The sequence below is a fragment of the Pseudomonas sp. GW822-FHT04C11 genome (assembly GCF_058800905.1).
In genome coordinates this window covers 326,743-384,413 of record NZ_JBXAMS010000001.1, presented here as the reverse complement: position 1 = coordinate 384,413, position 57,671 = coordinate 326,743, and the positions used below count along the sequence as shown (strand labels likewise).

Annotated in this window: 48 protein-coding genes (1 of these 48 running past the window's edge); 24 read left to right on the top strand and 24 right to left on the bottom strand. The window is 58.7% G+C overall.

The window, feature by feature from the left end:
• The 9 genes from urtC to ureC form a co-directional block, all read left to right on the top strand.
• Positions 1-184, top strand: the 3' portion of a protein-coding gene (urtC, locus tag AC1RJ3_RS01710; protein ID WP_347928779.1) for an urea ABC transporter permease subunit UrtC. It extends 896 nt beyond the left edge of the window; only the last 184 of its 1,080 coding nucleotides appear in the window; its start codon lies beyond the left edge, outside the window; the stop codon is at positions 182-184.
• Entirely contained in the window at positions 181-1,050 is an 870-nt protein-coding gene (gene urtD / locus AC1RJ3_RS01705; RefSeq protein WP_054595416.1) for an urea ABC transporter ATP-binding protein UrtD, read from the top strand. The genes urtC and urtD overlap by 4 nt, the downstream gene beginning before the upstream one ends.
• 182 nt (positions 1,051-1,232) lie before the next feature.
• Entirely contained in the window at positions 1,233-1,931 is a 699-nt protein-coding gene (urtE, locus tag AC1RJ3_RS01700; RefSeq protein WP_054595415.1) for an urea ABC transporter ATP-binding subunit UrtE, read from the top strand.
• A 31-nt stretch (positions 1,932-1,962) separates the two neighbouring features.
• Positions 1,963-2,802: an urease accessory protein UreD gene (locus AC1RJ3_RS01695; RefSeq protein ID WP_347928778.1), complete on the top strand. Its 840-nt coding sequence runs from the start codon at positions 1,963-1,965 to the stop codon at positions 2,800-2,802.
• A gap of 142 nt (positions 2,803-2,944) precedes the next feature.
• A complete protein-coding gene (gene ureA / locus AC1RJ3_RS01690) occupies positions 2,945-3,247 on the top strand; it encodes an urease subunit gamma (RefSeq protein WP_019693787.1) in 303 nt (100 codons plus the stop codon).
• Between the two features lie 9 nt (positions 3,248-3,256).
• Positions 3,257-3,790 carry a GNAT family N-acetyltransferase gene (locus tag AC1RJ3_RS01685; RefSeq protein WP_493077130.1) on the top strand — a complete coding sequence of 178 codons (534 nt, stop codon included), beginning with the start codon at positions 3,257-3,259 and terminating at the stop codon, positions 3,788-3,790.
• 6 nt (positions 3,791-3,796) lie between these two features.
• A complete protein-coding gene (locus AC1RJ3_RS01680; RefSeq protein ID WP_347928776.1) occupies positions 3,797-4,330 on the top strand; it encodes a GNAT family N-acetyltransferase in 534 nt (177 codons plus the stop codon).
• Positions 4,327-4,635: an urease subunit beta gene (locus tag AC1RJ3_RS01675; protein WP_019693790.1), complete on the top strand. Its 309-nt coding sequence runs from the start codon at positions 4,327-4,329 to the stop codon at positions 4,633-4,635. Before AC1RJ3_RS01680 ends, AC1RJ3_RS01675 begins: the two co-directional genes overlap by 4 nt.
• 207 nt (positions 4,636-4,842) lie before the next feature.
• On the top strand, positions 4,843-6,543 hold the full coding sequence (gene ureC, locus AC1RJ3_RS01670; protein WP_347928775.1) for an urease subunit alpha: 1,701 nt from the start codon (positions 4,843-4,845) through the stop codon (positions 6,541-6,543).
• Between the two features lie 114 nt (positions 6,544-6,657).
• Here the strand turns inward: ureC and AC1RJ3_RS01665 are convergent, their stop codons facing one another.
• Positions 6,658-11,526, bottom strand: coding sequence for a dermonecrotic toxin domain-containing protein (locus tag AC1RJ3_RS01665; RefSeq protein ID WP_493077127.1), 4,869 nt, complete (start codon positions 11,524-11,526; stop codon positions 6,658-6,660).
• A gap of 251 nt (positions 11,527-11,777) precedes the next feature.
• Here AC1RJ3_RS01665 and AC1RJ3_RS01660 point away from each other — a divergent pair, with 251 nt between their 5' ends.
• Positions 11,778-12,917: a sensor histidine kinase gene (locus tag AC1RJ3_RS01660; protein ID WP_054595409.1), complete on the top strand. Its 1,140-nt coding sequence runs from the start codon at positions 11,778-11,780 to the stop codon at positions 12,915-12,917.
• A 230-nt stretch (positions 12,918-13,147) separates the two neighbouring features.
• Here the strand turns inward: AC1RJ3_RS01660 and AC1RJ3_RS01655 are convergent, their stop codons facing one another.
• Complete coding sequence (locus tag AC1RJ3_RS01655; RefSeq protein ID WP_103317015.1) at positions 13,148-13,453, bottom strand: chaperone modulator CbpM; 306 nt, start codon at positions 13,451-13,453, stop codon at positions 13,148-13,150.
• Between the two features lie 23 nt (positions 13,454-13,476).
• The gene (locus AC1RJ3_RS01650; RefSeq protein WP_054598224.1) at positions 13,477-14,427 is read right to left on the bottom strand and encodes a DnaJ C-terminal domain-containing protein; all 951 of its coding nucleotides are present in this window, start codon (positions 14,425-14,427) and stop codon (positions 13,477-13,479) included.
• A gap of 296 nt (positions 14,428-14,723) precedes the next feature.
• Here AC1RJ3_RS01650 and AC1RJ3_RS01645 point away from each other — a divergent pair, with 296 nt between their 5' ends.
• Positions 14,724-15,998: an Hsp70 family protein gene (locus AC1RJ3_RS01645; protein WP_347928773.1), complete on the top strand. Its 1,275-nt coding sequence runs from the start codon at positions 14,724-14,726 to the stop codon at positions 15,996-15,998.
• Between the two features lie 127 nt (positions 15,999-16,125).
• Here AC1RJ3_RS01645 and AC1RJ3_RS01640 read toward each other — a convergent pair whose 3' ends face one another.
• From AC1RJ3_RS01640 to AC1RJ3_RS01625, 4 genes are all read right to left on the bottom strand, one after another.
• A complete protein-coding gene (locus tag AC1RJ3_RS01640) occupies positions 16,126-17,139 on the bottom strand; it encodes an AI-2E family transporter (protein WP_054595406.1) in 1,014 nt (337 codons plus the stop codon).
• Positions 17,140-17,265: 126 nt separating this feature from the next.
• Complete coding sequence (locus AC1RJ3_RS01635) at positions 17,266-17,571, bottom strand: PsiF family protein (RefSeq protein WP_019693799.1); 306 nt, start codon at positions 17,569-17,571, stop codon at positions 17,266-17,268.
• A gap of 161 nt (positions 17,572-17,732) precedes the next feature.
• Positions 17,733-22,127: a dermonecrotic toxin domain-containing protein gene (locus AC1RJ3_RS01630; RefSeq protein WP_493077123.1), complete on the bottom strand. Its 4,395-nt coding sequence runs from the start codon at positions 22,125-22,127 to the stop codon at positions 17,733-17,735.
• Between the two features lie 189 nt (positions 22,128-22,316).
• Positions 22,317-23,099, bottom strand: coding sequence for an AraC family transcriptional regulator (locus tag AC1RJ3_RS01625; RefSeq protein WP_493077121.1), 783 nt, complete (start codon positions 23,097-23,099; stop codon positions 22,317-22,319).
• Between the two features lie 96 nt (positions 23,100-23,195).
• On the opposite strand from AC1RJ3_RS01625, the gene AC1RJ3_RS01620 reads away from it, so the two are divergent.
• Positions 23,196-24,071 carry a DMT family transporter gene (locus AC1RJ3_RS01620; RefSeq protein ID WP_054595404.1) on the top strand — a complete coding sequence of 292 codons (876 nt, stop codon included), beginning with the start codon at positions 23,196-23,198 and terminating at the stop codon, positions 24,069-24,071.
• 105 nt (positions 24,072-24,176) lie between these two features.
• Here AC1RJ3_RS01620 and AC1RJ3_RS01615 read toward each other — a convergent pair whose 3' ends face one another.
• Positions 24,177-25,067, bottom strand: coding sequence for an esterase/lipase family protein (locus AC1RJ3_RS01615; RefSeq protein ID WP_347928770.1), 891 nt, complete (start codon positions 25,065-25,067; stop codon positions 24,177-24,179).
• Between the two features lie 393 nt (positions 25,068-25,460).
• Between AC1RJ3_RS01615 and AC1RJ3_RS01610 the strand changes: the two genes are divergently transcribed.
• Together AC1RJ3_RS01610 and AC1RJ3_RS01605 are read left to right on the top strand one after the other, a co-directional pair.
• Entirely contained in the window at positions 25,461-26,216 is a 756-nt protein-coding gene (locus AC1RJ3_RS01610; RefSeq protein ID WP_493077118.1) for a hypothetical protein, read from the top strand.
• 47 nt (positions 26,217-26,263) lie between these two features.
• Positions 26,264-27,013 (top strand): hypothetical protein, encoded by a 750-nt coding sequence (locus tag AC1RJ3_RS01605; protein WP_103317023.1) that lies wholly within the window; start codon positions 26,264-26,266, stop codon positions 27,011-27,013.
• 86 nt (positions 27,014-27,099) lie between these two features.
• Here AC1RJ3_RS01605 and AC1RJ3_RS01600 read toward each other — a convergent pair whose 3' ends face one another.
• Positions 27,100-29,169, bottom strand: coding sequence for an AsmA family protein (locus tag AC1RJ3_RS01600; protein ID WP_493077116.1), 2,070 nt, complete (start codon positions 29,167-29,169; stop codon positions 27,100-27,102).
• A 388-nt stretch (positions 29,170-29,557) separates the two neighbouring features.
• Between AC1RJ3_RS01600 and AC1RJ3_RS01595 the strand changes: the two genes are divergently transcribed.
• From AC1RJ3_RS01595 to AC1RJ3_RS01565, 7 genes are all read left to right on the top strand, one after another.
• Positions 29,558-30,118, top strand: a complete 561-nt coding sequence (locus tag AC1RJ3_RS01595; protein ID WP_493077114.1) for a hypothetical protein — start codon at positions 29,558-29,560, stop codon at positions 30,116-30,118.
• Positions 30,119-30,275: 157 nt separating this feature from the next.
• On the top strand, positions 30,276-30,908 hold the full coding sequence (locus AC1RJ3_RS01590; RefSeq protein WP_054595398.1) for a TetR family transcriptional regulator: 633 nt from the start codon (positions 30,276-30,278) through the stop codon (positions 30,906-30,908).
• Positions 30,909-31,091: 183 nt separating this feature from the next.
• The gene (gene ureE, locus AC1RJ3_RS01585) at positions 31,092-31,592 is read left to right on the top strand and encodes an urease accessory protein UreE (RefSeq protein WP_054595397.1); all 501 of its coding nucleotides are present in this window, start codon (positions 31,092-31,094) and stop codon (positions 31,590-31,592) included.
• A complete protein-coding gene (locus AC1RJ3_RS01580; protein ID WP_493077112.1) occupies positions 31,589-32,263 on the top strand; it encodes an urease accessory protein UreF in 675 nt (224 codons plus the stop codon). Before ureE ends, AC1RJ3_RS01580 begins: the two co-directional genes overlap by 4 nt.
• A 23-nt stretch (positions 32,264-32,286) precedes the next feature.
• Complete coding sequence (ureG, locus tag AC1RJ3_RS01575) at positions 32,287-32,901, top strand: urease accessory protein UreG (RefSeq protein ID WP_054595395.1); 615 nt, start codon at positions 32,287-32,289, stop codon at positions 32,899-32,901.
• A 38-nt stretch (positions 32,902-32,939) separates the two neighbouring features.
• On the top strand, positions 32,940-33,512 hold the full coding sequence (locus AC1RJ3_RS01570; RefSeq protein WP_493077110.1) for a HupE/UreJ family protein: 573 nt from the start codon (positions 32,940-32,942) through the stop codon (positions 33,510-33,512).
• Between the two features lie 192 nt (positions 33,513-33,704).
• Positions 33,705-34,838, top strand: a complete 1,134-nt coding sequence (locus tag AC1RJ3_RS01565) for an AGE family epimerase/isomerase (RefSeq protein ID WP_347928765.1) — start codon at positions 33,705-33,707, stop codon at positions 34,836-34,838.
• Positions 34,839-35,004: 166 nt separating this feature from the next.
• Here AC1RJ3_RS01565 and AC1RJ3_RS01560 read toward each other — a convergent pair whose 3' ends face one another.
• The 12 genes from AC1RJ3_RS01560 to amaB form a co-directional block, all read right to left on the bottom strand.
• On the bottom strand, positions 35,005-35,910 hold the full coding sequence (locus AC1RJ3_RS01560) for a cation diffusion facilitator family transporter (protein ID WP_054595392.1): 906 nt from the start codon (positions 35,908-35,910) through the stop codon (positions 35,005-35,007).
• Between the two features lie 244 nt (positions 35,911-36,154).
• Entirely contained in the window at positions 36,155-36,922 is a 768-nt protein-coding gene (locus AC1RJ3_RS01555) for an SDR family oxidoreductase (RefSeq protein WP_145016416.1), read from the bottom strand.
• A 104-nt stretch (positions 36,923-37,026) separates the two neighbouring features.
• Positions 37,027-38,250 (bottom strand): YjbE family putative metal transport protein, encoded by a 1,224-nt coding sequence (locus AC1RJ3_RS01550; protein WP_493077107.1) that lies wholly within the window; start codon positions 38,248-38,250, stop codon positions 37,027-37,029.
• A gap of 95 nt (positions 38,251-38,345) precedes the next feature.
• Positions 38,346-39,227 carry a protease modulator HflC gene (gene hflC / locus AC1RJ3_RS01545; protein WP_489111357.1) on the bottom strand — a complete coding sequence of 294 codons (882 nt, stop codon included), beginning with the start codon at positions 39,225-39,227 and terminating at the stop codon, positions 38,346-38,348.
• On the bottom strand, positions 39,224-40,258 hold the full coding sequence (gene hflK / locus AC1RJ3_RS01540) for an FtsH protease activity modulator HflK (RefSeq protein WP_493077104.1): 1,035 nt from the start codon (positions 40,256-40,258) through the stop codon (positions 39,224-39,226). Before hflK ends, hflC begins: the two co-directional genes overlap by 4 nt.
• A gap of 953 nt (positions 40,259-41,211) precedes the next feature.
• Positions 41,212-41,928 carry an ABC transporter ATP-binding protein gene (locus tag AC1RJ3_RS01535; protein WP_054595387.1) on the bottom strand — a complete coding sequence of 239 codons (717 nt, stop codon included), beginning with the start codon at positions 41,926-41,928 and terminating at the stop codon, positions 41,212-41,214.
• Positions 41,925-42,800: an ABC transporter ATP-binding protein gene (locus AC1RJ3_RS01530; RefSeq protein ID WP_054595386.1), complete on the bottom strand. Its 876-nt coding sequence runs from the start codon at positions 42,798-42,800 to the stop codon at positions 41,925-41,927. Before AC1RJ3_RS01530 ends, AC1RJ3_RS01535 begins: the two co-directional genes overlap by 4 nt.
• Positions 42,797-44,095 carry a high-affinity branched-chain amino acid ABC transporter permease LivM gene (gene livM / locus AC1RJ3_RS01525; protein WP_054595385.1) on the bottom strand — a complete coding sequence of 433 codons (1,299 nt, stop codon included), beginning with the start codon at positions 44,093-44,095 and terminating at the stop codon, positions 42,797-42,799. Before livM ends, AC1RJ3_RS01530 begins: the two co-directional genes overlap by 4 nt.
• Before the next feature lie 2 nt (positions 44,096-44,097).
• Positions 44,098-45,012: an ABC transporter permease subunit gene (locus AC1RJ3_RS01520; RefSeq protein ID WP_054598222.1), complete on the bottom strand. Its 915-nt coding sequence runs from the start codon at positions 45,010-45,012 to the stop codon at positions 44,098-44,100.
• A gap of 185 nt (positions 45,013-45,197) precedes the next feature.
• Positions 45,198-46,331, bottom strand: a complete 1,134-nt coding sequence (locus AC1RJ3_RS01515; protein WP_054595384.1) for a branched-chain amino acid ABC transporter substrate-binding protein — start codon at positions 46,329-46,331, stop codon at positions 45,198-45,200.
• A gap of 363 nt (positions 46,332-46,694) precedes the next feature.
• Complete coding sequence (gene amaA, locus AC1RJ3_RS01510) at positions 46,695-47,978, bottom strand: L-pipecolate oxidase (protein WP_493077101.1); 1,284 nt, start codon at positions 47,976-47,978, stop codon at positions 46,695-46,697.
• A 126-nt stretch (positions 47,979-48,104) separates the two neighbouring features.
• Positions 48,105-49,595 (bottom strand): L-piperidine-6-carboxylate dehydrogenase, encoded by a 1,491-nt coding sequence (gene amaB, locus AC1RJ3_RS01505; RefSeq protein ID WP_493077099.1) that lies wholly within the window; start codon positions 49,593-49,595, stop codon positions 48,105-48,107.
• A gap of 164 nt (positions 49,596-49,759) precedes the next feature.
• Here amaB and AC1RJ3_RS01500 point away from each other — a divergent pair, with 164 nt between their 5' ends.
• The 3 genes from AC1RJ3_RS01500 to nadE all read left to right on the top strand — a co-directional run bounded on the left by AC1RJ3_RS01500 (position 49,760) and on the right by nadE (position 53,017).
• The gene (locus tag AC1RJ3_RS01500) at positions 49,760-50,671 is read left to right on the top strand and encodes a LysR family transcriptional regulator (protein WP_493077097.1); all 912 of its coding nucleotides are present in this window, start codon (positions 49,760-49,762) and stop codon (positions 50,669-50,671) included.
• Positions 50,672-50,958: 287 nt separating this feature from the next.
• Positions 50,959-52,185 carry a nicotinate phosphoribosyltransferase gene (gene pncB / locus AC1RJ3_RS01495; RefSeq protein ID WP_493077095.1) on the top strand — a complete coding sequence of 409 codons (1,227 nt, stop codon included), beginning with the start codon at positions 50,959-50,961 and terminating at the stop codon, positions 52,183-52,185.
• A gap of 4 nt (positions 52,186-52,189) precedes the next feature.
• The gene (gene nadE, locus AC1RJ3_RS01490) at positions 52,190-53,017 is read left to right on the top strand and encodes an NAD(+) synthase (protein WP_347928759.1); all 828 of its coding nucleotides are present in this window, start codon (positions 52,190-52,192) and stop codon (positions 53,015-53,017) included.
• Between the two features lie 130 nt (positions 53,018-53,147).
• On the opposite strand, the gene AC1RJ3_RS01485 is transcribed toward nadE, so the two are convergent.
• The 3 genes from AC1RJ3_RS01485 to AC1RJ3_RS01475 all read right to left on the bottom strand — a co-directional run.
• Positions 53,148-54,470: a hypothetical protein gene (locus AC1RJ3_RS01485; RefSeq protein ID WP_493077093.1), complete on the bottom strand. Its 1,323-nt coding sequence runs from the start codon at positions 54,468-54,470 to the stop codon at positions 53,148-53,150.
• Positions 54,471-54,643: 173 nt separating this feature from the next.
• Positions 54,644-56,509, bottom strand: a complete 1,866-nt coding sequence (locus AC1RJ3_RS01480) for a hypothetical protein (RefSeq protein ID WP_493077092.1) — start codon at positions 56,507-56,509, stop codon at positions 54,644-54,646.
• 114 nt (positions 56,510-56,623) lie between these two features.
• A partial coding sequence (locus tag AC1RJ3_RS01475; RefSeq protein WP_493077090.1) for a hypothetical protein occupies positions 56,624-57,671 on the bottom strand: 1,048 nt, incomplete at its 5' end.

Sequence of the window (57,671 nt, the reverse complement as noted above, 5' to 3'; positions counted from 1 at the left end):
CGGCGGACGCGGCACGCTGATCGGGCCTCTGCTCGGCGCGGGTGTGGTGAATGGCATGAAGAGCTGGTTCACCGTGGCCTTTCCCGAATACTGGCTGTTCTTCCTCGGCGCGTTGTTCATCGTCGTGACCTTGTACCTGCCCAAAGGCGTGATCGGTTTGCTGAAAAAAAGAGGTGACCAATGAGAATCACTGCGACAGCAGAATTCATGCTCGAACCGGTCTTTTTTCCACCGGAGCCCAACAAGGACGCCGGCAGCAGCCGCGACGCCATCGGTCTGGGGCAACGTGTCGAAAAAGGCCTGAACACCCTCCACGGCACCATCCTCACACTTGAAGACATCAGCGTCAGTTTCGATGGTTTCAAGGCACTCAACGCGCTGAATCTGTACATCGGTGTCGGCGAATTGCGCTGCATCATCGGCCCCAACGGCGCTGGCAAAACCACGCTGATGGACGTGATCACCGGCAAGACCCGGCCCAGTCACGGCAACGCCTGGTTTGGTGAAACCCTGGACCTGACACGGATGAGCGAAGTGCAGATCGCCCAGGCCGGGATCGGCCGCAAGTTCCAGAAGCCGACAGTGTTCGAAGCCTTGAGCGTGTTTGAAAACCTAGAACTGGCGCAGAAAACCGACAAGTCGGTATGGGCCAGCCTACGGGCTCGTCTGAGTGGTGAACAAAAAGATCGCATCTGCGAGGTGCTCGAAACCATTCGCCTGACCACCTCGGTCAATCGCCCGGCCGGCCTGCTGTCGCACGGGCAGAAGCAGTTTCTCGAAATCGGCATGTTGCTGATGCAAGACCCGCAACTGTTGCTGCTCGATGAACCGGTGGCGGGCATGACCGACGCCGAAACCGAATTCACCGCCGAGCTATTCAAAAGCCTGGCCGGCAAGCATTCGCTGATGGTGGTGGAGCACGACATGGGCTTCGTCGGTTCGATTGCCGACCACGTCACGGTGCTGCACCAGGGCAGCGTGCTGGCCGAAGGGTCGCTTGCACAGGTGCAGGACAACGAGCGGGTGATCGAGGTGTATCTCGGCCGATAACGCGCATGTACACCGTAGCAGCTGTCGAGCTGGCGAGGCTGCGTTCGGCCGCGAAGCGGTCGCGAAACCCGGCAACGCGTTTTCTCAGGTATACCGCATCAGCCGGATGACGACCGCTTCGCGGCCGAACGCAGGCTTCGCCAGCTGCTACGAAGAGCTGGAACTCTGAAAGGAATTTGAACATGTTGCACGTCGACAAGCTGCACCAGTACTACGGCGGTAGCCACATCCTGCGGGGCCTGAGCTTTGAGGTGAAAGTCGGTGAAGTCACCTGCCTGCTCGGACGCAACGGTGTCGGCAAGACGACCCTGCTCAAATGCCTGATGGGTCTGTTGCCAGCCAAGGAAGGCGCGGTGAATTGGGAAGGTAAACCGATCACCTCGTTCAAGCCGCATCAACGGGTTCATGCCGGCATCGCTTACGTGCCGCAAGGCCGGGAGATTTTCGGGCGGCTGACCGTGGAAGAAAACCTGCTGATGGGCCTGTCGCGCTTCCCGGGCTCCGAGGCCAGGGAAGTCCCGGCCTTCATCTATGAGCTGTTCCCGGTCTTGCTGCAAATGAAGCAACGCCGCGGTGGCGACTTGTCGGGCGGCCAGCAACAACAATTGGCCATCGGTCGCGCACTGGCCAGTCGGCCACGCTTGCTGATCCTCGACGAGCCTACCGAAGGCATTCAGCCGTCGGTGATCAAGGAGATTGGCGCGGTGATCAAAAAGCTCGCCGCACGAGGTGACATGGCGATCCTGCTGGTCGAGCAGTTCTACGACTTCGCCGCCGAGCTGGCCGATCAGTACCTGGTGATGTCCCGGGGCGAGATCGTCCAGCAAGGCCGCGGAGAAAATATGGAAGCCGAGGGTGTGCGCGGACTGGTTACGATCTAGTCTGTAGCGTCCTGACGATAATTAAAAATATATGACTGCTCTTGCGCAAAACGCACTGTTCACGCCCAGTTGGCACGCCGAGCTGGAGCTCGGCTACGCCCGCTTCGGCGACAGCACGCGCCCGGTCCTGCGTCGCCACAAAGGCCCGCTGCGGGTGCAAAAACACCTGTACGCCGAAGGCCCCGAAGTGTGCCAGCACATCATCGTCCACCCGCCCGGCGGTATTGCCGGTGGTGATCGGCTGGACATCACGGCCTGCGTCGGTGCCGACGCCTGGGCGCAGTTGACCAGCCCCGGCGCCGCCAAGTGGTATCGCGCCGCCGGGCCAGCCTATCAACGGCTCGACTTGAACGTCGCCGCCGGTGCCACGCTGGAATGGCTGCCGCAGGAAACCATCGTGTTCAGCGCCGCCCAGGCTGAGCTCAGCACTTCGATTGAACTGCAAGGTGACGCCCGGCTGTTCTATTGGGACGTGGTGGCGCTGGGTCGCCCCGCCAGCGGCGAACGTTTCGAGCTCGGGCACTTTCAGTCACAGCTGGAAATCCGCCGCGACGGCCAGTTGCTCTGGCACGAACGCCAGCGCATTGTCGGGAATGACGGCTTGCTTGATTCGCCGATAGGGCTGGATGGCCAGCCGGTGTTTGCGACGTTGCTGGTGACGGGTGAAATCGATAGCGATTTACTGGAGACCTGTCGCTCGCTGCCCAATGACGTGCGCGGGGATCTGACGCAACTGCCGGGGCTGTTAGTCGCCCGTTGCCTGGCCAGTGAAGCGTTGCTGGCGCGAGGCTGGCTGATTGATTTGTGGAAGTTGCTGCGCCCGGCCCTGCTCGGCCGCGAAGCAGTCCCCCCCAGAATCTGGAGCACCTGAACACACATACCTGTAGGAGCAAGGCTTGCCCGCGATGGGGGCCGCGCGGTTCGACTGGAAGACCGCGTAATCGTTCATCGCGGGCAAGCCTTGCTCCTACAGATCGAGTGAATTTTTAACTGCCCAATACGGATTTTTAACGATGGACCTGACCCCACGCGAAAAAGACAAGCTGCTGATCTTCACCGCCGGCCTGGTCGCTGAGCGGCGTTTGGCCCGTGGCGTGAAACTCAACTACCCGGAAGCGATGGCCTACATCTCCGCGGCGCTGCTCGAAGGCGCGCGTGACGGCCAGACGGTCGCCGAACTGATGCACTACGGCACCACCCTGCTGAACCGCGAGCAAGTGATGGAAGGCATCCCGGAAATGATCCCGGAGATCCAGGTCGAGGCGACCTTTCCCGACGGCACCAAACTGGTCACCGTCCACCAACCCATCGTCTGAGGCTGCGCCATGACTTATCACATTCGTGATGCCGTATACGCCGACCTGCCGGCGATCCGCGACATCTACAACGACGCTGTCCTCAATACGACCGCGATCTGGAACGAACAGGCCGTCGACCTCGCTAACCGCCAGGCCTGGTTCAGCACCCGGCAATCCCAGGGCTACCCTGTGCTGGTGATTGTCGACGCCGACAACAGCGTGCTCGGTTATGCCTCATTCGGCGACTGGCGGCCGTTCGACGGTTTCCGCCATACCGTCGAACATTCGGTGTACGTGCGCAGCGATCAGCGCGGCAACGGCCTCGGCCCACAGCTGATGGACGTACTGATCGAACGCGCCAGGGACTGCAATAAACACGTGATGGTCGCCGCCATCGAAAGCGCTAACGCCGCCTCGATTCGCCTGCACGAACGGGTCGGTTTCATCACCACCGGGCACATGCCGCAAGTCGGTACCAAGTTCGGCCGTTGGCTCGACCTGACCTTCATGCAGCTGATCCTCAATCCGGGCGCGGAGCCGCCCGTCGCCAACAAGGAGTGATATGTCATGAACACTGCCCAACTGCGACGCGTGAACACCGAAAGCTTTGCGCACTACCGTCAGGGCTTGATCGATTTGCTGTTTGACGCCGTGCAGCACGGCGCCTCGATCGGCTTCATGGCCGACCTTGATGATGCCCAGGCCCGCGCCTACATCAACAGTGTCCAGGCCGGGCTCGAGGACGGCAGTCTGTTGCTGTGGGTAGTGGTTCACGATGAAAAGGTCCTGGCCAGCGTGCAACTGGCCCTGTGCCAGAAAGCCAACGGCCGCAATCGCGCCGAAGTGCAAAAGCTGCAGGTGCGCCATGACACGCGGCGACGCGGCCTGGCGCAACAACTGATGAATGCTGTGGAGCTTGCTGCGCGCCAGCACAAACGTGGCCTGCTGTACCTCGACACCGAAGCCGGCTCAGCGGCCGAAGCGTTCTATCAGTCCCTGGGCTACATCCGTGTCGGCGAGTTGCCCAACTACTGCCAAAGCCCGGACGGTCGCTACACCCCGACCGCCATCTACTACAAGACTCTGGGACAACCCGAATGATTCCTGGCGAATATCAGATCAAGCAAGGCGACATCGAGCTCAACGCTGGCCGTCGCACCCTGAGCCTGACCGTGGCCAACAGCGGTGACCGGCCGATTCAGGTCGGTTCGCACTACCACTTTTTCGAAACCAACGACGCCCTGACGTTCGACCGTGCCGCCAGCCGTGGCATGCGCCTGAACATCCCGGCCGGCACCGCCGTGCGCTTCGAACCGGGGCAGAGCCGCGAGGTCGAGCTGGTGGACCTGGCCGGGCATCGCCGGGTGTTCGGGTTCGCCGGCAGGATCATGGGCGACCTCGACTAACATCTGCGGAGCGCCCAAAAGATCGCAGCCTCGCGTTGCTCGACAGCTCCTACAGGGGCCGAGAGCAGCCAGAAAGTTGCGTGAACACCTGGGCCGAGAGCAGCCGGAAATTTGTGTGAACACCCGTAGGAGCTGTCGAGCAGCGCGAGGCTGCGATAGCGAGCTACGCGAGCGATCCCAAACCCAATTGAATCCCAAGGCATGCGCATGAAGATTTCAAGACAAGCCTACGCCGACATGTTCGGCCCCACCGTCGGTGACAAGGTTCGCCTGGCCGACACCGAGCTGTGGATCGAAGTCGAAAAAGACTTCACCACCTACGGTGAAGAAGTGAAGTTCGGCGGCGGCAAAGTGATCCGCGATGGCCAGGGTCAGAGCCAGTTACTGGCCGCCGAAGTGGTCGACACGCTGATCACCAACGCGCTGATCATCGACCATTGGGGGATCGTCAAAGCCGACGTCGGCCTCAAGGATGGGCGCATTGCGGCCATCGGCAAAGCCGGTAACCCGGACGTCCAGCCGAACGTCACCATCGCGGTCGGCGCCAGCACCGAAGTGATCGCCGGCGAGGGGATGATCCTCACGGCGGGCGGTGTCGACACGCACATCCACTTCATCTGCCCGCAGCAGATCGAAGAAGCATTGATGAGCGGCGTCACCACCATGATCGGCGGCGGTACGGGACCGGCGACGGGCACCAACGCCACCACCTGCACCTCCGGCCCTTGGCACTTGGCGCGGATGCTACAAGCGGCGGATGCCTTCCCGATGAACATCGGCCTCACGGGCAAGGGCAACGCCAGCCTGCCGGAGCCGCTGATCGAACAGGTCAAGGCCGGGGCTATCGGCCTCAAGCTGCACGAGGACTGGGGCACCACGCCGGCGAGCATCGACAACTGCCTGAACGTCGCCGACCAGTTCGACGTACAGGTGGCGATCCACACCGACACCCTGAACGAGTCGGGTTTCGTCGAAACCACCCTCGCCGCGTTCAAGGGGCGGACCATCCACACTTACCACACTGAAGGAGCCGGTGGCGGCCACGCGCCGGACATCATCAAGGCCTGCGGTTTCGCCAACGTGCTGCCGAGCTCGACCAACCCGACCCGGCCATTCACCCGCAACACCATCGACGAACACCTCGACATGCTGATGGTCTGTCACCACCTGGACCCGAGCATTGCCGAGGACGTGGCCTTCGCCGAAAGCCGTATCCGCCGCGAGACGATTGCAGCCGAAGACATCCTTCACGACCTCGGCGCATTCTCGATGATCAGCTCCGACAGCCAGGCCATGGGCCGCGTCGGTGAAGTCATCACCCGCACCTGGCAGACCGCCGACAAGATGAAAAAACAGCGTGGCGCACTGGCAGGTGATGGCGAGGGCAACGATAACTTCCGTGTCAAACGCTACATCGCCAAGTACACCATCAACCCGGCCATCACTCACGGCATCAGCCATGAAGTGGGCTCGATCGAAGTGGGTAAATGGGCCGACCTGGTGCTCTGGCGCCCGGCATTTTTCGGGGTCAAACCGACGCTGATCCTCAAGGGCGGCGCGATTGCGGCCAGTCTGATGGGTGACGCCAACGCTTCGATTCCGACGCCGCAACCGGTGCATTACCGCCCGATGTTTGCCAGCTACGGCGGCTCGCTACATGCCACCAGCCTGACGTTTATCAGCCAGGCTGCGCAGGAGGCAGGTCTGCCTGAGGCGCTGGGTTTAAAGAAGAAAATCGCAGTGGTCAAAGGGTGCCGCGAGGTACAGAAAACTGATCTGATCCACAACGATTACCTGCCGAAGATCGACGTCGATCCGCAGACCTATCAGGTCAAGGCTGACGGCGTACTGCTGTGGTGCGAACCGGCGGATGTGTTGCCGATGGCCCAGCGGTATTTTCTGTTTTGATTTCCAGTCAGGCATAAAAAACCCGGCACGAAGGGCGTCAATCTTCGTGCCGGGATGGCTGTAATGTCAGGTCAATCAGTTGCTCGGTTCAACCGTAAAGGGTATCTCCACCCTTTACAGCTTCGCCCGATCCATCGCCTGTTGGGTCAGGGTTTTGAGCAGTGTCTTCATTTCGTTATAGATCAAGTCCAGCTCGGCGGAATAGGCCTCGTGAGTCATGATCTGTCCTGGGGCAATCCCGCTTTCCGGTTTGCCCAGCTCTGCGGCGAGTACCCTCAGCTCCTCTTTCAGGCCGGCCTTTGCCTCAAGCGAAAGATCCTGTTCGGTCGCGCGCTTATCAAGCGCCATGAAAAACTCCGTCGTTGCATCGATTCGACGCCTGAACACCTTGAACGCGCGACGATTCGAGCCCTGGACGTAAGACGCCCAAAATGGCTGTTCAACGATGGAATCACGCAGCAAATCGCCGGCCTCCAGATCCAATACCCGCCGATAGGCATCTTCGATCATCTCAGACGTGACGCCCGTGTGCGTGCGGAACTGCAGATCACGGGATTGCCAAGGCAGATCCAGTCGCTCGGCCAGGTCCGTCATGTAGCCCAGATGTACCTGGACCTCATCGATGCTCCCCGAAACATCGCCATTGGCATCGATCACCATGTATCGTTCACCGCCCGCCAGTCGTTTGGCGACCACTTGGTGGGCAATCCGGCTCAACTCATCCAGACGGGATTTGCCTCTGGCAAGCTGCACCAGTTCAGCCTCCACCAGGCTTGGACTCCCCAGCGCATAAGCTTCGTGGATCAGCACCTCCACACCCATTGAATTGAACAACTGGGCCCCGGCATCCACACAGTTGGTAGCCTCGTCCCTGCCCATGACAAAAAGGTTGCGCCGCAACTCACTGTCCTTGGACATCGCATCCAGCATTCGCCAGACCTTGCTCGTCATGTCCACTCTGAATGCGTTGTCGTTCTGGAAATGGCTGGACTCAGTGAGCTTCCTGATCTTATTGAAAAAAGGCTCCGAACCGAATTCGTCCTCCACGCTGTTCCATATCTCCTGTTTGGCGACCCAATCTCGTCGCGTCAGGCCTGCCTCCCAATCAAGGCTGTCGCGCACACCACGAGGCGGATACGGACGATCGGGGTCCAGGCCGACGGACCTGATGTAGTTTCTGAGCGTGTTCAGAGTATCGGCCGACATCCACTGCCGTTCCCGGCTCACTACCGTCCGAGCCAACATCTCCGCCCCGACAGAGCCGGGCGTAGCCCGAGGGATGACCGTCAGTTCATTGCGCTGAAGATTCAAGTAAAAATGCCGGAATCGGGATTGAGAAAACAATCCGTCCGGCCAGGTATCAATACCCGTCTCACCCAGCAATACCGTATGCAGCAGGCGCATGCCGCCGATATCCGGCACTCGACCCAACGGGTTTCCCTGAAGATCCAGACTTTGAAGCCGGGTAAGCCATCTCAAATACGTAGCGCCCTGCGCATCCAGCACTATCCGGTTATCGCCGAGGAACAACTCCGTCAGCCCTACCATTCGTCCCACCGAAGGAGGAAATTGCGTGAGCCGGTTGCGGGTGAGATTCAGCGAACGCAGGCGCGGAAAATGATCAAGAAAGGTGACGTGTGCGTCGGTCATCTCAGTGCCCAGCAAGTTCAGGCTGGTCACGTGCTGAAAATCGGCTTCCAGAGGGGGCATGGTTCCCAAGTGTCGACCCATGGGCATATTTGAGAGGTCAAGCAATGTCCCCAGATTCTCTAAAGTGTCCACATCCCTGGGCCCGGTTTGCTGCCAGCACTGACGAATGGCCTTGTAAAGTGAGTTTCTTGACTGCCATTCGGCAACGCCGGCAGGGCTGAACCTGTACGCTTCGGTCGGCGAATTCAGCCAGCGCTGGAAGTTGGTATTGAGGCGGTTGAATTCCGCTTCCAGCGCGCTGGCCCGCAGCTCCGGGTCAGCCTCATCGCCTGCACCGTCCAGATAAGCCTGGGCTTGCTCCTCCGTCCAGCCCGGCCGCACGCTCCTGACGCGTTCCTGCAACGTCAGGCGTCCGGTGAGCCGTCGAATGCCTTGAGGAAGTGGCATTCCACCGAGCAGCTTCATCGTCTCGGGATCATAGGCAGGCTTGCGCAGTGGGCTGTCCGCCAGCATCGGGCGCAGTTGGTCACGCGCCAATGGTGCATTTTGAACGGTGTGCTTGAGTGTCGCGCCTTGATTGATTTCAAAACCCAGTGCTTTGCGTTCAGCGTCAGGCAGGGCATGCAATACCGAAGAAAACAGGTCATCCGCGCCGTGCAGATGGTTGTCCTCGGCATCCCGCACTTCATAACCGTTCTCCGTGCTGACCAGGACTTTGCGCAGATCCGCTTCTTCTGGGCCAATGCTGTCGCGCAGACGGCCAGTGAAAGAATGCTCGCGAATCTCGATGCGCACCTCCTGCGGCCAGTTCGGCAAGCTTTCCAGGCTATGCAGTGCCAGTTTTTCCGTATCCGGCGCCTGCAGTGAATCAAGGAACAGCCCTTCATAGGCACGCGCCAGACGCACCTCCAGCGAGGCGGCGCGCGCCTGCTGCCTGAGGTGCAAGCCAATACGCTTTTGCTCGGCCAGCACTCGCAAGTCAGCCGGATCAGCGGCGCTCAGTAGCTCCTCTGCCATGTTGGCGGGCAATTGCGCAAAGGTGTCCTGAAGCGTCCTGGCGTCGGCAATGTTTGACTGGGCGTTCTCAGGCAGTTTCCCCGTTTCCGACCACGCCTTGAACCGGTTGAGGGTGTCGACCAGCAACGCGGGCGGCGCTTCGTTTTCGACATGCAGCCGACGCAACACATCTTCTTCGATACCACTGGTGATACGGATGCGTTCAAGCATTGCATCATCGAACGCTTCTGACTTCGCCCCCAGCCCACGCATGAGCTCGGCCGAGGTCCACTCGACAGGGCGGTCGAGTTCGGTGTGCCAGGTACCGGCGCCATCGTGGTCAAGCTTTGGCTGGTAAGCTGCGGGCCGGTCCGGATGCAGCATCCTTGGCTCGCCGGTCAGTGGATCGTCCTGCACCGCGAAGTATTTGCCGTCGCGCGGCAGCAATTCCTTATCGCCGTGCGCGTGAAGGCCTCGCTCGTTGGGCGTCGAGTCGGAACTCAAACTGACTTGATGCTCATACGGGCTCAAGTCCGGGTTCCAGAGGCGGTTGGTGCCGTCAGCGAGTACGACCGGCTTCAACTGGTCGACAAATGCCGAAGGCTTGATCGCGGCCGCTGCGCCCGTCGGCAACACATGCCCTGCTCCCATGATTGCCAGCTGGGCCGCATTGATCAGGACGCCGGTCAACAATGCCGCCGCTTCGTCCTTGTCGCCCTTGCTCCAGTCTTCGATGCCCTCCATGGTTTCAAGCAGCATTTGCCCGATCATGATGCCAAGCATGGCTTCTCCCAGGCCCGGCACCAGCATCGCGCCGAAGTTGAATACGTTCCAGCCGATGCTTACGTAGCTGCTCAATCGCGCCCAACGGGCGTTGGCATCTTCATCGCCAGTGGGAACGGCAATGTGCCGCGAATCCGCGATGGCCTTATCGCACCGCCATCGGCCGAGCGCCGGCCAGAGCAAACCGTCAATCAGGTTGGTGACCGACTCGGCATCGGGGTTCTCCACCGCAGTCTCTCGCCACCACGGCCCCATGCTCAACGGTTCGCGCTGTTGCCAGGTGAAGGTGCTAAAGCGCTCTTTGACGCGAGTGAAAAACTGTCCTTTGTCTTTTTGCGGTACGAAGCGGCTGAAAAATTGTTGGTAGTCCGAGGAGCGCAACTGGCTCGTCAGCTCCTTCATGAAATCGGTGAAGGATTTATATTCCTTGAGAGGATGCTCAGGATCGTCGGGCACATAAGCGATCAAGGCACCGTCGAGCCGACTTTGATTATCGATATCTTCGCGGCGCAGCATCTCATCGACGGCACCGCTGGGACCGTTGGCAAAAAAGGCTTTGAGAAACTTGAACTGGTCAAATTCCTGCCCGGGCAAAATGAGCAGTTTGCGTGCCCAATCCATCATTATTCGTTGATGTGTCGGCTCCAGGGCGTCGTAAATCTTTTTGATTTTCGTTGGATCTGCCACGGCACTGAACAACACGATACCCGACAGTTTCACGCCCATCAGGGACAGTCGATGAGGCTGTAACGGGCGCTTGCCCATCGTGATGTTTGTCTGGTTGTCCCGCAGTTGCTGCAACTTGCCGTACGCATAAGAAGTGATATCGCCCTTCAAATATGCAATCAGCGCCGACTCATTGAACGCAGCTTTTTCGGTCCCGATGAAGTGTTGCTCAAGTGAGGCCTTTGCACCTGCCGCCGCAGGGGCCAGCAACCCTGTGATGTGCCGCTGATACTGCGCACCGAGATCCAGCTCCCGACAAAGGCTCGCAAAACTTTCGATGGTCAACGAATGACGTTGCAGCTCACCTTCAGCATCGGTGGTGAAAATTCCCGAGCCATCGCGAAAGGCGCCGGCACGGGTTTCAGCGTCCTCAAAGTTATGCAGCGCAGCCTCCAGCAACGTTGACTCCCTGAGCCGGCTGGCATTGTTGTCGATGCCAAACCCCAACAGGGCTGGCACGTAAAGCCGAACCGTCGTGGCCCGCACATCCAGTTCCAGGCTCAGCTTTTCTTGCAGGGCCTGAATGAGCAAGGGCTCTGCGAACTCGTTGATGTCCTTTTTCAGATCACCCAGCGTGTCATCCAGATTGCCTTGCAATCGCCAGCGCTCGTTGCCGAGTTCCTTGAGGTATTGACGGTCAATGGCGCTTGCCTTGACGTACCACTCAGGGAAATCGACTGCCTGGGTTGCCGTCGCTACACGTTTAGACAGAGTAGGGCTTTTTATAAGCGCTGGAACGTTGGTTGCCAGGTAACTCAAATACCGATTGTCGCCTGCCGGATTATTGGCAGAAATATCCGACACAGATCCTTCTGATGATTCATTCATTTTCGCAACTGTCCCTGTGCGTTCATAAGAACGACCAGCTTATTCAATACCTCAGATAACAAAAGATTAAATAACTGCTGTAAAACCAGCATAAACGCCCAATAACATTAAACTTCAGAACCTGAAAAACAATTAAATACCACCCCGACAACCGCAGTGGCTGATCCTGCTCGTCAACGGTAGTTTTGACCCGGTCTTAAAGGCGCTAAAATGCGAGACCGTCAAGCGCTTACTGCGTGGAGCCTTCGACCATGCGTCTATCCGAATTCATCGTGACTCACGTCGAGCGTATCGTCGACGAATGGGAGCTGTTCGCCCGAACCATAGCCCCCGACCCTGATTCCATGGACCGGACGCTCCTGCGCGACCACGCCACATTGATCCTGCTGGCCGCTTCCCGCGACATGAAGACCGCCCAGACCGGCCTCGAACAAGCGGCCAAGGCCAGGGGCGAAGGCCCGGAAAAAACACCAAGCCTGGACAAGGCCGCGGCCAGTCATGGCGAGCTTCGGCATAACGTGGGGTTTGATCTGGTGCAGATGACCTCTGAGTTCCGGCATTTGCGGGCCAGCGTGATTCGCCTGTGGGTCAACAGCCTGGAGTCGCCGGACGTGGTGTACATGCAGGACATGATCCGTTTCAACGAAGCCATCGACGAAGCCCTGGCCGAGTCCACCGCAGCGTACGCCGAGCAGGTCAATCGTTCACGGGACATCTTCCTGGCCATTCTGGGCCATGATCTGCGCACCCCCTTGCAGGCTGTGAACATGTCCACCGAGATGCTGCTACGCAAGGCCAAACTGGACAGCGACGCCCAGACCTATGTGACAAGCATCAAGAGCAGTGCCCGGCACATGGCGGCGATGGTCAGCGACTTGCTGGAGCTGGTACGTAGCCGGCTGGGCAGCAGCCTGCCGATCGAACCGGCACCGATGGACCTGGCCGCCGCCGCAAAAGCTGCGCTGGACGAAGCCGGCGCCGGGCAGCCGGACTGCAACTCACAACTGATCGTCGAAGGCGACACCCATGGTATCTGGGACCGCACGCGCCTCAGCCAACTGCTGCAAAACCTTGTCGGTAATGCCTTGCAGCACGGGGCCAATCGACACCCAGTGACGCTGAGAATCATTGGAGAAAAAGATCAGGTGACGCTGACCATGCACAACCATGGCGAGCCGATTCCCGCCGAGGCACTGCCGACGATATTCGACCCACTGGTGCGCAGCGCCAGCGAAGAACTCACCGGCCCCTCTACCAGCCTTGGGCTCGGTTTGTTCATCGTCAAACAGGTGGTGGACGCCCACCAAGGCACGATCGAAGTCAGCTCCAGCGAGGCCGAGGGCACGACGTTCAGCGTAGTGTTGCCGAGAGTGTCGCGGGTGGTTTTGTAGTGGTGGACGTGAGTGAAGACCACGACTGTGGCGAGGGAGCTTGCTCCCGCTCGGCCGCGAAGCGGTCGTAATCCAGCAATCGCTTTCCATCTGAATACTCGCGGCGGCCGATATTAGGGTCGCTACGCCCGAACGCGGACCGACCCGCGGGAGCAAGCTCCCTCGCCACAGAAGCCCCCTCGCCACAGGTTCGGTGTTCGTCCCTTGACCAAGGCTGCTACGAGATGGGGCTATTCGACCAGCAACCGCCCCAACCGCTGCCTGAGCATGCGATTCTCGGCGCGTAGTTGCTGCACTTCTTCAAGCAGGTCGAGCGCCAGGGCGACGCCTTCCCATTCCAGATCCAGGTCACGCCGCAACTTGGCGGCACGCTTGGCGACCGCCAGTTCATAGTCGTTGAAACGCCAATCCTTGGGCTGCGCGCCCTGAGGTTCGAGGATGCCGTGTTCGACGATTTCGATCACGTAGACGTCCGGTAAATCGGTCGCCTCACAGAATTCTGCCATGTCCAGTTGAACGATCAGGGGGTTGCTCATGATTGGCTACTCCTTCTCTTGACTCAAAAATGCTCCCGCGGATTGAAAGCGGCTTTCTTCGCCAGCTCCTGCCACAATGCCTTGACGTCATCGTCGATATGTTTGGGCATTACCGCCTTGAGCTGCACGAACAGGTAACCGCGCTGCCCGGCCTTGTTCAGCAGGCCGTGGCCTTTGGCGCGCATGCGCTGGCCGTTCTGGCTGCCGGCTGGAACTTTCAGGTTGATCTTGCCGGTCAGGGTCGGCACCGCGACCTCTGCACCCAGCGCCAGCTCCCACGGGGCCAGCGGCAAGGTGATGATCAGGTTTTCACCTTCAACGTCGTATTTCGGGTGCGGCGCAAAACGAATGGTCAGGTACAGGTCGCCATTGGCGCCGCCACCGACACCCGGTGCGCCCTGGCCCTTGAGTCGAATGCGCTCACCATCGGTGACACCCGCCGGAATCTTCACGTTCAGGCTTTTGCTGGTATTGCTGACGTGCTGGCCGGCCGCGTTGTACTGAGGCACCTGGAAGCTGACCTTCTTCGATTCGGTCGACAGGGTTTCTTCCAGAAAAACCGGTAATTCCATTTCCACGTCTTGCCCTCGACGACCGGCACTGCGACCAGACTGTCCACCCCCGAAACCCGGGCCACGGTTACCAAAAATCGAACTGAAGAAGTCCGAAAAATCGCCACTGTCCTGACCGCCGCCAAAACCACCCGCACCACCACGCCCCTGCCAACCCGGCGGGCCCTGGAACGGTTGTCCGTGCTGGCCGTATTTGCGCAAGTCGTCGTATTCGGCGCGCTTGTCGGCGCTTTTCAGCGCTTCATAGGCTTCCGAGACATCCTTGAACTTGGCCTCGGCGTCCTTTTCCTTGCTGACGTCAGGGTGGTATTTGCGCGCCAGCTTGCGATAGGCGGCCTTGATTGCCTTATCGTCAGCGGTCGGCTCCACACCGAGAATCTTGTAATAGTCTTTGAAGTCCATCGAGGGAATCACCATCCGTTATCGATATCGCGCAGCCAGGCACAGCATGCACTGATTGGCTGCCGCAGGCTTGACCGATCTCAAGAATCTGATCGGGCAGCACATCTGAAGTTTATCGGCAGCCGGGGCGGATCACTTGATCACAGGGTGGCTGCCACGCCATGTCCGTATGTTTGGGGAACAAGGATAGTCTTTCAAGTGAGCGATGACCTTGAATTTAGCGGATAGTCGGCCTTCGATTCTGCGCCGCTCTGACATACACTGCGCGGCCGTTTTTTAACCGGAACCTGAAAGACATGAAAAACGCATCTCCAGCCCGTGCCTGCGGTATCGACTTTGGCACGTCCAACTCCACTGTCGGCTGGCTGCGCCCTGGCATGGAAACGCTGATCGCGCTGGAGGACGACAAAATCACCCTGCCGTCGGTGGTCTTCTTCAACATGGAAGAACGCCGCCCGGTGTACGGCCGGCTGGCGCTGCACGAGTATCTGGAAGGCTACGAAGGCCGCTTGATGCGCTCGCTCAAAAGCCTGCTGGGCTCCAAGCTGATCAAGCACGACACCAGCGTCCTGGGCACGGCAATGCCGTTCAAGGACCTGCTCGGGCTGTTCATCGGCCAGCTGAAGAAGCGTGCCGAGACCGCCGCCGGTCGAGAATTCGAAGAAGTGGTGCTGGGGCGTCCGGTATTTTTCGTCGATGACGATGAAATGGCCGACCAGGAAGCCGAAAACACCCTGGTGGACGTAGCCCGCGCCATCGGTTTCAAGGACGTCTCGTTCCAGTACGAACCGATTGCCGCAGCGTTCGACTATGAGTCGACCATCGAAAAGGAAGAGCTGGTGCTGATCGTCGACATCGGCGGGGGTACGTCGGACTTCTCCCTGGTGCGCCTGTCGCCTGAGCGACGCGGCCACGACAACCGTCACGACGACATCCTCGCCACCGGCGGCGTGCACATCGGCGGGACCGATTTCGACAAGCAACTGAGCCTGCAGGGCCTGATGCCGTTGTTCGGCTACGGCAGCCGGATGAAAAGTGGCGCCTACATGCCCACCAGCCACCACATGAACCTGGCGACCTGGCACACCATCAACTCGGTGTACTCGCAGAAATCGACCCTGGCGTTGGGCAGCATGCGCTACGACATCGAAGACACCAGCGGTATCGATCGCCTGTTCAAGCTGATCGACCAGCGCGCCGGGCACTGGCTGGCAATGGAAGTGGAAGAAACCAAGATCCAGCTGACCCATGCCGACAGTCGCCACGTACCACTGGACCGGATCGAACCGGGTTTGAGTGTCGAATTGAGCCGGGCGCTATTCGAATCGGCCATCGATAACCTGCTGGAACGGGTGCGCAACAGCGTGAGCCAATTGCTCAACGATGCCAATGTGCGCGTCGACCAGGTGGATACGGTGTTCTTTACCGGTGGTTCGAGCGGGATTCCGGCGCTGCGTAACAGCGTGTCGGCGATGCTGCCGAACGCGCAGCATGTTGAAGGGAACATCTTCGGCAGCATCGGCAGCGGCCTGGCGATCGAGGCGATGAAGCGTTACGGCACCCTGGCCTGACGCAACCCCTGTGGCGAGGGAGCTTGCTCCCGCTGGACTGCGTAGCAGTCCCCTCTTTTTCGGGATAAGGGGCGCTTCGCGGCCCAGCGGGAGCAAGCTCCCTCGCCACAAGTAGATCATCTCAGGATCAAACCATCCCGATCAGCTTCAACTCGCTCTTCAGGTACGCGTAATAAATCGGCCCTGCCACCACCCCCGGCAGGCCGAACGCGGCTTCGAACACCAGCATTGCCAGCAGCAACTCCCAGGACTTGGCACTGATCTGCCCACCGACGATCCGCGCGTTGAGGAAGTATTCCAGCTTGTGGATAAAGATCAGGTAGCCCAGCGCCGCCACCGCAACCCAGATCGACAACGACAAGCCGACGATGGTGATCAGCGTGTTGGACATCAGGTTGCCGATCACCGGCAGCAAGCCCAGCAGGAAGGTCAGCACGATCAGGGTTTTGGTCAACGGCAGCTTGATCCCGAACAGCGGCAGGATCACTGCCAGGAAGATCCCGGTAAAAAAAGTGTTGAGCAGGGAAATCTTGATCTGCGCAAAGACGATATTGCGAAACGCTTGAACCAGCAGGTGCAAACGGTCGAACAGTGCTGCCGCCAGGGGTTTGCGTTGGGTCAGGTCAGGGATGCGCTGCAAAGCGATGATCGCCCCCAGCACCATGCCGATCAGCAACGTGACGAACATGTGCGCGGCGTCTTTGCCGACCAGTTGCAGGTCGCTCAGGTGTTTGCTCAGCCACTCGCCGATGGCCACGCGAAATTCAGCGGCGCTGGCGGGCAGGTAAGCGTCGATGAATGGCGGTAACTGGCCACGCGCCTTGTCGACCACCAGCATGAATTTGTCCAGGGAAGCCCCGGGATTTTCCGCTTCATGCAGCAGAAAACTGATAGCACCGGCAAAAATCAGCGCCAGTACACTGACCACCAGCGTGCCAAGCAAGGCCACGGCCAGCCAGCGTGCACGCCGCCCTTCGATCAGTCGTTGCAACTGCGGGGTGAGCATGTTGACCAGTTCGAACACCAGTAACCCGGCCAGCAGACTGGGCAACAGCCGCAGCGGTATCACCAGCAATAGCCCACCAAAAATGATCACCCAACTGACCAACAGCAACACGTGACGCTGAGAAAACGTTGGCATACAGCCTCAAAACAAACGGCGTTAAAGGATTGGCAGTCTGCCAGCCTTCCGACATTGAAGCGAGCGGATGACTTCACCACTGTAGGAGCAAAGCTTGCTCCTACAGAGGGGCACGGGGAGCGCAGCTTATTTTTTCTTCAGGCAATCGCTCATGAAGGTTTTGCGCGCATCACCTTTAAGCGCCTGTGCGGTAGCGGTGGCGTTGCAGGTTTTCATCTTCTCTTGTTGAGGGGTCATGGGTTTGGCCGCCTCTGCTGCCGGCGCGGCTTTCAGGCAGGTACTCATAAAGGCTTTGCGCTCATCACCCTTGAGGGCTTTCGCGGTGGCGTCGGCATTGCAGGTGGCCATTTTGTTCTGTTGTGCCGTGGCGGCAAAGCCTTGGGAACAGAGCAGCAGACCGATCATCAACAAAGGGATACGCAGCATCTTCATGGAGTTTTCTCCTTGTTACCGCGCCGATGGGCGCGGCCTCGGACGGAGTGTAGACAAATGCCGTTACACCTTCACCTTTCAACTATGACGACCTGCAAAAAAGCCGAAAGCGAGTTATCAGTGACTCGCTCCCGGCTCGAACAACGCTTCAAGAATGGCCGTTAACGGGACGAGATCGCTTTGTCGTAGCCCTCAAACGTCTCGAGGCGATTCTCGATAACCGAAGCACTGTGTCGCTCGAAAGAAACCGCTCGCTCATCAGGCGATACATAGGTAGCGCCTAGCTCTTTCAATGAAGTCCATTGGGCATAACCGCCTTTCAGATGCAGCTTGGGAATTTTTATCGCCCTGAGCGTCGAATCATCCGAGCCTCGGGGCGGAATAACGGCAGTGCCAGCAGGTGCATCGTCGATAAACGCATACTCGGCGACGGCAGGGCCAGGCTTCAGGCTCAGCACCGGCTCCGGATCAAACGTGAAGTAGCCCTCGCTGGTCAGATGGGCACTGGGAAACTCTGGCCAGGAATCGGCAGCGACCAATTGCTTCGGGTACCTCAAGTCACCAATGACAACATACTGATGGTCAAAGTTGGTGGCTTTGACAATGTGTATTTCAGATGTCCGGGGCTGGTTCGCGAGGATCGAGAACGTCACTTTCGAATTCTCCGAACAGTTCCCGCCCTTGATGTTGATAGCGGCCTGTGCAGCTTCGGCAGTGGTGAGCTCGGCCGTAGGCAAACCGGTAGCCAAGTCGATTTTTCGGAGATTTTTCAGTGCAGCGATAGCCGATCCGCCCTTTTCCCAGATGCTCGGTAGTTGGTTGCCGGACAAAGGGAGAAGCTCCTTGGCGCGGGTGATCGCACGCTGCGCCATGTTCAAATCGGCCATGGTCTGCGACGAGATCTCAATGACCTTCTCGGTTACGGTCATATGCTCACCCAGCATATCCACGTAGCGATGCAAATCAGCCAGCGTGCCCGACGGGGCGTTGCCTGCTTTCGCTGCGAGGGCCAGCGATTCATATTGATCCGTACGTTCTGTTCTCTTCAGGTAACGAGCAGTCATTCCCAGCTCCCGCTGCGAATCCGACAAGGGCGTTGGCTCACCGTCCATGAACATGTTGTTCAGTAGTTCGGTGAATTGCTCAGGGGGCAGCAATTTTTTCAGCTCGGGCAACAGTTCGACGCTTTGCCTTATCACTGCTCTGGTCATGGGGGCATTGGCTTGAATGGCCTCGGCAAATGCCGGGTAAAGGGAGTTCAGATGCGATTCGGACAACTCATCGCAAATTAACTGCAGGCCATCCAAATAGTCGCTTTCTACAGACGGCAGGGGGTCAGAGGGATATCCCCAATCGACAAGGTTGTTAAAAACCGCCTGGAGCCTCTTCGTCTCAGGCTCCACAGCCCCCCCATTGGATGCACCTCCACGCAGACGAAGCAAGGCGGGATTGAAAGCCGGTGGTATCGGGACCGGGAACTGCGCAAGTATCGTGGACAACCTGTCAGGCCTTACCGCGTGGTCACGTACGGCCTGCTTCAGTGTCTGAACGTCACTCCTGCGAATATTCAAACCGGTCAGTTCGGCATCCGGGAGTGCCTGCAAGATCGAGGAGTAGAGGTCAGTCTCTGCGTGCAAGGCATTACCTTGATCATCGTAAGCCTGAAAGCTGCCATCTGTTCGCGAGACTATCGTGCGTTTAAGCGTGGCGTGCTCTGTACCGATACTGTCCAGCACCCCGCCTTCGTACTCGAACAGCCTGACTTGAATGGACACATCCGAGGGCCAGCCCGGCAGGTTCTCAAGCGAATGCAGTACCAGCGTTTCGGTATCGAAGCTTTCGACCGACGCCAGGTAAAGCCCCTCATAAGCACGAGCAACCCTCACTTCCTCACGCGCATAGAGCGCCAGCCCCTTGAGTCGCGATGGCAAGCGCCCTTGGGCGACTATTTGCAGTTCCTCGGGTGTGGCGACCGCCAGCAACTCTTGCGCAACAGCGCCAGGCAGACCCGGCATTTCGGACTGAACCGCTTGTACCTGAGCACTCCAGCGCAACTCGTGCTCTTTGTAACGAGCATTGAACATGAAGTTTCGCTTGGCGCTGGCACGCCGTGCGATTTCCGCCCGAAGGATTTTTGCATGAGCCCCCGTAGTCGTGACCGACGCGCCGAAAACGTCTTCCATCAGTGTTTTTGTTTCACCTTCATCAAGGTGCGAAAGCAAGGTTGCAATCAGGTCGCCATCGTTCAAGCGGTCCTCGTTTATCCGCACAGGAACAGAATCGTTGGAGCCTGTCTGCCAAGTGACACTTCCATCGCGCGCGACAAGTTGCAGCGGCCTTTCTCCGGGCCACACGCCATCCAGCAGTTGCAACTGTGTGCGTACATCGGCCTTCAGGTAGTGCTGTGGTTGCTCACTGCTGATCTGATCGATGAACGTCTGAATATCCCGATCAATCCTGAATCGCGTAACGGTATCGCTCAATAAGGGCAATGGAGGCTCATTGTCGATGTACATCCGGCGCATCGCGTCGACATGGGTGCGACTGACCGTGCGGATGTCGTCGAACGAATCGGTCAAACCGTCAAGCGGCTGCCCCATCCGCATCATCAGCGTTTGCTCATCCCACGACTGAGGCTGCTCGCCTTCGATCACGAATGCCCCCGCCCCGTTACTCTCGACCACAGGTTGATAGGCATCTGGCCGGGTTGGATGCTGCACCCGGTGCTTGCCGGTTTGCGGGTCGTTTTTGAGTTCGAAGTGAGACGTATCGAGGCGCAGGATCGGCTTGCCGTCGTGCTGATGCAGCCACAATTCGTCGGGCTTTGAATCGGCAGCCAGAACCAGTGCCTTTTGCTGGTAAGGCTCAAGATTCTGCCCCCACAGACGTTGTTTGCCAGTGGCCAGGGTGACCGGTTTTGCCCCTTCGATAAACGGTGACAGCCTGGAGAACGCCAGGTCGCCAATCTTGATGCCGCCAGCAAACGCTGCCAGTTGAACCACGCTTTCGGTGAAGCCGATCAGCTGTTCAGCGGCCTCCAGATACAATCCTTCAGACAGATCGAGTACACCTTCAACCACTTCACTGACCAACTGATAAGCCGTATAGGCCAGCATCAATTCACCCAGAAAAGGCACGAAGGGGGTCACCACCAATAACGCGACATTGAAGATGTCCGAGAGCATTTTTTGCAGATTTTCAACCCACGCCCAACGCTCCGTACGATCAGCATCGGTAGTGGAAATGACCAACGCCCGGGCGTCGTTGAGAATTTTGTTTTGCTGCTGCTGATAGAGATAAACCCACAGGTCACCATTGAAACGGGTCTCGGTGTCGTTCTCGAACCGCATGACGCCAAAGTGCAGACGAGGGTTTTCCACAGGCGTTTCGCGCCATACGGGCAGGTCGACGCCCCATTCCTTCTCGTGTTGGGTAATCTGCACCAGCTGGCCATTGAGCGCGGCAAAAAAATGCCCACGCTGCTGATGGTCGACAAAGCGACTGAAGAACTGCTGATAACTAAGCCCGGACGAGGGCTGTGCAGGGGACGACGCCTGGCCGGTATCACGTAATTGGCGAGTCAGCTCGCGGCTGAATTCGACGAGCGACGGGTACTCTTTCAACGGATGCTCGGGATCGTGCGGCACATAGGCAATGATTCGTCTGTTTGCGCCATAAGGCGCATCGAGATCAGCGGCGATGAGCACAATGCCTTTCAGGAGCGTGTCGAGCATCGTCAAGTGATAGTAACGAACGGGAATACCGTCCAGGGTCAGGCCTTTAAGTCCCTTGATCATGCCCTGCACAACGAGATACGCCTGCGCCCCGATGTCTTTTCTCAAGAGCGCCATTTGCAGGGCGATTTTCAGCGCGGCTTGCTGGCTTTTTATGACTCTGTGCTGCAACACCCCGCGGGCCAGACCATCGGTGGGGCGCAAGTAACTTTCCAAATAGTGTTTGTACCTGGCGCCAATATCCAACTCGCGACACAGCGCCGTGAATTGCTCAATGGACATAGCGCTTCGAATTTTCTTTATATCAAAGTGTCCCTGCGCATCGGGTCGGGAGATAAACTCCGACCCCGACAAAAACACCTCGGCACTTGAAAAGTTGTGCAGCGCCGCATCCAGCAAGGAAACTGTACGACTGCTCGCACCGCCATCAAAGTTATGGCCCCACGGAGACAACTTTACCTCGGAGTACAACTTCAGAAACGTTTCCCTGACGTCATCTTCAACCCCGTATTTTTCCTTTAACGCCTGACGCAGCACTGGCTCGGCAAATGTATAGACGTCTTGCAAATCCATCAGCATTTTGTCGACATCATTCTGCGACGACCAGCTTGCCTCCAGGGCGTTGAGCATGCTCAGGTGTTCGGCTTGGGAAGCGTTCCTGATCCACCCGGGAATACCTGCACCGCCCACTTTTAACGTCCGAAGCCTTTGCGGTGTCGCCAGGGTCAGCCAGGCAGGAAGCGCACGTTCTATAAATTCGTGGTGAATACTTGCCTGAGCAGCTTTGGCAGGCGACGTACTGTTTGTTGACGACGAAACCATCTGACACTACCTGAATTAATTATTTGAATGAACAGCCCCTTAATAAATAGTGGCGCCGCATCGCTAAAAGCGTACAACGCTCGGCGGCCCATTAATGGAGTGCAAGTCTGATTAGACCGTAAGATATTTCTTGCTGAAGTTTCATGAATCGATATAACCAACAGCCGATTCAACGTGCCATCAAACCGTTCAAAAAACCTTGTATCGACGGTAGTGCTCGGGCGTACAACCGGCCTGGCGCTGAAACATCGCGATAAACGCCGACGACGTGCTGTAGCCCATATCGAAGGCGATCTCCTGAATGCTGCGCTGGCTGTCCAGTGCTTCGATCGAAGCGAGGAAACGCAGGCGTTGGCGCCACTCACCAAAGCTCATGCCCAGTTCCCGAACAAACTGCCGGGCCAGGGTTCGTTCGCTGACGTGGATCTGCTCGGCCCACTGCGCCAGTGGCCGATTGTCGCCCGGTGATGCCTGCAAGGTTTCGAGCACACTGAGCAATCCGGCGCTGCTGGCGTAAGGCAAATAACAGTTATGCACCGGCGCTTGTTGAAGCTGATCGACCAACACCTCGGCCAGGCGCTTGTCTGCCGGGCGCTCGGGGATCTTGACGTCGCGGGCCGCGAAGTCCTTGAGGATTGCCTTGAGAATGTCACTGATCGCCAGCGTGCAGGCCTGTTGCGGCAGATCGCGACACAGTGGCGGCGCGAGGCAAACCGCGCGGTAATTGATCGGCTGGTTGCTGTAGAAACTGTGCTCGGTCTGCGGCGGCACCCACACCGCGTATTGCGGCGGCGACATGAAGCGGCTGCCGCCGATTTCCATGTGCAATACGCCGTGGGCCGAATACTCCAGCGTGCCCCACTGATGACGGTGAGCCGAGGCAAAGCGGTGGGCATCAAAGTCGGCATAGCGGAAGTACACGGGGGCCGGCAGTTCGTTGAAATCCAGCAGATCGATGTGTTTACTGTTCATGCTGTCTGTCATCAGGGGCAGGTTGTCTGGATTGAAGTATAGGCGCGCATCCAGACAGGCGATAATCACCCCGTCATCAACGTTCTGGTTTTTCCCATGCAATATGCTTATCCCCTGCTGGCCATTTTCATCTGGGCCGGCAACACCGTGATCAACAAACTGGCGGTCGGCGCGATCTTCCCTGCCGAGATCGGTTTCTATCGCTGGTTGCTCGCCGGAGTGCTGTTCACGCCATTCATGCTCAAACCGGTGATACGTCATTGGACGGTCATTCGCCCGAACCTGGGCAAGGTCTTCGTCCTCGGCGTGCTTGGCATGGCGGTCTATCAAAGCCTGGCCTACTTCGCCGCAACGCTGACCTCGGCCACCAACATGGGCATCATCCTGTCGCTGATGCCGTTGATGTCACTGGCCATGGCCATTATCAGCCTCGGCCAACGGCTGACCGCCGGCGCGCTGGCCGGTGCGGTGCTGTCGTTTGCCGGCGTGCTGGTGGTGGTTTCGTCCGGCAGCCTGGGTGCGCTACTGGAACACGGGGTTAACCTGGGCGATGCGATGATGCTGATCGCGACCCTGGCCTATGCGGTCTACAGCACCTTGCTGAAAAAATGGCAGCTGCGTTTGCCGCCGCTGGTGCTGTTGTATTTGCAGGTGCTGGTGGCGGTGGTGGTGCTGTTTCCGCTGTTCCTGGCCTCGCCAAAAGTTGGCCTGACCTTGCAGAACATTCCACTGGTGCTTTATGCCTGCCTGCTGGCCTCGATGCTCGCGCCACTGGCGTGGATGCAAGCGGTGGTGCGTCTGGGGCCAAGCCGAACCACGCTGTTCTTCAACCTGCTGCCACTGATTACCGCATTGATTGCGGCGGTGGTGCTGCATGAGCAACTGGCGCTGTATCACCTGGTGGGTGGAGTGCTGACGTTGGGCGGAGTGATTCTTTCGGAGCGTTGGACCACGGTGTTAGGCCGCACCTGATCCCCTGTGGCGAGGGAGCTTGCTCCCGTTGGGCTGCGCAGCAGCCCCAAAACAGGCGACCGCTTCGCGGTCGAGCGGGAGCAAGCTCCCTCGCCACAAAAGCGGCTAGACCCCCGCCGCCTTCAGTCGCTGCGCATGCTCGACGAATAACCGCAGCGGATCGGCGCCTTTGCCCACCAGCCCCAGCGACTGGTTGACGATGTCGAAGTGATCCAGCGGGTATTCATCGCCAATCACCGTGCCCAAATGCGAGCTGTAACGCCCGACCATACCGTCGCAATGCCCCGCTTCGCGGACGAAGGTGGTGGCGAACAAGCGACAGCTGCGGTTGGTGCCGTCGAACAGGTTACCGCCACGGTCGGTCTTGCCCGGTTGCAAGGTCCCGGACCACGAGTAATAGCGCACGCCGTTGACCAACTCTGGCCCATGCCCGCCCCAGGTCTCGGGCAACCCCTGTGGATAACGCTGATTGAACAGCGCGACCCCTTCGCTGGTCAGCGAGTCGTGCGAGGCATGAACATCCACCGGCCATTTGTGCCTGGGATGACCGGTTTCCAGCAGGCCCATCAACCACGCGACCAGTTGCAACAACGCACTCAGCACACGGCCTTTCGCACTGTTGGGCGGACAGTGTTTGTGCAGGTAGTCCGCCAGCTCCGAGCCATGGTTGGGCCCCGCTACCGACGTCACCGAGGCTATCAGGTCCGGGCGCTTGGCGGCAGCGTAACGGGCGGTCAGCGAACCTTGGCTGTGGCCAATCAGATTGACTTTGCTTGCACCGGTTTCGCGCAATATTTCATCGATTTGCACTAACAACTCTTCACCGCGCACTTCGTTGGAGTTGACCGGCGAAACCTGAACCGCGATCACCGTCGCCCCACCCCGGCGCAGCGCCGAAATGATCCCGTACCAGTAGGGATAGAACAGCAGCCGAATAAAGCCGAGCATTCCCGGGACCAGCACCAAGGGGTAACGCGTGGAGGTCTCTTGCGACATGGGCAGACATCCTTGTGATCGAGTAAGAAGGCCCAGGGTGGGATGCAAGATGTCGGACTTGAGCATCGCTACCGAGGATGACACCTTCACGACCAGTCTATGACATTCCCGGCTCGCTACTTCACACCAATCACTCACACTTAAGTAGCGGACACACCTGCGACATGACGATTATATTCAGAGACGTGTAACAGCAGCGGTCTTAGCGCAGCCAAATAATCACACACATTCTTAATACCCCCGAAAAAAAACAACGCCTTCTTATACTAACAACCACAGAAACACCCCGCAACAATCATCGAGTTACAAACGCACACTCGACATAACGCCTCAGTTGTTTATATTTCAAATCACAGACAAGAGGTCTGCAATCAAACAACAAGGACTCTATTTATGCATATTGAACAACGCCTCGAATTTCTTGATACGCTTCCTGTTTTACCAGCTTCGAGCTTTACAGCTCGAATCGCTACGTTCAGCCCACCGATCGATCCAAACAAAGAAAGCGCTACAGTCGGTCCGGAAATGATGAACATTTACATACCCGGCGTCTCGGAGCAAAACCGTAAAGACGTTGACAACTGCAAGTTACTAGTTCAAAACGCCGCAACGCAACTGTATGACCCAATCAAGCAACTGCACGAGTGGTACAAGTATTACACCGAGAGCCTTGCCAAACTTGGCTGGGTCACCCAGGCGTCCCAAACCAAGGATATAAACATCCGTAAAACCGGCCTCACCATGGATGCTGTAGCCTTTGAGATACTTCAGGGCCTGGTGGGTGCAAATGCCCCCCAATTGCTGGCGCTCGCTGGCAAAGCCGTGGAAGGCGTGAAAAATAATGAAGGATTGATCAATATTTACAATCGCAATGCCAAAATTGGCTATGAAGCCAAGTTTGACATGTCGCCAGTCTGGCAAACCCGCGAAGGTTCGCCAATGATGATTCTTAACTGCACATCCGTGGATGTCAGGGAAAGCACTCGGGGCATTCTCTGGTGGAAGTCGACCACTCAATCCACCGCTGTAAAATCGGCAGCATCGGCCGTTTATCTCAACGTGGGTATCTATGACCAAATACGTGCTTCCGTTCTTAAGAAGCTTGGCCAGGCTGCCGAAGACTTCCTGGAGAGCATTCCGGGTTTCTAATAATTACATTCAAGTAAATTGATGAAAACCGAGGCCAATGAGCACTCATGGCCTCCGTTCCCGTCAACCCGCTTTCATTTCATTTTCCCGGAGCTTTTATGAAGTCTATGACACCCGACATTTACGTCGTCGACGGAAACATTACACTTTTTTACGGCTCACACTCCGAAGGCTATAAAAAAGATATTTTGCATTCCAGCCTACTGGCGCAACTGATTGCCAACAGCACTCCCGATACTGAACTCAATGCTTACCGAAAAACCCTGAACACCTTGTTCTGGACAGTCAACAGCTTCGAAAGCCGAACGATCAAGAAAGAACCTTCGAGCCTTTTGACCCTTGCAAAGACAGGTTTATCCAGCGCATTAATGGAAGGGCAATTACAACAACTTAGCAACGCATTTACCATCATAAAACAGCTGCCTGATGATTCCCCGATCATTGAGGCGATAGTGAATAAAATTCAAATAAAACACATTCCCGACGTTAACCCCGGCAACTTTTTACCCAGTGAAAATTCCACTTTCAGCATCAGCACGCTTCTGACAATTGTATTCGAAAACAAAACAACCCTTTCACTACAAATATCGTTCAAAACTTCCCGCTCCGTTGACATCACAATTCTCGATCAAGTGATCTCCCAAAAGACTATTCTTGGCGACCCCGAGACCTTCTTATGGTCTACCCATCTGCAGGAAGACAAGTACGACGCCATCAGAAGCCAAGTAACTGGAAAGCTGGGTAGCAAGGTAGACACCCACCTTTTTCACGTCAATCCAACTGCATTAATACACTAAATGAAAGACTGAAGCGCCAAAGGCATGCGGGGCATTAATGGCGTTTCGAACGCCATTGACGCTCAAAGCCGCTGTCGGGGCCTTCTTCAACCCTTGACGGTCTTCGGTGCCTTACCTGCCTTCATCTGCTCCAACAATGGTGCGCACTGATTCGGCTCACCGCCACTCGGCGCTACCAATGCCAGCAACCCTGCCGCCGGACCGGCAATCACGCCCAGCGCCACCATCCCCGCGCCCCGCAACATCAGCGGCACACCCTTCACACCGGTATCCGGCTTGATGAACTTACCGCGCACATACAGCGGCGAACGCAACGAGATCAGCCGCACGCCCTTGGACTCCGGCGTGATGGTCAGGTCGAGCTGCTCAGTGGCCATGTTCGCCGTGCCGTCGATGTAGACAATCGCGTTCTCGGTGTCGAACACAAACAGCCGGGAGGTCGCCAGACCGGTCTTGACGTCGAAGTCTGCCGCCGCGCAGTTGATCTTCACGTCCTGGTCGCCAAAGATTTTCCCGACCACATAATTGCCGACGTTCAACCCGGCCAGCTCCATCAGTTGACGACTGATCGCACCATCATTCATCAACAGCTTCAGATCGCCATTGGCGCTGCCCAGCAACGCCGCCACCGAGTTGCCGTGACCGGCGAGATCGGCGTCACCGTTGAGTTCCCCAAAGCTGGTTTTCATCGTTTCGAAGCTCGGGAACAGCTGCTTGAGTTTAAAGCCGCGCGCGGTCAGTTTCGCCCGCCCTTCCAACGGCGTGGCAAGGCCGTTCAGACGGATCTGCGCATCGAGCTTGCCGCCCGCTACGCCAAAGCGCAGCGGCTCCAGGCTGATCTGACCATCGTTGAGCACCAGGTGCGTATAGAGATCGGTAAACGGCAGCTTCTCGCTTTGAACGATGCGTTTGCCGGTGAATTCGACATCCGCGTCCATATCGCGCCAGCGCTCGGTATGGAACTCCTCGACCGGCAACACCTTGTCCGCCGGCTGCTTGCTTTCGCCGCCGCGAGCCTTTTGCTTGGCGTTGGAGTCGGCGCCGATCAACGGCGCGAGGTCGGCGAGCAACAATTGATTGGAGACCACCGCACCGCTGAGCTTGGGTCGTGGCTGGCTGGCGACATACGTCAGGTCGCCGTGAATATCGCTGCTGCCGATGGTGCCGTTGAATGCCTCGTAGTGGAACGTTGCACCATCCGACTGGCGCAGGTTGGCAATCAAGTGACCGTCGGTAGTGTAAGGCGGCGAAGCCGGCAGGGGTACGCCGGTCAAGGGATAAAGATTGCCCAGGCTGGTGCCGGCCAGCTTCAGGCGCAGGTCCAGCGCGCCGAGATTCAGCGGGTCGGTCAGGGTGCCGGCCAATTCGACGCTGGTATCGGCAATCTTCACCTGCGCGTGCAACGGGAACGGCTTGGCCGCGTCCTGTAATGCCAGCAGCCCGCCGACCTTGCCTTCGCCCGCCAGTTTCTGACCGTGGTACTGGCCTTTGACCTTCAGCGCGAACACATAGTCTTGCAGCGCCGAGCCCTTCTCCAGAGCTTTCTTCGCGGCTTTATCACCGACGATGTCGCTGAACGGAATCGGCTTGCCAAGCAGGTCGATCAGCAGGTCGAGCTGAGTGTTCAAGGTCTGGTCGTCGAGGGTGACGTGGCCCTTGTCGAAGCCGATCGCACCGATGTCTACTACCCAGCGAGACGGTTCGGCGTTCGGGTCTTTCGGATCGAACTTGAAGGTCCAGTTGGCACGACCATCGGCCAGACGTTGCAAGTCGGCATTGGGCTCAGTGAGGTCGATACGCGGGATCACCACCCGCTGCGCCAATAGCGCCAAGGGCGAAATCCGCAACTCGACGCGCTTGAGGCTGACCATTTGCGGCTTTTTCGACCAGTCCGGGTTGCCCAGGCTCAAGTCCTCGGCCATCACATGCGGCCACGGCACCCAGGCGCGCCAACCGCCTTCATCGACTTCACGTTTCCAGGCCACCGTCAGGTTGCCGTTGATGGCAAAGGGGCGGTGCAGTTCTTCGGAGACTTTGCTGTTGAGCGGCGGTTTGATCCGGTTCCAGTCGAAGAACGCGATGATCAGCACCAGCACGGCCATCAGCAGCACGAGGCTGCCGACAACCCAGGCGAGAATTTTACGAGTGCGCGTCATTGCACAGAACTCCTGATTGCGACTCAGCGCCCTGACTGCGACGCCTGCATGGAAACGGTAGGCCAAAAATCGGCCGATTGTAGGAGCTACGACTGGCAAATGGCCCGCAGGTTTAACGCTCCTTCCATTCAGACATGAAAAAACCAACTTTCCTGACCGATCAGACAGCTCGCGTTACCCGCCCCCGCACTTTTTCGACCCGCAAGTGAGTCGAAAATACCCACCTCGGTGCAAAAGCGCTCCGCGGAAACGTCCGTTCTAGAGGCTTTCCGCCGAACAATCAATTCCGTTGATTATTACCATTGTCTTTATGAACTTTTATATCGACTTATCGAGAGTAGCATTAACTTCGTACCCACTTTATAGCCCTCCCAAGGAGCAACCGATCATGAAACGCCAAGTACTGCTTAGCCTGACCCTTTCGATGTTAGCCAGCACCGCTTTTGCCCTGCCAGCTGCCGATCAGGCAACTCCGCAAGTCAAATCCAGCCACTCGGTTTACAGCCAAACGGTTGCCGATGGTGCCAATGGTAACGAACGCCTGAAAGAAAAAGGCCTGATCACTCAGGACGGCTACGACAAGACACCACAAGGTCAGACCCTGGCTTCTGACGGTTCCGATCGCACTCCACAAGGTCAAACCCTGGCTTCCGATGGTTCCGATCGCACCCCACAAGGTCAGACCCTGGCTTCCGATGGTTCCGATCGCACCCCACAAGGTCAGACCCTGGCTTCCGACGGCTCCGATCGCACGCCACAAGGCCAGACCCTGGCTTCCGACGGCGCCGATCGCACCCCACAAGGCCAGACCCTGGCTTCCGACGGCTCCGATCGCACCCCACAAGGCCAGACCCTGGCTGCTGACGGTTCCGACCATACCCCACAAGGCCAAACCCTGGCTGAAGGTGGTGGTGACCGTGTGATCGAACGCAACGCTAGCCTGAGCTAAGGCCATGCTGGCCCGGAAAAAAGCCCGATCTCCTGGATCGGGCTTTGACTTTATGTAGCTTGTACTCCCCGCCTCACCTTCCTTTACTCAAGTTCGACGCCAGCAAAGCTGATTTGCTAGAGTGCGCCGCTGTCCTTGATTAGAAGTCAGCCGCCTGATGCTGCCCCGCGCCGAACAGAAACAACAGACCCGCAACGCCTTGATGGACGCTGCCCGCCACCTGATGGAATGCGGCCGAGGATTCGGCAGCCTGAGCCTGCGTGAAGTGGCGAAAACCGCTGGTATTGTCCCGACCGGTTTCTACCGGCACTTTACCGACATGGATCAGCTAGGGCTGGAACTGGTCAGCGAAGTCGGCCAGACCTTCCGCGAAACCATCCGCCTGGTGCGCCACAATGAATTCGTCATGGGCGGGATCATCGATGCCTCGGTGCGAATTTTCCTTGATGTAGTCGCGGCCAACCGTTCGCAGTTCCTGTTTCTGGCGCGCGAACAATATGGCGGCTCGCTGCCAGTGCGCCTGGCCATCGGCAAACTGCGCGAAAACATCAGCTCGGACCTGGCCGCCGACCTGTCCTTGATGCCCAAACTGCAACACCTCAATTTTGCCGGGTTGTCGGTCATGGCCGACCTGATTGTCAAAAGCGTGTTCGCCACCCTCCCCGACATCATCGACCCGCCAGCCGAAGCCTTGCCCGCGCACCTGACGCCACAGGCGAAGATCACTCAACAACTGCGCTTTATCTTTATCGGTCTCAAACACTGGCAAGGGTTGGGCAGCACCGAGTAATCATTTTATGCGCCACAAAATGGTGCGCACAAAACCTGCACGCACCAAACCCACCCGCACCTACTCAAAATCCCGCAACATTCAGAAACATCCTCTACGCTCTGACAGGGTTTTCCTACGTCTCGTCCGATTGGCAAGCCCCTTGCTCTAGCCTGAGCATTGTCCTTTGCTGGAAGCCTTCCAATGCTGGTGATTCATCGCAGAATCGACCCTCAACCCGTCTGGGCCGCCGAGTTGCACCTGAACTTCGAGGCGCGCAGTAAAAGTCGCCTGCGCTGTTTCAGTGCCGAAGGTGAAGACGTCGGGTTGTTTTTGGAGCGCGGGCAGCCGCCGCTGTACGACGGCGAATGCCTGGAGGCCGAAGACGGCCGCATCGTCCGTGTCTGTGCCCGTCCCGAGCAACTGCTGCATGTCACCTGCGCCAACGCCTTCGAACTGACCCGCGCCGCCTATCACCTGGGCAACCGCCACGTTGCCCTGCAAGTCGGTGATGGCTGGCTGCGCCTGCTTGACGATTACGTGCTCAAAGCCATGCTCGAACAGCTGGGTGCGCAGACCGCAAACATCGAAGCACCGTTCCAGCCGGAGCACGGCGCCTATGGCGGTGGCCATCACCATTCGCGGCACGGCGACGAAGACTTCAACTATCCGCCGAAACTGCATCAGTTCGGCGTACGCATATGAACCCGGCCTGGGCGCTGCTGCGTCTGGCCAGCCCGCAATTGCCGATTGGCGGCTACAGCTATTCACAAGGCCTGGAAATGGCTGTGGATAACGGCCGCGTAAACGACCCGGAATCGGCCAAACGCTGGATCAGCGATCAGTTGCTGCTCAACCTGGCGCGTTTCGAAGCGCCGCTGCTGCTCGCCCATTGCACCGCTGCCGCCAATGAAGACTGGCCACAGTTGCTGCAACGCTGTGAGGAACACCGCGCCAGCCGGGAAACCCGCGAGCTGCATCAGGAAAGCCGGCAGATGGGCTATTCCCTGCAGCAACTGCTCAACGGCTTACCGGAACTGGATGACGTCGCCCGCAGCTTTCTCGCACAACGCAGCGAGCCGCATCTGGCCCTCGGCTGGGCGCTGGCCGCCCGCGCCTGGCAGATCAGCCCGCAAGACGCACTCGCCGCCTGGCTCTGGAGCTGGCTGGAGAATCAATTGGCGGTGTTGATGAAAACCCTGCCGCTGGGCCAGCAAGCCGCACAACGCCTCACCAGCGAACTGCTGCCGCTGCTGCAACAGGCTCAGCAGAACGCCTCAACCCTTGCCCCCCAACACTATGGCAGCGCGGCTTTCGGCCTGTCCCTGGCGTGCATGGCCCATGAGCGCCAGTACAGCCGTCTGTTCCGTTCCTAGCGCCTGTTATTTTGGAGAATCACATGAACACACAACCTCTGCGCGTCGGTATCGGCGGCCCGGTCGGTTCCGGCAAAACCGCGCTGACTTTGGCGCTGTGCCTGGCGTTGCGTGATCGCTACAACCTGGCGGTGGTCACCAACGACATCTACACCCGCGAAGACGCCGACTTTCTGGTGCGCAACGAGGCCTTGGCCCCCGAACGGATCATCGGCGTGGAAACCGGCGGCTGCCCGCATACGGCGATCCGCGAAGATGCGTCGATCAACCTCGAAGCGGTGGATCAACTGAATCGACGCTTTCCCGGTCTCGATCTGATTCTGGTGGAGTCCGGTGGTGACAACCTGTCGGCGACCTTCAGCCCGGAACTCTCGGACCTGACGATCTACGTGATCGATGTCTCGGCCGGCGACAAGTTGCCGCGCAAGGGCGGACCGGGGATCTGCAAATCCGACCTGCTGGTGATCAACAAGATCGACCTGGCGCCGCTGGTAGGCGCATCGCTGTCAATGATGGACAGCGACACCCAACGCATGCGCGGTGGCAAGCCATTCGTCTTCAGCAATCAGAAAACCGGCCAGGGCCTTGAAGAAATCATCGCCTTCATCGAGCGCCAGGGGCTGCTGACCGCAGCCTGAAACTTATCCACAGGTGTTATCAACAAGGAAGCTTACTCATGACACTCAAACGCATCTTCGCCGCCGCAGCCCTGCTGCTCACGCCCGCACTGGCCTTCGCCCACCCTGGCCATGGCGACAACGGTTTGCTGGCCGGCATCAGCCATCCGATTGGCGGGCTCGACCATTTGCTGGCGATGCTCGCCGTGGGACTGTGGGCCGCGCAACAAAAGGGCGCAGCACGTTGGGCACTGCCGTGTACCTTCGTCGGCGTCATGCTGATCGGCGGCCTGCTCGGGTTTGAAGGCTTGAACCTGCCGGCGCTGGAGAGCGGGATTGCCGCCTCGGTGCTCGCACTGGGCCTGGCGGTGGCATTGGCGGTGCGTCCACCGTTGAGCCTGGCGATTGGCGCGACGGCACTGTTTGCCTTGTTCCACGGCGTGGCGCATGGCCTGGAGCTGCCGGAGATGTCCAGCCCTTGGGCGTATGCCGCTGGCTTCGTCGCCGCGACCGCAGCCCTGCATGCCGCCGGTTATGCATTGGTGCGCGTATTGCCTCAGGCCGCTGCGTCGCTGGTTCGGTTGGCCGGCGCTGCTTCAGCGGCAACCGGAGTCTGGTTGCTCGCCGGCTGACTCTGTGGCGAGGGGGCTTGCCCCCGTCGGCCGGTCCGCGCTCGGGCGAAGCAGCCGTAAAAATAACGCGAATGCGATTTTAGGACCGCTTCGCGCTCCAACGGGGGCAAGCCCCCTCGCCACAAAAACAGCATCGTGCACAACTCCTGCTACCATGTCGCGCAAACACTCCTGCCGTGACGACGCCAGCCAATGCCCGATGCTCCCCGCTCCGCCTCCCAGCCTGAATTGACCGCCCTGTTCGCCACTGTGCAGCAGCACTTCCAGGACGTGATCGTGCCGCTCTGGCAAGGGCCCGGCTGGAACTCAGACATGGCGCTGCCGTATGAAGCGCTGGACGCCGAACGCCAGCCATTGCCGCCACAACGCTACCGGGCCATGGCCTGCGCGCGACAGCTGTACCTGTTCGCCAGCCTGATCGGTGACGTGCCGGCTGCCGAAGAGCGCGCCGCTGCGTTGTTTCGCTCCCTGCAACGGCATTTCCACGATGCCGAACACGGCGGCTGGTTCTACAGCATCGACGCCCATGGCGCGCCGCTGGATCAGCGTAAAGACCTCTACACCCACGCCTTCATTCTGTTTGCCTGCGCCCATTACTGGGCCAAGGTTCGCGAGCCGTTGGTGGAATCGGTGCTCAATGCCGCGCTGGAAGTGGTCGCTCAGCGTTTCGCCACAGACGACGGCCTGTACGAAGCCAGCCTCGACCGCGACTGGTCATCGCTCAAGTCCGGGCCGTTGCAGAACCCGCTGATGCATCTGGCCGAAGCGTTCCTCGCCACGCTGTCAGTACGCGACGATGCCTCGGTCGAGGCCGCGCTCAATGCACTGTGCGGGGCGATGCAAAAGCACTTCATCGACCCGCAGCACGGGGTGATGATGGAGAAACCGCTGGGGGCTGTGGATAACTGGTTTGAGCCGGGGCATCAATTCGAATGGTTCTTCCTGCTGGAGTCATCGGCGTTGCTGCGCGGATCAAAACTGCACGCCTCGCTGACCCGCGCATTCCCGCTCACCGAACAATTGGGCGTTAATCAGCAAACGGGGGCAGTACGAGCAATGCTCGACCTTGAACTGGACGGCCGACCTCGTGATGAGACCCAGCGCATCTGGGCCCAGGCCGAATACCTGCGCGCCCTGACCTTGCGTCCAGACAGCGAAGCCTTGCTTGAGCGTCAATTGAACGCCCTGCAACAGCGTTTCCTGCATACCGGTGGCTGGTACGAGTGCCTGGACAGAGATGGCGCGATCAGCCGCCAGGACATGCCGTCGACCACGCCATACCATTTGGCGACCTGTTATCGCGGGTTGATCGAATATTTCGGCTGAGTCTTCTGTGGCGAGGGGGCTTGTCGGAACGCCGCACCGCCCCGTTGGGCCGCGTAGCGGCCCTAATACTTGCCGACGCGATTCTTCAGGTAAATCCAATTGACCAGATTGCGGCGGCTTCGCCACCCAACGGGGGCAAGCCCCCTCGCCACACGTCACCTTCCCGTCAGGCAATCCACTTGCGATCACCAGTGAAGCTGATCGTCAGCCAACGCGCCGCATCCGGTTTGCCGAGCTTCGCCGAAATTCGCTCACGCAGTTCATCCAGCGTGGCCACGCCATCAAGTCGGTAATCCGCCGGCAATACCACGTGAATCTCGATGAACCGCGCCCGTCCGTGCTTCTGCACATACGAGATGTAGTCGGCAAAACCATGCTCGGCCTTGGCCTCGTCCATCACCTGGCGAACCTTGTCATCCAGCTGATCCGGAACAATTCCCAGCACATCGCGTAACGCCGGCCTGAGGATTTTGAACGCCGGCGCGAGCATGCTCAGGGCCAGCAGGATCAGGATCGACGGGTCGACGTAAGCGGCCCACTGGCCGTAGCCCTGCGTCTTGAGCAGCAACGCGATGAGGAAGCTCACCAGCAAGCCGACCGAGAGCATCGCGTCCACCAGCCAACTGATGTTGTCGAACTGGATCAGCGAAGATTTCAACGTGCGATTGCGATAACGGACGTAGAAGAAATAGCCGAAACAGACGACGCTAAGCACCCCCGCAAAAGGAATCACCAGGCCCAGTTCGATCTCGCGGCCACCGTTGATGATGCCGAACATACCGCTGAGAAAGGCGTAGATCGCAATCAGCAGCAGGAAGCTACCTTCGATCAGCAGCACCATCGGCTCAAGGTGCCAGAAGCCGAATTGAAAGCGCTGGTTACTTTCCTTGGCGATCAGCTTGGCGGTGATCAGCATCAGGACCTTGATGAAGGTCGCGATCAGCGAAAAAAACCCATCGAACAAAATCGATTGGGAGCCAGAAAAAAAACCCGTGACGATCGCGGCGATTGCCACGGCGAACATCAGGATGGTCGATTGCTTGAGCAGTACCTGCTCACCTCGGTTACTCACATTTCCTCCTTCTGAAACCCTGAAAACCGCGGTTTGCGGTGGGGGTTTCGAGAGGGAGTGTACCTTAATGCCATGTTTTGACCGATTTGCCGCCTGTGGCGAGGGGGCTTGCCCCCGCTCGGGTGCGAAGCAGCCGCAAACCGTCGATCGCGGTATGCCTGACATAGGTGGTGTCTGGTTTCAGGGCTGCTACGCGGCCCAAACGGGGTGGTGCGGCGTTCCGACAAGCCCCTCCCCCCCACACTTACGCCTTGCTACTGCGGTCAATCGCAAATCCGCCCCAGGTCTGGCTCACTGGCATCAATTCCAGACGGTTGATGTTGATGTGCGCCGGGGCATTGAGGACCCAGAAAATCGTCTCGGCGATGTCCTGCGGCTGGATCGGCTCGGCGCCCGCGTAAGTGGCGTCGTAGCGCGCCTGGTCACCGCCAAAACGCACCAGCGAGAACTCGCTTTCACACAGGCCCGGCTCGATGTTGCTCACCCGTACGCCAGTGCCTTGCAGGTCGCAACGCAGGTTCAGCGAGAACTGTTTGACGAACGCCTTGGTCGCGCCATACACGTGGCTGCCCGGGTACGGGTAGTTGCCGGCGATGGAACCCAGGTTGATGATCCCGGCACCGCGACCGTGGGCGATCAAGCGTGGCAGCAGCAGGCGAGTGCTGTACATCAGGCCCTTGATGTTGGTGTCGACCATGGTTTCCCAGTCGTCCAGATCGCACTTGGGCGCCGGGTCTACACCCAGGGCCAGGCCTGCGTTGTTGATCAGCCCGCGCAGCTTGGCAAACGACGGCGGCAGGTTGGCGATTGCTTCCTCCATGGCCTTGCGGTCACGCACGTCGAGCACCAGGCCATGGACTTCGGTCTGCTTCGACAATTCGGCGCACAGGGCATTCAGACGCTCTTCACGACGGCCTGTCAGTACCAGTTTCCAGCCGGCCTCGGCAAAACGACGGGCGCAGGCTTCACCAAAACCGGACGTCGCGCCGGTAATAAACAGGGTGTTGGACATCGTGTTCTCCTGGTTTGGGCTGATACGCAGCCGTTGGAATAGAAACTCAACCGGCAGCATGCCCGGCCCGGAGCGCAGCGGCAACCGGGTCATTGGTGGTTACGTCACAGGCTGCGCGCGCACTGGATCTGCGAGAAGCTGCCGCCATTGAGGGTGACCACCGTGGCGCTGGTTTTCTCGATCTCGCCGGGGAGCGTCAGGTGCAAGTCCTTGAGGGCGCTCTGCGGGGTCTGCCAGAGAATGGTCTTGTACCTCACGTAACCGCTGGCTTCACCGCCGCCCGTGACCAGCCGGATCGTGCTGCCGCCGGGTCGATAGTAAAGAGTGGTGCTCGCCCCGGTGCAGACATACGCATAGTCCTTTTGCGGCGTGGGCAGCAGGCCACCGGACAATCCGCTCACCAGGCTATACAACGCAGCGCTGATCACGAAAATACCGGCAAGCCCCGCCAACACCAATGCCAGCCCGTTGTAATCGCCGAACAGACGCCGCGGCGGCTCATCATTGGATGCTTCAATTGCAGGCGCGGGCGATGCAGTCAGGACCACCTCGGGTTTCACCACCGGCAACGTAACCGGTTCGCTGTCCGGTTGCTGGAACCTGACCGCCCGCGCGACCGGCTGCACGACCACAGGTTTGGGCAACCGCGCACGTTGCCGAAGAATGATCCGAGCCTGAAGAACCACATACACCGCACACAACAGGGGCACCACTTGATTGAGCGCCGGTGACTGGCTGTTGACCCAGCCCACGACCACCGGATCAGAGACCGCAATGTCCCCGGCGACATAGCCCAGCAGTGCCGCACCAAATGACACCAGCACCGGCTGACGCTGTAACAGCCGGGTAATCTGCAGGCTGCCGAACATCAGCAGCGGCACACTCAACAGCAAGCCCAGCACCAGATAAAAGACACTGCCCTGGGCCACCGCCGCCAGCCCGACCACGTTGTCCATGCTCATGATCAGGTCGGCAGTCAGCACCGTGACCACTGCACTGCCCAGCGTCTGCGGCGAGCCGTCCGACGAATCGCCCTCTTCGCCTGCCTCTTCCTCGGTCAGCAGCCGTATGGCGATCACCAGCAACAGCAGCGCGCCGATCAATTTGAGCCACGGCACCAGCAGCAACCAACCGGCCAATGTGGTCAACAACACCCGCAGGACGATGGCGCCGCTGGTGCCGATCAATACGGCCCGACGCAGCTGTTCCGGCGGCAACCCGCGACAGGCCAGGGCAATCACCAACGCGTTGTCGCCCGACAGGATCAAGTCCAGCAGGAACACCTCAAAGACCATGCTCAGCGCATGCAGCGCACCATCAAATAACATCGAGCGGTTTCCTGGCAAAAGACGGCGTCATCGGAACATCATCCCAGCGAACGGCTCAGGCCGGTGCCCTGTAAACAGATCACTCACGGCCGTTGCTACTTGCCGCTGGTCGTTGCCGGCCCGTTCCGGAACTGCTTGAGAAACGCAGCATCAGGCGTCAGCACCAACATCGGCTGACTGTCAGACAGCGCCTGACGGTAGGTCTGTAACGAGCGGTACAACTTGTAGAATTCCGGGTCTTTGCTGAACGCCGCCGAAAGAATCTGGTTGGCCGCTGCATCAGCCTCGCCATGGGTGATCGCCGACTGGCGCTGGACTTCCGAGAGCAACACCGTGCGATCACGGTCGGCCTTGGCCTGGATTTGCTGAGCCCATTCAAAGCCCTGCGCGCGCAGCTCCTTGGCTTCGCGCTGGCGCTCGGACTTCATCCGGTCGTAAATCGCCTGACTGGCCTCCAGTGGCAGATCGGCGCGGTGCAGACGCACCTCCGTCACCTCGATGCCGAGTGCGCGGGCTTTGTCGGCGACGTCTTTCTCGATGATCGCGACTTCCTGCTGACGGGCCGGCGACAACAACGAACGCAGCGATACCTCGCCCAACTCACGACGTAGCGAGGAACTGACCATTTGCGTCAGCTGGGCATTGGCTTGATCCAGAGTCCCGACAGCCTGATAAAACCGCAACGGGTCGCTAATGCGAAAACGCGTATAGGTCTCGACCTCGATCCGCTTCTGATCGCCGAGAATCACTTGTTCGGCCGGCGATGCCAGGGTTTGCAGACGGCTGTCGTAAAACACGATGGAGTCGCTGAACGGCACCTTGAACTTGAGCCCCGGCTCCCCGGCAACGCCCATCGGTGCGCCGAAGCGGATGATCAGTGCCTGCTGTGATTCATCGACCACATAGGCCGACGCCGCCAATGCCCAAAGCGCTATCGCGACGCTGGCCGCGGCCAACCCTTTGACGGTGCGGTTCATGGTCGGGCGTCCTTTTGCTGCGGTTTGCCGGGCTCGCTCAGCGGCATGTACGGCACCACCCCGGACACGCCCTTGCCGGAAGAATCGATGATGACTTTGGAAGCCTTTTTCAGGACTTCATCCATGCTCTCCATGTACAGGCGCCAGGTGGTGACGTCTTTGGATTGCACGTAGCTGTTGTAAACCGAAAGAAAGCGCTTGGCCTCGCCCTCGGCCAGGTTGCCGACTTGCGCCTGATAAGCCTCGGCTTCCTGGGTGATACGCGCCGCGTCGCCACGGGCACGGGGAATCACGTCATTGGCATAGGCTTCGGCTTCGTTGCGGGCGCGCTCCTGGTCGGCGCGGGCTCGCTGCACATCGTTGAACGCGTCGATCACCTGCGGCGGCGGATCGACCCGTTGTAATTGCACTTGAGTGACGAGAATCCCCGCCTGTTCGCGGTCCAGCAACTGCTGCAGCAAGTCGCGGGTTTCATCGGCGATCTGTGCACGCTTGTCGGACATTACCGACTGAATCGGCGTACGCCCAATCACCTCGCGCAGCGCGCTTTCGGCGGCGAGTTTCACCGAGCGCTCCGGGTCGCTGATTTTGAACAGGTAGAGTCGTGCGTCCTTGATCCGCCAGAACACCGTGCAATCGGCTTCGACGATGTTTTCGTCACCAGTGAGCATCTGCTTGTCGCGCGCGCCATTGCTCGCTGCGCTCTGCACGCTGGTACTGGTGCCCAGTTGCAGCTGATTGACCTGAGTGATCTTGGGTAGGAGGACGGTTTCGACAGGATAGGGCAAGTGATAGTGCAGCCCGGGTTCGGCGGTCTGCTGCCAGCGCCCGAAGCGCAGCACGATTCCCTGTTCATCCGGCTGAACCTTGTAGATGCCGGAGCTGATCCAGGCCAGCAAAAGCAACCCGCCGATCAGTGCCAGTCCCCGTCCGCCGAGATCCATCACGGCCAGGTCGTAACCCAATCGCTTGAGCAGCCGACGCATAGGGCTGACGGGCTCGACAGGAGCAAAGGCGGGACTATCGGTCATGCAATGGCTCCATGTCGTCAAATGACGAGCGCCCATTCGGGGGCGCCAAGGCGCGCAGAGTACCTGAACCCAAAACCGCGAAAATGAAAACTCTGTCATGTTCGCTGTACAAAAAACGCTCAACTACTGCCAAGCCTTGGCCGCTCTGGCTCGCAGCCAACTGCACGCACCTTATCCACAGCCCCGTCCACAGTCTTTGGGGGCAAGTGCAAACCTTGAGACGCGCGATCTACAAGGCTTTGCGGGCAGATTTGAAAGTTTTTTGCTTGACCTGGGCACTGACAAGTGTAGCCAGCATCGATCAGTGCGACCGGCCAGTCACCGGGACGATGGCTACACGCCAGTCATTACGGCCCTTTGCCGAGTCTTTCCAGAGTTTAACCACAGACTTATCCACAGGCTGCGCAACGACTGTTCAGGCGCCGGGCAGCGGCAACAAAAAGGTTGACAAGGCTTACTCAAGGCCGCTGAAAAATGCCTGATCAAAAAACAACCACAACCCTGCAAGCCACGCCGTTAAAGGCCTTCAGGCAGTTGCTCCCATGTTACCCACAGCCAGCTCCACAGCAAACGGGGACAAGTCAAAACTGTGGAAAAACAACTATTTGCAGCGGCTTTATGTCGCGCTTTAACAGGTTGCGAATATTGTTTTCCACATTTTTCGCAAACACCTGTGGACACCTGAAAACATCCACTTTCGTAGCAGCTGCCGAGCACGCGAGGCTGCGTTCGGCTCGGTCCGCGCTCGGGCGAAGCAGTCGTAAAATCAGACAATGTGTTCTTTCAGGCAAACTGCGTACGCGGGATTTGCGAGGACTGCGTCCTCGAACGCAGCCTCGCGGGCTCGGCAGCTGCTACAGGCCGCTATCGCGAGCACAGGGGATGTGCACGGTTTTGGGGATATAAAAAACCCCGGCGATTGCGCGCCGGGGTTTGTGCATAACAGCGATAACTCAGTGACCGCCGAGGTAGGCGTTACGCACCTCTTCGTTCACCAACAGCTCCTTGCCGGTGCCGCTCAGGCGGATTTCACCGTTGACCATCACGTAGGCCCGGTCGGACAGCTTGAGCGCGTGGTTGGCGTTCTGCTCGACCAGGAAGATGGTCATGCCGGTGCCCGCCAGTTCGCGCAGGGTGGCGAAGATCTGTTTCACCACAATCGGTGCCAACCCCAGGCTCGGCTCATCGAGCAACAGCAATTTGGGCCGACTCATCAAGGCCCGGGCAATGGCGAGCATTTGCTGCTCGCCACCGGACATGGTCATCGCCCGCTGATTGCGCCGTTCCTTGAGCCGTGGAAACAGCTCGAACATGCGCTGCATGTCCTCGGTAGCGTACTGGTCGCCAATCGGAATCGTGCCCATCAGCAGGTTTTCCTCGACGGTCATGTCAGGGAATACCCGCCGCCCTTCCGGCGACTGGGCAATGCCGTTGGAGGCGATGTAGTGGGACGACTTGTGGGTGATGTCCACGCCGCGATAGACGATCTGCCCGCCGGCCGCCCGCGGCTGGCCGAAGATCGACATCAGCAACGTCGATTTACCGGCACCGTTGGAGCCGATCAGGCTGACCGTCTCGCCTTCGTTGATGTGCAGCGAGACCTTTTTCAGGGCCTGGATCGGCCCGTAGAACACGTCGATCGCTTTCAGTTCGAGGATCGGTTGAGTCATACCAGCTCCTCTTCATCAGCACCCAGGTAGGCGGCAATCACTTTCGGGTCGTTGCGGATCGCTTGCGGGTTACCCTCGGCAATCACGTTGCCGTGGTCCAGCACCACGATGTGGTCGGAAATACTCATTACCATGCCCATGTCGTGTTCAATCAGCACCACCGTAATGTCGTGGTCGTCGCGCAGATGCCGGATCATCGCGCTGAGCGCCTCGGTTTCCTGCGGGTTGAGGCCCGCCGCCGGTTCGTCCAGGCAAATGATCTTGGGCCGGGTGCACATGGCCCGGGCAATTTCCAGACGCCGTTGCTGACCGTAGGAAAGCTCACCGGCCAGGCGGTTGGCGCAGTCCACCAGATCGACCACCTCCAGCCAGTAGAAGGCATGGTCCAGGGCATCGCTTTCGGCCTTGCGGTAGCCTTTGGTGTTGAGAATGCCGGACACCAGATTACGGTTGACCCACATGTGCTGAGCCACCAGCAGGTTCTCGATCACCGACATTTCCCTGAACAGGCGGATGTTCTGGAAAGTCCGCGCCAGGCCGGCGCGGTTGATCAGGTGCGTGCCGCCGAACATCTTGTAGTGCAGCCGGTTGACGAAGCGTTTTGGCGACACGAAATCGGTCGCCTTGAAGGGTTCCCCGAGCATCTTGATGACGTTGGTTTTCACGCCACGGGTGTTCAGCTCGATATGCCCGCCAGAGGCTTTGTAGAAACCGGTCAGGCAGTTGAACACCGTGGTCTTGCCCGCACCGTTGGGGCCGATCAACGCGAAGATCGAGTTACGCTTGACCTTCAGGCTGACATCGCTCAGGGCTTTGATGCCGCCGAAGTGCATCATCAGGTTCTCTACCGAGAGAATGAATTCATCGCTCATGACGCGCTCCTCTCAGTCAAGGCACCCTTACGCGGGGTCACGCCGGTACGGCTGATACGAATCAGGCCGCGCGGTTTCCAGATCATCATCAACACCATGAGAATGCCGAACAGCAACACGCGGTATTCAGCGAAGCCGCGCAGCAGTTCCGGGGCGACGGTCAGCACGAACGCGGCGATCACCACGCCGACGGTCGAGCCCATGCCGCCGAGTACGACGATGGCGAGGATCAACGCCGACTCGAAGAAGGTGAACGAGGTCGGGTTGACGAAGCCTTGGTAGCTGGCAAAAAACACACCCGCCAGACCGGCTGTGGAAGCCCCCAGGGTAAAGGCCGACAGCTTGACCAGTACGTGGTTGAGGCCCATGGCGCGGCAGGCGATCTCATCTTCGCGCAATGCCTCCCAGGCACGCCCGACCGGCATTCGGGTCAGGCGGTGCTTGATGTACAGCACCAGCATCACGACCAGGAACAACACGGCATAGATGAACATGAACTTGATGTTCGGGTTGTATTCGGTCCCGAAGAACTCATGGAAGGGTATCCCGCCATCCTTCGCCACACGCGTGAACTCGATACCGAAAAACGACGGTGATGGCACCGGCATGCCGTTAGGCCCGCCCGTGAAGGACAGCCAGTTGGTCAGTATCAGGCGAATGATTTCACCGAAGCCCAGGGTCACGATGGCCAGATAGTCACCGTGCATGCGCAACACCGGAAAGCCGAGTATGCATCCGGCCAGCGCCGCCATGAGTGCCGACAGCGGCAACACGGTCCAGAAGCCCAGGCCAAGGTAGTGATAACCCAGTGCCAGGCCATACGCGCCGATGGCGTAGAACGCCACATAACCCAGGTCGAGCAGACCTGCCAGGCCGACCACGATGTTCAGGCCAAGGCCCAGCAACACGTAGATCAGCCCCAGGATCACCACCGTCAGCAGGTACTTGTCGGCGAAGACCGGGAACACGATAGCGATCACGATCAACGCCGGGATGATGAAGCGCAGCCGCGACTTGAAATCAGGTGCCAGCACATGTACGCCGGAGCCGACGATTTCGAAGCGTTGCTGAACCTTCTCACCCTTGGCCGTCTGCATGAACAGGCTCAAGGCAAGACGCCCGATCATCACCGCCCCGACCATCCAGGCCACACGCGTCGGCTGCAGATTGTAGCTATAGCCTTCAAGCACTACGCCCACGATCGGGCCGAAGACAATCAGGGCAATCAACCCGGCCAGAACCGTGTCGATCAGGCTTTTTTTCACATCGATAGGTTTGTTATTAGTATCGGACATGCTTACACCTTCGCCACAAGTGGGCGACCCAACAGGCCTTGAGGACGGAAAATCAGGATCAGTACCAACAGCGAGAAGCTGAAGACGTCCTTGTAGTCAGAGTTGATCACGCCGGAAAACAGCGACTCGGAAACGCCGAGGATGATCCCGCCGAGCATGGCGCCAGGCAGCGAACCAATGCCGCCGAGTACCGCAGCGGTGAAGGCCTTGATACCGATCACGAAGCCTGCGTAGAAATCGAAGGTGCCGTAGTTCACCGTGATCAACACACCCGCCAGCGCAGCCATGGCCGCACCGATAATGAACACGTAGGAGATCACCCGGTCAGTGTTTATCCCGAGGATCGAGGCCATCTTGCGGTCTTGTTGGGTGGCACGACACATGCGCCCCAACTTGGTGTACTTGATGATGTAGGTCAGCAGGGCCATCCCGATAAACGCGGCGACCAGAATGAAGATCTTGGTGTATGTGATCTGCACGAAACCGGTACCGATGTCGAATCGCAGCCCACCGCTCAGCAGCGTAGGAATACCCTGTTGCCGTGAGCCCTGAGCGATCTGCGCGTAGTTCTGCAGGATCAGGGAAACGCCGATAGCACTGATCAGCGGTGCCAGTCGGGTGGAGTTGCGTAGCGGTTTATAAGCGATGCGTTCGATGACCCAGCCATACACACCGGTCACGAAGACCGTGAACAGCAGAGTACCGAGGATCAACAGCGGAAAGGATTCGACACCGAAGTAGGACAGCAGAGCCAGGCTGATTGCCGCCAGGTACGCGGAAATCATGTACACCTCGCCGTGGGCGAAGTTGATCATGCCGATGATGCCGTAGACCATTGTGTAGCCGATGGCGATCAGGCCGTAGACCGATCCGAGGGTCAAACCGTTGATAACTTGTTGCAGGAAAATACCGTCCATCATGCACTCTCACTAACTCGAGAGGCCACCGCGAACCCGGTGTCGATGAGCCCTTGTGAGGCGCACCTGGCCAGGTTCATGTGGCTCAGAAGAAAAATACCGGGTCGACATGACTGCAGAACCCATGACTCAAGCCAGGCCCCACGAAGGATATCGAGAGGCCCAGACCTGGCGGTGCGCTTATCTCACTTCTGTTTTTCCAGCTGGTGGTATTTGCCTGCGGCATCCCACTGGTAAACCACGTAGTCGGAGATTTTCAGGTCGCCCTTGCTATCCCATTCCTTCTTGCCCATCACGGTTTCCACCGGGTGCGCCTTGAGCCATTTGGCGGCTTCTTCACCTTTGTTCGACTTGGCACCGTTGAAGCCGGCAGCCAGGGCTTGCACCGAAGCGTAGGCGTACAGGGTGTAGCCTTCAGGCTCGTAACCGGATTTGCGGAAGGTATCCACGACAGCCTTGCTGTCTGGAATCAGGCGCGGGTCAGCACCGAAGGTCATGTACACGCCGTCGACGTAAGGAGCACCACCGGCAGTCGTGACCATTTCGTCGGTGACGATGCCGTCATCGGACATGAACTTGACGTCTTTCAGGCCTTGCTCACGCAGTTGATGGACCAGTGGACCGGCTTCCGGGTGCAGGCCGCCGAAGTAAAGGACATCAGCCCCTACCGAACGGACCTTGGTGATCAGGGCACTGAAATCTTTCTCGCCGCGGGTCAGGCCTTCTTCAAGAACCGGTTTCACGCCACGCGCGGTCAGCTGCTTGGCCGTTGCGTCCGCCAGGCCTTTACCGTAGGTGTCTTTGTCGTTGATAACGGCAACTTTCTTGCCTTTCAGCACGTCGACGATGTAGTTGCCTGCGACGATACCTTGTTGGTCATCACGCCCGCACATACGCATCATGGCAGGCAGGCCGCGCTCGGTGACCGTCGGGTTGGTAGAGCCCGGGGTGATTGCGATGATGCCGGCGTCGGAGTAGACCTCGGAAGCCGGGATGGTCGACGACGAGCAGAAGTGCCCGACCACGCCGATCACCTTGTCCTGGACCATTTTGTTCGCAACAGCCACAGCCTGTTTCGGTTCGCAGGCGTCATCGCCCTGGACCAGTACGATTTTTTCGCCGTTGATGCCGCCCTTGGCATTGATTGCATCCGCCGCCGCTTGCGCGCCTTTCATGTATTGCAAGCCGAAGGAAGCGCTAGGGCCGGTCATCGGACCTGCCACACCAAGTTTGACATCCGCCTGAACAAACGAAGAAACACCCAACGCAGCCGCCACTGCGAGAGCTACAAAGCCTTTCTTGTAAAACGTCTGGGACATGAGGTGGTGCTCCAAGGTTTTTTTAATTGGCACTGCGACTTCACTGAATGCTCAGAGCAAGGGCCGTGCCATCGGTTTTTTATTCTTCAAAAAGTCGCTGCTTTATTGTTATTTCGACTGTTTCGGGCCCTTTTTTATTGGGCGTGCAACCGTCTAAACCGCGGAAGGTGAAACCATTTTCTTTTTGAGGCGCAACCCTTGTGCGCCATCATTGCAACCGCAGCGCCAAACGACGTGCAACCAGCCTGTAACAGCATGCGTCACCGAACTGCACACTGCTGGTGCGCAACTGCTACAAACCCGCACCATTACAGGCTAGTCGCTGCGCCAAAAAGCGCCGCTTCGCGCAACATATTTCCTCGCTCAAATAACAATCCGCAGGCACTGGCCCGCGTGATAGAGCGAAAAACCGGCCTCGTACAGACAACTGCGCAGGCCCACCCCGGCCAGTGGCTGCATGGGTGCGAAGGGAATCGGTAGCGCCTGAGGATTTCCGTTACACAAATAATCGGCGAAGGCATTACCGACTACCGTGCCCGTGGTCACGCCACGGCCGTTGTAACCGGTCACGGCCACCAGACCTGGTGCTGGCTCGAACAAGCGCATCAAGTGATCGGGGGTAAAAGCGATGCAACCGGTCCAGGTACATTCCCAGTCCACCGGTTTGAGGTAAGGGAAATAATGCTGCTGAACCCGGTCGGCCCAGGCCTTGAGGAACCAGGTGGGTTTCTGATTGCCGTTGCCCAGGCTGCCGAGCAACAACCGGCCGTCTTTGTCGCGACGGATGCTGCTGAGCACCTGACGGGTGTCCCAGGAACCCTGGCCACCGGGCAGGATCAGTTGCGCGGCTTCTTCAGTCAGCGGCGCGGAAGCCACCTGATAGTAATAACCGGGGAAGAAATTACGCCGCAGTTCAGTCCAGTCGCCTTCGGTGTAGGCGTTGGAGGCGATCACCACCTGCTCGGCCATGACCGAACCGGCGTCGGTTTGCACCGACCAGCGTTGGCCCTGCCGTTCGAGTCGGGTCACTGCTGAATGATCGAACAGCTGACCACCCAGATCCGCGGCAGCCTTGGCCAGACCGCTGGTATAGGCCATCGGATTGAGCGTGCCGGCGCGACGGTCGAGTAATGCGGCGGCGATCTTTTTGGTACCGGTAGCCTGCTCGCACGCCGCACCGGTCAACAACTCCACGGGCGCGCCGCGGCGCTTCCATTGTTCTTCACGACTGCGCAGATCGGCTTCGCCACGGGCGTTGTGCGCCATGTGCAGCGTACCCTCGCGACGCAACTGGCAATCGATGTTGTATTTGTCGATCAGGCTGAACACCAAAGCAGGCGCCGCGCCAAGCATGCGATTGAGCTGGCTGCCGATCACTTCGCCGAACCCGGCTTCGATCTCGTCCGGGGGAATCCACATCCCGGCATTCACCAACCCGACGTTGCGCCCCGAACCGCCCTGCCCGCAGCGCTTGGCCTCGAGTACGCAGACGCTTTTGCCCTGCTCCAGCAAATGCACCGCCGCGGATAAACCGGTGAATCCGGCGCCGATCACGCAGACATCCGCCGTCACCTCGCCCTTGAGCGCCGCCCGGTCAGGCCGTTGCGGCGTCAGTTTTTCCCATAAGCACTCTTCGCGTAACGGCATCGCCAGACTCCGATCAGAAACCCAACAAACAACAAAGCAAAGCATCGCGGGCAAGCCTTGCTCCTACGGGACTTGTGCCGATGGAACCAAATTTGTAGGAGCAAGGCTTGCCCGCGATGAGGCCCTTCAGTCGAAGGTAATCCCCTGGGCCAGCGGCAACTCCAGTGAGTAGTTGACGGTGTTGGTCTGGCGACGCATGTAGCCGCGCCATGCATCGGAGCCGGACTCGCGACCGCCGCCGGTTTCTTTCTCGCCGCCAAAGGCGCCGCCGATTTCCGCGCCGCTCGGGCCGATGTTGACGTTGGCGATGCCGCAGTCGCTGCCCACTGCCGACATGAATTGCTCGGCCTCACGCACGTCAGTGGTGAAGATGCACGACGACAGGCCTTGCGGCACCGCGTTGTTCAGGTGCAGCGCTTCGGCGAAGTCTTTATAGCCAACCACGTACAGAATCGGCGCGAAGGTTTCGCTGCGCACCACATCGCTCTGCTCCGGCATTTCGACGATGGCCGGCGAAACGTAGTAAGCGTTGGGGAACTTGTCTTCGAGCTGACGCTGGCCGCCAAATACCCGGCCGCCTTCGCTCAAGGCTTGTTCCAGCGCGTCCTGCATGTTGTCAAAGCTGTGTTTGTCGATCAGCGGGCCAACCAGATTGCCTTCCAGCGGATGGCCGATGCGCACTTTGGAATACGCCGCCTTGAGGCGGGTGACGATCTCTTCCTTGACCGATTCATGGGCGATCAAGCGACGCAGAGTGGTGCAACGCTGACCGGCGGTGCCGACTGCACTGAACAGAATCGCCCGCACCGCCATGTCGAGGTCGGCGCTCGGGCCAAGGATCATCGCGTTGTTGCCACCCAGTTCCAGAATGCTGCGAGCAAAGCGTGCGGCGATTTTCGGTGCCACTTCACGGCCCATGCGGGTGCTGCCGGTGGCGCTGATCAAGGCCACACGCGGGTCGTCCACCAGCGCTTCACCGGCATCGCGGCCGCCGATGATCACCTGGCTCAGATACTCCGGCGCATCGCTGAAATTCTTCAATACACGCTCGAACAGCGCCTGGCAGGCCAGTGCGGTAAGCGGGGTTTTCTCCGATGGCTTCCAGATCACCGAGTTGCCGCAGACCAGCGCCAGCGTGGTGTTCCAGGCCCAGACCGCGACCGGGAAGTTGAACGCGCTGATCACCCCGACCACGCCCAGTGGATGCCAGGACTCACGCATGTGGTGGCCCGGACGCTCGGAGGCGATGGTCAAACCGTAGAGCTGACGCGACAGACCGACGGCGAAGTCGCAGATGTCAATCATCTCCTGAACTTCACCCAGACCTTCCTGAGTGATCTTGCCGGCTTCCCAGGACACCAGCTCGCCCAGATCAGCCTTGTACTCGCGCAGCACTTCGCCGAACTGGCGCACCAGTTCACCACGACGCGGCGCCGGAACCTTGCGCCAGAGGTCGAACGCATGCTCTGCGCGACTGACCTGCTGCTCGACTTCAGCAGCGCCTTCCCAGTTCACCGAGGCAATCTGGCTGCCGTCGATCGGTGAATGCACGGGCTGTTTGCCGTTCTGGTACAGGGCCGGGTTCACCCCCAAACGATCAAGCAATGCGGCAACCATGGGTCACTCCTTCAACGTGAAAAGCAGAAAATTCACAGCCCGCAGACAAGGGGCTTCAGGCCTATAGTTGTAGCCGCCCCGAGACTTGCCAACAAACGACGATTAAGCGAGATATCATTCCGTTTATTCATGCAAAGCGTTGCAACAAGAACAAGGGCCCTCCCATGCTGAATAAACGCCATTTGCCATCGATCACTGCGTTGCAGTGTTTCGAGGCGGTCACGCGTCACCTGAGCTTCACCCGCGCCGCCGAAGAGCTGAACCTGACCCAGAGCGCCGTGAGCAAACAGGTCGCGCAACTCGAAGAGCTGTTGCAGCACCTGCTGTTTCGCCGGGTACGTCGACGCCTGCAAATGACTCCGGCCGGGGATTTGTACCTGGTTGAAGTGCGAAAAATTCTCTCGCAAGTCGAGATGTCGACCCACTACCTGCGTTCCTACGGCGGCGAGACCGAAGTACTGCGCGTGTCCACGCCTTCAACCTTCGGCGCTCGTTGGCTGGTGCCACGCCTGAAAGGCTGGCGCCTGCGGCATCCGCATATTCATCTGGACCTGTGCAACGAACACGAAGCCGACGACTTGCTGCAAGGGCGCAGCGACCTGGCGTTCTATTTCGGCCAGGGTTCGCGGCCCGGCACCGAGTGTCTGAAGCTGTTCGGCGAAGAGCTGGTGCCAGTCTGCGCACCGGGCAGCCTGCCGGAGCAGCCATTTACTGATCCGACGCAACTCAGCGATCTGGTATTGCTGCAAAATGCCTCGCGGCCTCAGGCCTGGCACGACTGGTTCGACAGTCAGGGTTACCAGACCGAGCACAGCTATCACGGGCCGCGTTTCGAAACCTTTTATATGTGCATCCGCGCCGCACAAGTCGGCTGCGGCGTCGCCCTGTTGCCACGGTTTCTGGTGGAAGAGGAATTGGCCGACGGTAAACTGGTCATCCCCTGGCCGCACGCAATGCCCAGCAGCGATGCCTATTACCTGGCTTACCCCGAACATTCGGCGGAAGTGCCCAAGGTCCGCGATTTTGTCGCCTGGATGCTGGAGCAGATCGATAGCCCGGACACGTCGCAGAATTGAGGCCTTACACAAAACCTGTGGCAAATGGAATTTGTGGCGAGGGGGCTTGCCCCCGCTGGGTCGCGCAGCGGCCCAAAAACCTGTAATTACATTGCATCAGGCATACCGCGCTCATCGGATTTGGGAGTGCTGCGCACTCCGACGGGGGCAAGCCCCCTCGCCACAGGTAGCGCTCCACGCTAAAAAATGCTGGCAATACAGCCCGCCGATATGCGCCACTAGCCCTATTCATTGAAATAGCTGAAACGTCGCTACCCTCGGCGGCTGCCAGCCTGGAGATTCCCGTTATGAGCGAGAGTGTGTTTGCCGATCGCATCGTGCAGAACTTGCTCGACACCGACTTCTACAAACTGACCATGATGCAGGCGGTGCTGCACAACTACCCCAACGTTGAAGTCGAATGGGAGTTCCGCTGCCGTAACAGTGAGGATCTGCGCCCATACCTGGCGGAGATTCGTTTTCAGATCGAGCGTCTGGCTGAACTGAGCTTGAGCAACGATCAGTTGAGTTTCCTGGAGCGCATCAGCTTCCTGAAGCCGGATTTCCTGCGCTTTCTCGGCTTGTTCCGCTTCAATCTGCGCTACATCTACACCGGCATCGAGAACGGCGAGCTATTCATCCGTCTGCGCGGGCCGTGGTTGCATGTGATTCTGTTCGAAGTGCCGCTGCTGGCGGTCGTCAGTGAAGTGCGCAACCGTTATCGCTACCGTGAAATCGTCATGGAGCAAGCGCGCGAGCAGCTCTATCGCAAGTTCGACTGGCTGAGCGCCAATGCCAGCGCCGATGAGCTCTCGCACCTGCAGGTGGCAGATTTCGGCACTCGCCGGCGCTTCTCCTACCGCGTGCAGGAAGAAGTGGTGAACGTGCTCAAGCACGACTTCCCCGGACGCTTTGTCGGCACCAGTAACGTGCACCTGTCCCGCGAACTGGACATGAAGCCACTCGGCACCATGGCTCACGAATGGATCATGGCGCACCAGCAACTTGGCCCGCGACTGATCGACAGCCAGAGCGCCGCCCTTGATTGCTGGGTTCGCGAATACCGCGGCCTGCTGGGCATCGCCCTGACCGACTGCATCACCACCAATGCCTTCCTGAGTGATTTCGACCTGTATTTCGCCAAGCTCTTCGATGGCTTGCGCCATGATTCCGGGGACCCGATTGCCTGGGCCGAAAAAGCCATCGCCCACTACCATAAGCTCGGTATCGAGCCGATGAGCAAGACGCTGGTGTTCTCCGACAGCCTGACGCTGCCAAAGTCGCTGGAGATATTCCGCGCGTTGCATGGTCGAATCAATGTCAGTTTCGGCATTGGCACCAACCTGACGTGCGATATTCCGGGTGTCGAGCCGATGAGCATCGTGCTTAAAATGGCAGCCTGCAATGGCCAGCCCGTCGCCAAGATTTCCGATGAGGCCGGCAAGACGCACTGCAAAGACCCGAATTTCGTCGCCTATTTGCGACATGTGTTTCAAGTACCTGCCGCCCTCTCTGGCACATCAAGCAAGGAGTGAATTCATGCAAGCCGTACAGCGTGAGATTGCTGAACAGCTCAAGGTCCAACCGCCCTTCGCCGATCATGCAGCCCTGGAGGCTGAGATCGCACGGCGGATTACCTTTATCCAGGATTGCCTGGTCAATTCCGGGCTCAAGACGCTGGTGCTGGGCATCAGCGGCGGCGTCGACTCGTTGACCGCCGGCCTGATGGCCCAGCGGGCCATGCGCGAGTTACGTGAGCGCACCGGTGACGCGGGCTACAAGTTCATCGCCGTACGCTTGCCGTACGAAACCCAGTTCGATGAACACGATGCGCAAGCCTCGGTGGACTTCATCGCCCCGGATGAGCGCCACACCGTGAACATCGGCCCGGCAGTCAAGTCGCTGGCCAGTGAAGTCGCGGCCTTCGAAGGCAAGCACGCGGTCTGGGTGGACTTTGTATTGGGCAACACCAAGGCGCGGATGCGCATGGTTGCGCAATACACCATCGCCGGCGCCGCCCACGGCCTGGTGATCGGCACCGACCACGCGGCCGAAGCGGTGATGGGTTTCTTCACCAAGTTCGGTGACGGCGCCTGCGACCTCGCACCGCTGAGCGGCCTGGTGAAAAACCAGGTCCGGGCCATCGCCCGCAGCTTCGGCGCACCGGAGTCGCTGGTGGAAAAAATCCCGACCGCCGACCTTGAAGACCTGTCCCCCGGCAAACCGGATGAAGCGTCCCACGGCGTGACCTATGCCGAGATCGACGCGTTCCTGCATGGGGAACCGGTGCGTGAAGAGGCGTTCAAGATTATCTGTGATACGTATCGCAAGACCCATCACAAAAGGGTGATGCCGTTCGCGCCGTAAGTGGTGGCAGGTAAATAAAAAAAAGCCCACTGGAGGAGTGTTCCTTAGTGGGCTTTTTATTGCATTAATGATGCTGCGCGCCTGCTCTCAGGCCCCGTCAGGTCGATCAGGAACAGGCGTATCGTGCAGATCAAGGCAATGGCTTGTCAGGATCAATACGGTAGATAGTCCAGGCAGGTGACGTGATTATTGTTTGATGCTCCACCACTTCAAAGACGTTGGCCCTTGACGTGAGCGTCGATACATCACTCCAGTCACCGTCAGGCGTGGCCGTCACTCGTTTCAGGCCTGTACCATTCTTGTGAAGCGAAAAGGTCTGCGCAGGCTTTGCCTTACCCCGCAAGCTTACGAATTCGGCAGAACTCTCAGCTCCATTGGGAATGCTCGCGCTTTCAATGTAGGGGGCACCGACGGTAACGGTCCAGGTATCGGATTGTTGGACGCCATCGCGCTCTTCAGTATGAAACTTGCAGACTCCGGCACTTAATTCGTCGGTGTCGTACTTCCACTGAGTTCCAGTAGTGCTCGCACCGCCCAACAGAATGCCCCCCGAAAAAACATCGACTTTTCCCTCCATCATCGCAACCGTCCCCTTGAGCGTCAGCTTGGTGTCGAGTGTCGCCCATGTATTGGCGACAAGGTTGCCCCTGGAGTCCATCACGTCAGTGATTTGCAGTGTTACTCCCGATGCTTTCACGGTATAGACCCGCTCCTCGAAATCAAACGCCTGGGTCTCGTCGTCTTCCTGGTTCAGCGCGACCCTGACAATGACCTTCAACGGCGAACCATCGAGCAACACCCTGAAGTAGCTATAAGGCACCTTCACCTCGCGATAACCGCGAGTAACCCAGGCTTTGTCCACGGGTTCCGATTGCAACACTGTAAGCGGGTGATCGGCATGACCGCCTCTCTTGCCCTCCAGGTAAACCCAACACCGCTGCCGCTCGGCAACCAGCGGCCAGTTTTTCAAATGCAGCGTGAGATCGGCGGGGTTGGTGGTCAGATGCAGTCCGGGGCCGCTGCCGTTGTTCTCTGCCTCGATAATCAGGGCCGCTTCCAACTCGTTTTTTGCCAAGGGGTGCACGTTGAGCACCAGGTTTGGAGAGGGTTTCGGTTCCTCTCCGTCCCGAATGATGAAGTACCTCACCGTCATTGTTTGGCCCAGATGAAACGCAACAACCTTTTTGTCCAAATTCAAAGTCCTGGGGTCACGCCCCCCCAGAGGCAATTCCGGGCTTTTGTAGTTCCCGCCCTCAGGGGTGCCGGGGTCACCAACGATTTCGACGTAGAACTTGTCATCAGGCAGCAGGTTCATCGTAGGTATCAGCGCCCTGAACCTGGAAATAGTGCTGGTCGGCTCCAGATTGACGTCATCCAGCGCCTGCTCGACCTTCAGCGGGTCGAGGTCCGGGATGGAGGCGTGTGTTTGGGCAGCGATAACTTGAGCGGTCATGAGCAATGTCCTTCTCGCAAGAGTCGCCGCGACGTGAACGGCAGCGTTGGCGCCATCTAACACCCGATTTCGAGGCGCTGACCACTGTCAGAAATAACAGGTAGGCAGTGGATTCCGATCAACGGCATGCGCGTCTGAAGGTCGAAAGGCACGGCCTTAGGTTTGAATTGACGCTAGTAGAAAACGACCCAGTAAGGTGACTTAAGCGTTGCCCCCTGCAAGCTCACGCACCATTCAAAACTAGATTGTTTATCAGGATAAAGTGTATAGGGCCACGACCAGGAACCATTCTCGTCCACCGACGCTGTTCCCCATCGACTTGCGACATGGTAGATATCAAGCACCGACCCAGGCTGCCCCTTTCCGTACAACCACATACGTGGCTCATCAGCCACACCTCCGTTGGGAACAGACGCACTGGCGATGTAAGGGATACCCATGCTAACGCCCCAGCGATCAGATTCCGGCTGGCTGCCATCACGCTTTTTAACGGTGAAGCGACGGTAACCAATAGATAAAGGACCGGTGGTGTATACCCACTGGCTACCGTTCATCTCGGCCGGCCCCAACAACTGGCCATTTGCATAAACATCGACCTGCCCCCCACCGGCAACCGAACCCTCGAGTTTGATGCGGGTGTCGAGGGTCGCCCACTCCCGAGCGATGGGGTTGCCTATGGAATCCATCATTGCGGTGATTGCCGGCGAATCGATCGGTGCTTTCACGTTAACGATCCAGGTCCTTGATAACGGACCGCTACCAGGCAGTGCCTTGATCTTGAACGCGCATACCTTGGGGGACAGCACCTTCGTCTCAAACTCCCACTTGTTCTTGTCAACCCCGACTATACGAGCCTTGCCCAGCAGATCGTAGCCGTCATAAACCTCAGGCACTCCCCCCGGTCCAACCCAGCCTTTGAGCATCAAGGGAGTTTGGGTAGCTATATCATTTTCGACAATCCGAACACCCGCGGCGTCCCTCACGTCGTATATATGTGAACCGCTACCGCCCTTCACTGTAACGGTCCAGACTTTTGAATCCAATCCACTGCTAACGGCCTTGATCCCCTGCGTGTATGCACTCAGCCAAGTCAGTTCAAACGTCCATGTCCCGTCTTCAGGTTTGGCCGTGCCCTTCAGTTCAGCCCCGACATAAATCTGGACCTCTTCACCCGCCGTGCCTTCAAGCCAAAGCGTGGTGGCCCAGGTCTCGCCTTTGTCAGCAACGGGATTGCCGTCGAGATCCGTCACCTTGGTGATGACAGGCTCCACCACAGCCGCTTTAACGGTATAGCTTCGCACCTGCGAGAGGTTCGCCTTGCTCTCGTCATCAACCTGATCAAACGCAACCTTGTATTCAAGACTCAGCTTCGATCCATTGACCAGTTTCTTGAGCTCGCTGTAACGAACGGCTACATCGATATAACCAAGGGGGATCCAAGCCTTATCGACCGCTTCCTTGAACAGATCTTTTTCGTAATGGGTGCCATCCGCGTTCTTGCCCTTCAACCTGATCCAGCACCATTGCCCTTCGGCAATCAGCGGCCAGAAATCAATGCGTACCGTCCGGTCTTCGGTGTCGGTGGTCAGGTCCAGTACGCTCCCGGTACCGTCGTCATCCCTTCCGAAAATCCGACATTGCTCCAGCGCGTCCGCTGGCAGGTCCAACACGTTCAACACAAGCGGCTCGGAGTCCGGCGAAGTTATCCCGTCACGTGTGATCCTGTAGATCAGGGTCATTATGTTGCCTAGAAGGAACGCGACGACCTCCTTATTCAGATTCAACGTCCGGGGACTTGTAAACCCGACATCCAATAAAGGACTCTCGTACGAACCCCGTGAATCAGAGCCGGGACCACCGACGAGAGAAACCTGGAGTTTGTCGGTAGGTAACAATCCCGTTGTCGGTATTTTCGCCGTCAGCTTGGTGCGGACATCAAGCGGGGGGAGATTTTCGTTATCCCGTGCCTGTGCGATCGTCAGCTGCTTGAGGTCCGGGACGGGATCACTTTTTGTGGGAGCGATAACGTGAGCAGTCATGGGCAAGGTCCTTCTCAGAGATGTCGCCGCAACCTCAGCGGCAGCGTCGACGTTCATCCAGCATTCGGCTCAGACGCGCTGAGCATTGTCAGCGCGTACCTGATCAACACTCTGTTACTTCGCTGGCTCGACCTTGCGCACTCGATAGAGATTTGACTTCGGCGAGCCCTCGCCCGGCGCGGATGCTACGTAGTGAAATTCCCTGACCTCTGGTCCGATGTATATCGCCGACGTCCATTTTCCCTGTGCATCGGCATTGACAGTGATTTCCACATCACTGAGAAGCTCATGAAGGGTGAGCATCCCATTAGCAGGCCCTACACCCGATAGCGTAAACGCCTGTCCGGAAGTCTCTCCGTAAGGCGGGATGATCGTCGTACCCGCAAGGTCGGTTGCCTGCTCGATAATAGGTGTTCCAACAGCGAGTACTGCCAGCCACCAAAGCATGGGGGATTCGGCATCCTCGGCACTCAGCGACAAGTGATAGTAGTGAACGTTCAAACCACTCAGGGAAAGCCGCCAGTAGCCGTTCAGGTCAGCAACGACAGTTTTCAGCTCATCGAAAACGTCACTGAGGGTGACCGTTGCGCTGGGCTGAGCAGTGCCTGTGAGTGTGATCGTGGTGGTGGTTATGGCGCCGCCAGGGAGGACTGGTTTGCCTTGAGCGTCTTTGGCAGCAATGATGGCGAGCTTCCCGTCCGACGGACCGGGCACCACGAAAACGTTATAGATCTGCGACTCCAGCCCGCTCACAATGCCCTTCACCGTGATGTTCTGATCACCCGGTCTCAGACCCTCCAGTTGATAGTACAGAACACCGTCCCCATTAGTGGCCGCCTGATCCCCCGGTACACCATTGAGCAAAATCCTGAGTTGTTCGAACTTGCCGGCCTTGATTGTCAGATCGAGCGTTGTAGCTTCACTGATCGATTCATGGGGGACATCATTGTTGCTGGAGTCTTGGGCTGATTCGATTACGGGGCTTTCCGTTTGCACTGGCTGTACGGTAACGGTCCAGGGATCCGACTGCTGCCCACTGGCACCCTGCTCCTTGACCGTGAAAACATGCTCGCCAGGAGACAATTCCACTGTAGTGAACGTCCACGTGGTCCCCGTCACCGTGACTTCATCCAGCCGATTGGCGCCGTCGTAAATGTCGAGT

What these genes read in the sequence shown, in the direction of transcription:
- urtD (WP_054595416.1), top strand. Translation starts at nt 181, where the DNA reads ATGAGAATCACTGCGACAGCAGAATTCATGCTCGAACCGGTCTTTTTT.
- urtE (WP_054595415.1), top strand. Translation starts at nt 1,233, where the DNA reads ATGTTGCACGTCGACAAGCTGCACCAGTACTACGGCGGTAGCCACATC.
- AC1RJ3_RS01695 (WP_347928778.1), top strand. Translation starts at nt 1,963, where the DNA reads ATGACTGCTCTTGCGCAAAACGCACTGTTCACGCCCAGTTGGCACGCC.
- ureA (WP_019693787.1), top strand. Translation starts at nt 2,945, where the DNA reads ATGGACCTGACCCCACGCGAAAAAGACAAGCTGCTGATCTTCACCGCC.
- AC1RJ3_RS01685 (WP_493077130.1), top strand. Translation starts at nt 3,257, where the DNA reads ATGACTTATCACATTCGTGATGCCGTATACGCCGACCTGCCGGCGATC.
- AC1RJ3_RS01680 (WP_347928776.1), top strand. Translation starts at nt 3,797, where the DNA reads ATGAACACTGCCCAACTGCGACGCGTGAACACCGAAAGCTTTGCGCAC.
- AC1RJ3_RS01675 (WP_019693790.1), top strand. Translation starts at nt 4,327, where the DNA reads ATGATTCCTGGCGAATATCAGATCAAGCAAGGCGACATCGAGCTCAAC.
- ureC (WP_347928775.1), top strand. Translation starts at nt 4,843, where the DNA reads ATGAAGATTTCAAGACAAGCCTACGCCGACATGTTCGGCCCCACCGTC.
- AC1RJ3_RS01665 (WP_493077127.1), bottom strand. Translation starts at nt 11,526, where the DNA reads ATGAATGAATCATCAGAAGGATCTGTGTCGGATATTTCTGCCAATAAT.
- AC1RJ3_RS01660 (WP_054595409.1), top strand. Translation starts at nt 11,778, where the DNA reads ATGCGTCTATCCGAATTCATCGTGACTCACGTCGAGCGTATCGTCGAC.
- AC1RJ3_RS01655 (WP_103317015.1), bottom strand. Translation starts at nt 13,453, where the DNA reads ATGAGCAACCCCCTGATCGTTCAACTGGACATGGCAGAATTCTGTGAG.
- AC1RJ3_RS01650 (WP_054598224.1), bottom strand. Translation starts at nt 14,427, where the DNA reads ATGGACTTCAAAGACTATTACAAGATTCTCGGTGTGGAGCCGACCGCT.
- AC1RJ3_RS01645 (WP_347928773.1), top strand. Translation starts at nt 14,724, where the DNA reads ATGAAAAACGCATCTCCAGCCCGTGCCTGCGGTATCGACTTTGGCACG.
- AC1RJ3_RS01640 (WP_054595406.1), bottom strand. Translation starts at nt 17,139, where the DNA reads ATGCCAACGTTTTCTCAGCGTCACGTGTTGCTGTTGGTCAGTTGGGTG.
- AC1RJ3_RS01635 (WP_019693799.1), bottom strand. Translation starts at nt 17,571, where the DNA reads ATGAAGATGCTGCGTATCCCTTTGTTGATGATCGGTCTGCTGCTCTGT.
- AC1RJ3_RS01630 (WP_493077123.1), bottom strand. Translation starts at nt 22,127, where the DNA reads ATGGTTTCGTCGTCAACAAACAGTACGTCGCCTGCCAAAGCTGCTCAG.
- AC1RJ3_RS01625 (WP_493077121.1), bottom strand. Translation starts at nt 23,099, where the DNA reads ATGAACAGTAAACACATCGATCTGCTGGATTTCAACGAACTGCCGGCC.
- AC1RJ3_RS01620 (WP_054595404.1), top strand. Translation starts at nt 23,196, where the DNA reads ATGCAATATGCTTATCCCCTGCTGGCCATTTTCATCTGGGCCGGCAAC.
- AC1RJ3_RS01615 (WP_347928770.1), bottom strand. Translation starts at nt 25,067, where the DNA reads ATGTCGCAAGAGACCTCCACGCGTTACCCCTTGGTGCTGGTCCCGGGA.
- AC1RJ3_RS01610 (WP_493077118.1), top strand. Translation starts at nt 25,461, where the DNA reads ATGCATATTGAACAACGCCTCGAATTTCTTGATACGCTTCCTGTTTTA.
- AC1RJ3_RS01605 (WP_103317023.1), top strand. Translation starts at nt 26,264, where the DNA reads ATGGCCTCCGTTCCCGTCAACCCGCTTTCATTTCATTTTCCCGGAGCT.
- AC1RJ3_RS01600 (WP_493077116.1), bottom strand. Translation starts at nt 29,169, where the DNA reads ATGACGCGCACTCGTAAAATTCTCGCCTGGGTTGTCGGCAGCCTCGTG.
- AC1RJ3_RS01595 (WP_493077114.1), top strand. Translation starts at nt 29,558, where the DNA reads ATGAAACGCCAAGTACTGCTTAGCCTGACCCTTTCGATGTTAGCCAGC.
- AC1RJ3_RS01590 (WP_054595398.1), top strand. Translation starts at nt 30,276, where the DNA reads ATGCTGCCCCGCGCCGAACAGAAACAACAGACCCGCAACGCCTTGATG.
- ureE (WP_054595397.1), top strand. Translation starts at nt 31,092, where the DNA reads ATGCTGGTGATTCATCGCAGAATCGACCCTCAACCCGTCTGGGCCGCC.
- AC1RJ3_RS01580 (WP_493077112.1), top strand. Translation starts at nt 31,589, where the DNA reads ATGAACCCGGCCTGGGCGCTGCTGCGTCTGGCCAGCCCGCAATTGCCG.
- ureG (WP_054595395.1), top strand. Translation starts at nt 32,287, where the DNA reads ATGAACACACAACCTCTGCGCGTCGGTATCGGCGGCCCGGTCGGTTCC.
- AC1RJ3_RS01570 (WP_493077110.1), top strand. Translation starts at nt 32,940, where the DNA reads ATGACACTCAAACGCATCTTCGCCGCCGCAGCCCTGCTGCTCACGCCC.
- AC1RJ3_RS01565 (WP_347928765.1), top strand. Translation starts at nt 33,705, where the DNA reads ATGCCCGATGCTCCCCGCTCCGCCTCCCAGCCTGAATTGACCGCCCTG.
- AC1RJ3_RS01555 (WP_145016416.1), bottom strand. Translation starts at nt 36,922, where the DNA reads ATGTCCAACACCCTGTTTATTACCGGCGCGACGTCCGGTTTTGGTGAA.
- AC1RJ3_RS01550 (WP_493077107.1), bottom strand. Translation starts at nt 38,250, where the DNA reads ATGTTATTTGATGGTGCGCTGCATGCGCTGAGCATGGTCTTTGAGGTG.
- hflC (WP_489111357.1), bottom strand. Translation starts at nt 39,227, where the DNA reads ATGAACCGCACCGTCAAAGGGTTGGCCGCGGCCAGCGTCGCGATAGCG.
- hflK (WP_493077104.1), bottom strand. Translation starts at nt 40,258, where the DNA reads ATGACCGATAGTCCCGCCTTTGCTCCTGTCGAGCCCGTCAGCCCTATG.
- AC1RJ3_RS01535 (WP_054595387.1), bottom strand. Translation starts at nt 41,928, where the DNA reads ATGACTCAACCGATCCTCGAACTGAAAGCGATCGACGTGTTCTACGGG.
- AC1RJ3_RS01530 (WP_054595386.1), bottom strand. Translation starts at nt 42,800, where the DNA reads ATGAGCGATGAATTCATTCTCTCGGTAGAGAACCTGATGATGCACTTC.
- livM (WP_054595385.1), bottom strand. Translation starts at nt 44,095, where the DNA reads ATGTCCGATACTAATAACAAACCTATCGATGTGAAAAAAAGCCTGATC.
- AC1RJ3_RS01520 (WP_054598222.1), bottom strand. Translation starts at nt 45,012, where the DNA reads ATGGACGGTATTTTCCTGCAACAAGTTATCAACGGTTTGACCCTCGGA.
- AC1RJ3_RS01515 (WP_054595384.1), bottom strand. Translation starts at nt 46,331, where the DNA reads ATGTCCCAGACGTTTTACAAGAAAGGCTTTGTAGCTCTCGCAGTGGCG.
- amaA (WP_493077101.1), bottom strand. Translation starts at nt 47,978, where the DNA reads ATGCCGTTACGCGAAGAGTGCTTATGGGAAAAACTGACGCCGCAACGG.
- amaB (WP_493077099.1), bottom strand. Translation starts at nt 49,595, where the DNA reads ATGGTTGCCGCATTGCTTGATCGTTTGGGGGTGAACCCGGCCCTGTAC.
- AC1RJ3_RS01500 (WP_493077097.1), top strand. Translation starts at nt 49,760, where the DNA reads ATGCTGAATAAACGCCATTTGCCATCGATCACTGCGTTGCAGTGTTTC.
- pncB (WP_493077095.1), top strand. Translation starts at nt 50,959, where the DNA reads ATGAGCGAGAGTGTGTTTGCCGATCGCATCGTGCAGAACTTGCTCGAC.
- nadE (WP_347928759.1), top strand. Translation starts at nt 52,190, where the DNA reads ATGCAAGCCGTACAGCGTGAGATTGCTGAACAGCTCAAGGTCCAACCG.
- AC1RJ3_RS01485 (WP_493077093.1), bottom strand. Translation starts at nt 54,470, where the DNA reads ATGACCGCTCAAGTTATCGCTGCCCAAACACACGCCTCCATCCCGGAC.
- AC1RJ3_RS01480 (WP_493077092.1), bottom strand. Translation starts at nt 56,509, where the DNA reads ATGACTGCTCACGTTATCGCTCCCACAAAAAGTGATCCCGTCCCGGAC.